This window comes from Mesorhizobium sp. M6A.T.Cr.TU.016.01.1.1, from assembly GCF_003952585.1.
GTDB lineage: Bacteria > Pseudomonadota > Alphaproteobacteria > Rhizobiales > Rhizobiaceae > Mesorhizobium > Mesorhizobium mediterraneum.
This window is the reverse complement of sequence record NZ_CP034452.1, coordinates 6356741-6411474: the sequence shown is the minus strand read 5'-3', so window position 1 is coordinate 6411474 and position 54734 is coordinate 6356741. Positions and strand designations below refer to the sequence as shown.

At 63.0% G+C, this 54734-nt stretch carries 59 protein-coding genes and 1 tRNA gene; 42 read left to right on the top strand and 18 right to left on the bottom strand.

The window, feature by feature from the left end:
- Positions 1 to 35: 35 nt before the first annotated feature.
- A complete protein-coding gene (locus EJ075_RS31110) occupies positions 36 to 542 on the bottom strand; it encodes a DUF3280 domain-containing protein (protein WP_126106925.1) in 507 nt (168 codons plus the stop codon).
- Between the two features lie 257 nt (positions 543 to 799).
- Between EJ075_RS31110 and aspS the strand changes: the two genes are divergently transcribed.
- The gene (gene aspS / locus EJ075_RS31105; RefSeq protein ID WP_164547333.1) at positions 800 to 2590 is read left to right on the top strand and encodes an aspartate--tRNA ligase; all 1791 of its coding nucleotides are present in this window, start codon (positions 800 to 802) and stop codon (positions 2588 to 2590) included.
- A gap of 80 nt (positions 2591 to 2670) precedes the next feature.
- Here the strand turns inward: aspS and EJ075_RS31100 are convergent, their stop codons facing one another.
- Positions 2671 to 3861, bottom strand: coding sequence for a hypothetical protein (locus EJ075_RS31100; RefSeq protein ID WP_126106923.1), 1191 nt, complete (start codon positions 3859 to 3861; stop codon positions 2671 to 2673).
- Between the two features lie 285 nt (positions 3862 to 4146).
- On the opposite strand from EJ075_RS31100, the gene parC reads away from it, so the two are divergent.
- A complete protein-coding gene (parC, locus tag EJ075_RS31095; protein ID WP_126106922.1) occupies positions 4147 to 6399 on the top strand; it encodes a DNA topoisomerase IV subunit A in 2253 nt (750 codons plus the stop codon).
- 247 nt (positions 6400 to 6646) lie between these two features.
- Positions 6647 to 7867: an AI-2E family transporter gene (locus EJ075_RS31090; protein ID WP_126106921.1), complete on the top strand. Its 1221-nt coding sequence runs from the start codon at positions 6647 to 6649 to the stop codon at positions 7865 to 7867.
- Here EJ075_RS31090 and EJ075_RS31085 read toward each other — a convergent pair.
- The 3 genes from EJ075_RS31085 to EJ075_RS31075 form a co-directional block, all read right to left on the bottom strand.
- Positions 7855 to 8751: a DMT family transporter gene (locus tag EJ075_RS31085; protein ID WP_126106920.1), complete on the bottom strand. Its 897-nt coding sequence runs from the start codon at positions 8749 to 8751 to the stop codon at positions 7855 to 7857. The two genes, EJ075_RS31090 and EJ075_RS31085, sit on opposite strands and share 13 nt — an antisense overlap.
- A gap of 129 nt (positions 8752 to 8880) precedes the next feature.
- Positions 8881 to 9645, bottom strand: coding sequence for an arginyltransferase (locus tag EJ075_RS31080; RefSeq protein ID WP_095485737.1), 765 nt, complete (start codon positions 9643 to 9645; stop codon positions 8881 to 8883).
- 138 nt (positions 9646 to 9783) lie between these two features.
- On the bottom strand, positions 9784 to 10254 hold the full coding sequence (locus EJ075_RS31075; protein ID WP_095485738.1) for an RDD family protein: 471 nt from the start codon (positions 10252 to 10254) through the stop codon (positions 9784 to 9786).
- Positions 10255 to 10562: 308 nt separating this feature from the next.
- On the opposite strand from EJ075_RS31075, the gene sthA reads away from it, so the two are divergent.
- On the top strand, positions 10563 to 11951 hold the full coding sequence (gene sthA, locus EJ075_RS31070; RefSeq protein ID WP_126106919.1) for a Si-specific NAD(P)(+) transhydrogenase: 1389 nt from the start codon (positions 10563 to 10565) through the stop codon (positions 11949 to 11951).
- A gap of 12 nt (positions 11952 to 11963) precedes the next feature.
- On the opposite strand, the gene EJ075_RS31065 is transcribed toward sthA, so the two are convergent.
- Positions 11964 to 12635, bottom strand: a complete 672-nt coding sequence (locus tag EJ075_RS31065) for an alpha/beta hydrolase (RefSeq protein WP_126106918.1) — start codon at positions 12633 to 12635, stop codon at positions 11964 to 11966.
- Positions 12636 to 12884: 249 nt separating this feature from the next.
- On the opposite strand from EJ075_RS31065, the gene EJ075_RS31060 reads away from it, so the two are divergent.
- Positions 12885 to 14072: an OpgC family protein gene (locus tag EJ075_RS31060; RefSeq protein WP_245458241.1), complete on the top strand. Its 1188-nt coding sequence runs from the start codon at positions 12885 to 12887 to the stop codon at positions 14070 to 14072.
- A 10-nt stretch (positions 14073 to 14082) separates the two neighbouring features.
- Here EJ075_RS31060 and EJ075_RS31055 read toward each other — a convergent pair whose 3' ends face one another.
- Complete coding sequence (locus tag EJ075_RS31055) at positions 14083 to 15165, bottom strand: LacI family DNA-binding transcriptional regulator (RefSeq protein WP_126106916.1); 1083 nt, start codon at positions 15163 to 15165, stop codon at positions 14083 to 14085.
- A gap of 144 nt (positions 15166 to 15309) precedes the next feature.
- Here EJ075_RS31055 and EJ075_RS31050 point away from each other — a divergent pair, with 144 nt between their 5' ends.
- Positions 15310 to 15453 carry a hypothetical protein gene (locus EJ075_RS31050; RefSeq protein WP_126106915.1) on the top strand — a complete coding sequence of 48 codons (144 nt, stop codon included), beginning with the start codon at positions 15310 to 15312 and terminating at the stop codon, positions 15451 to 15453.
- Between the two features lie 62 nt (positions 15454 to 15515).
- Positions 15516 to 15680 carry a hypothetical protein gene (locus EJ075_RS33310; RefSeq protein WP_164547228.1) on the top strand — a complete coding sequence of 55 codons (165 nt, stop codon included), beginning with the start codon at positions 15516 to 15518 and terminating at the stop codon, positions 15678 to 15680.
- Between the two features lie 74 nt (positions 15681 to 15754).
- Here EJ075_RS33310 and EJ075_RS31045 read toward each other — a convergent pair whose 3' ends face one another.
- Together EJ075_RS31045 and EJ075_RS31040 are read right to left on the bottom strand one after the other, a co-directional pair.
- A complete protein-coding gene (locus EJ075_RS31045) occupies positions 15755 to 16129 on the bottom strand; it encodes a DUF423 domain-containing protein (protein WP_126106914.1) in 375 nt (124 codons plus the stop codon).
- Positions 16130 to 16170: 41 nt separating this feature from the next.
- A complete protein-coding gene (locus EJ075_RS31040; RefSeq protein ID WP_126106913.1) occupies positions 16171 to 17430 on the bottom strand; it encodes a multidrug efflux MFS transporter in 1260 nt (419 codons plus the stop codon).
- Between the two features lie 178 nt (positions 17431 to 17608).
- On the opposite strand from EJ075_RS31040, the gene EJ075_RS31035 reads away from it, so the two are divergent.
- Entirely contained in the window at positions 17609 to 18274 is a 666-nt protein-coding gene (locus tag EJ075_RS31035) for a GntR family transcriptional regulator (RefSeq protein WP_126106912.1), read from the top strand.
- A 58-nt stretch (positions 18275 to 18332) separates the two neighbouring features.
- Complete coding sequence (locus EJ075_RS31030; RefSeq protein ID WP_126107524.1) at positions 18333 to 18593, top strand: DUF982 domain-containing protein; 261 nt, start codon at positions 18333 to 18335, stop codon at positions 18591 to 18593.
- Between the two features lie 55 nt (positions 18594 to 18648).
- Here the strand turns inward: EJ075_RS31030 and EJ075_RS31025 are convergent, their stop codons facing one another.
- Positions 18649 to 18807: a hypothetical protein gene (locus EJ075_RS31025; RefSeq protein ID WP_023798419.1), complete on the bottom strand. Its 159-nt coding sequence runs from the start codon at positions 18805 to 18807 to the stop codon at positions 18649 to 18651.
- A gap of 204 nt (positions 18808 to 19011) precedes the next feature.
- Here EJ075_RS31025 and EJ075_RS31020 point away from each other — a divergent pair, with 204 nt between their 5' ends.
- Positions 19012 to 19983 (top strand): glycosyl transferase family 90, encoded by a 972-nt coding sequence (locus tag EJ075_RS31020; RefSeq protein ID WP_095485748.1) that lies wholly within the window; start codon positions 19012 to 19014, stop codon positions 19981 to 19983.
- Positions 19984 to 20016: 33 nt separating this feature from the next.
- On the opposite strand, the gene EJ075_RS31015 is transcribed toward EJ075_RS31020, so the two are convergent.
- The gene (locus tag EJ075_RS31015) at positions 20017 to 21060 is read right to left on the bottom strand and encodes an aldo/keto reductase (protein WP_126106911.1); all 1044 of its coding nucleotides are present in this window, start codon (positions 21058 to 21060) and stop codon (positions 20017 to 20019) included.
- Positions 21061 to 21320: 260 nt separating this feature from the next.
- Between EJ075_RS31015 and ppk2 the strand changes: the two genes are divergently transcribed.
- Positions 21321 to 22241: a polyphosphate kinase 2 gene (gene ppk2, locus EJ075_RS31010; protein WP_095485749.1), complete on the top strand. Its 921-nt coding sequence runs from the start codon at positions 21321 to 21323 to the stop codon at positions 22239 to 22241.
- A gap of 196 nt (positions 22242 to 22437) precedes the next feature.
- On the opposite strand, the gene EJ075_RS31005 is transcribed toward ppk2, so the two are convergent.
- The 4 genes from EJ075_RS31005 to EJ075_RS30985 all read right to left on the bottom strand — a co-directional run bounded on the left by EJ075_RS31005 (position 22438) and on the right by EJ075_RS30985 (position 26282).
- Entirely contained in the window at positions 22438 to 23082 is a 645-nt protein-coding gene (locus tag EJ075_RS31005; protein WP_126106910.1) for a dihydrofolate reductase family protein, read from the bottom strand.
- Positions 23083 to 23672: 590 nt separating this feature from the next.
- Positions 23673 to 24146 (bottom strand): nucleoside deaminase, encoded by a 474-nt coding sequence (locus EJ075_RS30995; RefSeq protein ID WP_126106909.1) that lies wholly within the window; start codon positions 24144 to 24146, stop codon positions 23673 to 23675.
- 193 nt (positions 24147 to 24339) lie between these two features.
- Positions 24340 to 25371: a porphobilinogen synthase gene (gene hemB, locus EJ075_RS30990; protein WP_126106908.1), complete on the bottom strand. Its 1032-nt coding sequence runs from the start codon at positions 25369 to 25371 to the stop codon at positions 24340 to 24342.
- A 98-nt stretch (positions 25372 to 25469) separates the two neighbouring features.
- Positions 25470 to 26282, bottom strand: a complete 813-nt coding sequence (locus EJ075_RS30985) for a DUF2066 domain-containing protein (RefSeq protein WP_126106907.1) — start codon at positions 26280 to 26282, stop codon at positions 25470 to 25472.
- 162 nt (positions 26283 to 26444) lie between these two features.
- Between EJ075_RS30985 and EJ075_RS30980 the strand changes: the two genes are divergently transcribed.
- From EJ075_RS30980 to EJ075_RS30880, 20 genes are all read left to right on the top strand, one after another.
- Positions 26445 to 27488 (top strand): enoyl-CoA hydratase/isomerase family protein, encoded by a 1044-nt coding sequence (locus tag EJ075_RS30980; protein WP_126106906.1) that lies wholly within the window; start codon positions 26445 to 26447, stop codon positions 27486 to 27488.
- Positions 27485 to 27907 (top strand): DUF6163 family protein, encoded by a 423-nt coding sequence (locus EJ075_RS30975; protein ID WP_126106905.1) that lies wholly within the window; start codon positions 27485 to 27487, stop codon positions 27905 to 27907. The genes EJ075_RS30980 and EJ075_RS30975 overlap by 4 nt, the downstream gene beginning before the upstream one ends.
- Before the next feature lie 256 nt (positions 27908 to 28163).
- Positions 28164 to 28679, top strand: a complete 516-nt coding sequence (locus EJ075_RS30970) for a winged helix DNA-binding protein (protein ID WP_126106904.1) — start codon at positions 28164 to 28166, stop codon at positions 28677 to 28679.
- Between the two features lie 333 nt (positions 28680 to 29012).
- The gene (locus tag EJ075_RS30965) at positions 29013 to 30266 is read left to right on the top strand and encodes a L,D-transpeptidase family protein (RefSeq protein WP_126106903.1); all 1254 of its coding nucleotides are present in this window, start codon (positions 29013 to 29015) and stop codon (positions 30264 to 30266) included.
- Positions 30267 to 30373: 107 nt separating this feature from the next.
- Positions 30374 to 32020, top strand: coding sequence for a Na+/H+ antiporter (locus tag EJ075_RS30960; protein ID WP_126106902.1), 1647 nt, complete (start codon positions 30374 to 30376; stop codon positions 32018 to 32020).
- Between the two features lie 118 nt (positions 32021 to 32138).
- The gene (gene glyA, locus EJ075_RS30955; protein ID WP_029353390.1) at positions 32139 to 33452 is read left to right on the top strand and encodes a serine hydroxymethyltransferase; all 1314 of its coding nucleotides are present in this window, start codon (positions 32139 to 32141) and stop codon (positions 33450 to 33452) included.
- Positions 33453 to 33537: 85 nt separating this feature from the next.
- Complete coding sequence (locus tag EJ075_RS30950; RefSeq protein ID WP_164547332.1) at positions 33538 to 34119, top strand: hypothetical protein; 582 nt, start codon at positions 33538 to 33540, stop codon at positions 34117 to 34119.
- Between the two features lie 150 nt (positions 34120 to 34269).
- The gene (gene nrdR, locus EJ075_RS30945) at positions 34270 to 34761 is read left to right on the top strand and encodes a transcriptional regulator NrdR (protein ID WP_095485765.1); all 492 of its coding nucleotides are present in this window, start codon (positions 34270 to 34272) and stop codon (positions 34759 to 34761) included.
- A gap of 2 nt (positions 34762 to 34763) precedes the next feature.
- Entirely contained in the window at positions 34764 to 35888 is a 1125-nt protein-coding gene (ribD, locus tag EJ075_RS30940; RefSeq protein WP_126106900.1) for a bifunctional diaminohydroxyphosphoribosylaminopyrimidine deaminase/5-amino-6-(5-phosphoribosylamino)uracil reductase RibD, read from the top strand.
- Positions 35888 to 36505 (top strand): riboflavin synthase, encoded by a 618-nt coding sequence (locus EJ075_RS30935; RefSeq protein ID WP_126106899.1) that lies wholly within the window; start codon positions 35888 to 35890, stop codon positions 36503 to 36505. The genes ribD and EJ075_RS30935 overlap by 1 nt, the downstream gene beginning before the upstream one ends.
- Positions 36506 to 36564: 59 nt before the next feature.
- Positions 36565 to 36762 carry a DUF1778 domain-containing protein gene (locus tag EJ075_RS34185; protein WP_126106898.1) on the top strand — a complete coding sequence of 66 codons (198 nt, stop codon included), beginning with the start codon at positions 36565 to 36567 and terminating at the stop codon, positions 36760 to 36762.
- An 83-nt stretch (positions 36763 to 36845) separates the two neighbouring features.
- Positions 36846 to 37340 (top strand): 6,7-dimethyl-8-ribityllumazine synthase, encoded by a 495-nt coding sequence (gene ribH, locus EJ075_RS30925; protein WP_126106897.1) that lies wholly within the window; start codon positions 36846 to 36848, stop codon positions 37338 to 37340.
- A complete protein-coding gene (gene nusB, locus EJ075_RS30920) occupies positions 37337 to 37837 on the top strand; it encodes a transcription antitermination factor NusB (RefSeq protein ID WP_095485769.1) in 501 nt (166 codons plus the stop codon). The genes ribH and nusB overlap by 4 nt, the downstream gene beginning before the upstream one ends.
- On the top strand, positions 37834 to 39054 hold the full coding sequence (locus EJ075_RS30915; RefSeq protein WP_095485770.1) for an MFS transporter: 1221 nt from the start codon (positions 37834 to 37836) through the stop codon (positions 39052 to 39054). The genes nusB and EJ075_RS30915 overlap by 4 nt, the downstream gene beginning before the upstream one ends.
- Before the next feature lie 251 nt (positions 39055 to 39305).
- Positions 39306 to 40217 carry an ABC transporter substrate-binding protein gene (locus tag EJ075_RS30910; protein ID WP_126106896.1) on the top strand — a complete coding sequence of 304 codons (912 nt, stop codon included), beginning with the start codon at positions 39306 to 39308 and terminating at the stop codon, positions 40215 to 40217.
- A gap of 252 nt (positions 40218 to 40469) precedes the next feature.
- A complete protein-coding gene (locus EJ075_RS30900) occupies positions 40470 to 41636 on the top strand; it encodes an ABC transporter permease (protein ID WP_095485773.1) in 1167 nt (388 codons plus the stop codon).
- Complete coding sequence (locus EJ075_RS30895) at positions 41633 to 42571, top strand: ABC transporter ATP-binding protein (RefSeq protein WP_126106895.1); 939 nt, start codon at positions 41633 to 41635, stop codon at positions 42569 to 42571. The genes EJ075_RS30900 and EJ075_RS30895 overlap by 4 nt, the downstream gene beginning before the upstream one ends.
- A complete protein-coding gene (locus EJ075_RS30890) occupies positions 42568 to 43332 on the top strand; it encodes an ABC transporter permease (RefSeq protein WP_126106894.1) in 765 nt (254 codons plus the stop codon). The genes EJ075_RS30895 and EJ075_RS30890 overlap by 4 nt, the downstream gene beginning before the upstream one ends.
- Before the next feature lie 27 nt (positions 43333 to 43359).
- Positions 43360 to 43563 (top strand): hypothetical protein, encoded by a 204-nt coding sequence (locus EJ075_RS33900; RefSeq protein WP_245458053.1) that lies wholly within the window; start codon positions 43360 to 43362, stop codon positions 43561 to 43563.
- Between the two features lie 232 nt (positions 43564 to 43795).
- Positions 43796 to 45937: a sodium-translocating pyrophosphatase gene (locus EJ075_RS30880; RefSeq protein WP_095485777.1), complete on the top strand. Its 2142-nt coding sequence runs from the start codon at positions 43796 to 43798 to the stop codon at positions 45935 to 45937.
- 206 nt (positions 45938 to 46143) lie between these two features.
- Here the strand turns inward: EJ075_RS30880 and EJ075_RS30875 are convergent, their stop codons facing one another.
- The gene (locus EJ075_RS30875; protein WP_126106893.1) at positions 46144 to 46686 is read right to left on the bottom strand and encodes an outer membrane protein assembly factor BamE; all 543 of its coding nucleotides are present in this window, start codon (positions 46684 to 46686) and stop codon (positions 46144 to 46146) included.
- Positions 46687 to 46800: 114 nt separating this feature from the next.
- On the opposite strand from EJ075_RS30875, the gene EJ075_RS30870 reads away from it, so the two are divergent.
- The 7 genes from EJ075_RS30870 (at position 46801) to EJ075_RS30840 (ending at position 51664) form a co-directional block, all read left to right on the top strand.
- Positions 46801 to 47343 (top strand): ubiquinol-cytochrome C chaperone family protein, encoded by a 543-nt coding sequence (locus EJ075_RS30870; protein ID WP_126107522.1) that lies wholly within the window; start codon positions 46801 to 46803, stop codon positions 47341 to 47343.
- Between the two features lie 7 nt (positions 47344 to 47350).
- A complete protein-coding gene (locus tag EJ075_RS30865) occupies positions 47351 to 47899 on the top strand; it encodes a DUF177 domain-containing protein (RefSeq protein ID WP_126106892.1) in 549 nt (182 codons plus the stop codon).
- 130 nt (positions 47900 to 48029) lie between these two features.
- Positions 48030 to 49100: a phosphate acyltransferase PlsX gene (plsX, locus tag EJ075_RS30860; protein ID WP_095485781.1), complete on the top strand. Its 1071-nt coding sequence runs from the start codon at positions 48030 to 48032 to the stop codon at positions 49098 to 49100.
- 9 nt (positions 49101 to 49109) lie between these two features.
- Complete coding sequence (locus tag EJ075_RS30855) at positions 49110 to 50081, top strand: beta-ketoacyl-ACP synthase III (RefSeq protein ID WP_095485782.1); 972 nt, start codon at positions 49110 to 49112, stop codon at positions 50079 to 50081.
- Between the two features lie 105 nt (positions 50082 to 50186).
- Entirely contained in the window at positions 50187 to 50510 is a 324-nt protein-coding gene (locus EJ075_RS30850) for an integration host factor subunit alpha (protein WP_095485783.1), read from the top strand.
- A 196-nt stretch (positions 50511 to 50706) separates the two neighbouring features.
- The gene (locus tag EJ075_RS30845) at positions 50707 to 51249 is read left to right on the top strand and encodes a MerR family transcriptional regulator (protein WP_095485784.1); all 543 of its coding nucleotides are present in this window, start codon (positions 50707 to 50709) and stop codon (positions 51247 to 51249) included.
- A gap of 76 nt (positions 51250 to 51325) precedes the next feature.
- Positions 51326 to 51664 carry a hypothetical protein gene (locus EJ075_RS30840; protein ID WP_126106891.1) on the top strand — a complete coding sequence of 113 codons (339 nt, stop codon included), beginning with the start codon at positions 51326 to 51328 and terminating at the stop codon, positions 51662 to 51664.
- A 55-nt stretch (positions 51665 to 51719) separates the two neighbouring features.
- On the opposite strand, the gene EJ075_RS30835 is transcribed toward EJ075_RS30840, so the two are convergent.
- A complete protein-coding gene (locus EJ075_RS30835) occupies positions 51720 to 51995 on the bottom strand; it encodes a hypothetical protein (protein WP_095485786.1) in 276 nt (91 codons plus the stop codon).
- A 456-nt stretch (positions 51996 to 52451) separates the two neighbouring features.
- Here EJ075_RS30835 and EJ075_RS30830 point away from each other — a divergent pair, with 456 nt between their 5' ends.
- The 4 genes from EJ075_RS30830 (at position 52452) to EJ075_RS30815 (ending at position 53968) form a co-directional block, all read left to right on the top strand.
- Positions 52452 to 52736 carry a helix-turn-helix transcriptional regulator gene (locus EJ075_RS30830; RefSeq protein WP_126107521.1) on the top strand — a complete coding sequence of 95 codons (285 nt, stop codon included), beginning with the start codon at positions 52452 to 52454 and terminating at the stop codon, positions 52734 to 52736.
- A 180-nt stretch (positions 52737 to 52916) separates the two neighbouring features.
- Positions 52917 to 52993 (top strand) — tRNA-Pro (locus EJ075_RS30825).
- Positions 52994 to 53250: 257 nt separating this feature from the next.
- On the top strand, positions 53251 to 53625 hold the full coding sequence (locus tag EJ075_RS30820) for a hypothetical protein (RefSeq protein ID WP_126106890.1): 375 nt from the start codon (positions 53251 to 53253) through the stop codon (positions 53623 to 53625).
- 97 nt (positions 53626 to 53722) lie between these two features.
- The gene (locus EJ075_RS30815; RefSeq protein WP_126106889.1) at positions 53723 to 53968 is read left to right on the top strand and encodes a hypothetical protein; all 246 of its coding nucleotides are present in this window, start codon (positions 53723 to 53725) and stop codon (positions 53966 to 53968) included.
- Between the two features lie 328 nt (positions 53969 to 54296).
- Here the strand turns inward: EJ075_RS30815 and EJ075_RS30810 are convergent, their stop codons facing one another.
- Positions 54297 to 54629 (bottom strand): RNA polymerase subunit sigma-70, encoded by a 333-nt coding sequence (locus EJ075_RS30810; RefSeq protein WP_126106888.1) that lies wholly within the window; start codon positions 54627 to 54629, stop codon positions 54297 to 54299.
- Between the last annotated feature and the right edge of the window lie 105 nt (positions 54630 to 54734).

Genomic DNA, 54734 nt, shown 5'->3' with positions numbered 1-54734 from the left:
GCGCTCCCGATGGCGCACTGGGATGGCTGTCCGCCCTACCGCAGGATCCTGTTTGTCATCAGCCATTTCACGGAGCGGGGCCACGCGTAGTTCGCGCCCATGCGAAGATCGGTAAAGCCTTGCAAAACAGCTTTCCCGGTTTCAGCGTCGAGGATGCGAATGAACATAGTATGCTCTGTTCGGTTGACGCGCGTCACGACGCCTAGCAAGGCAAGAGACGCGCCGTGCTCTTTGGCAATTTTACCTTCACAGCCCCCGCAGTTGCGTAAGCCGTGCGGCGCACCCGCCTGCTCATCCCTCGCTGGCACATCAACGACTGTAAAACGCCCAGACTTGGAGAGCATGTCCTTCGCCATTTGTGCCGACTCGGACAGATAGCGCCTATCGTGTTCATCCGGGGGGATTATTCCTGCCCCAGCGCTCTTGTCCTCCAATTCGAAAGGAAACACCTCGATTGACATCGGCTTTGTCTGCTGAGCGTGCGCAAATGTGCAAGTGCCGACAAGCAGTGTCATCAGGACAGTCAATGTGCGAATGCGCATGGTAGTCCTCACATCAATGGACGGCCATTGTACACGGCTTGATCACCCTAATCACGATCAAAGCAGAGCAAACTCTACGCTTTAACCGTGGCGTGGACTTTTCAGAGAGCGTAGGGCGAGAGCCGAAGTCCAACCTGAGATGCTGCCCTAGCGCCGTCTGCCTTGACAAAGGCGGCCTCTCATGTGCTTTTCGCGCAAATTTTCGGGCCAGGCCATCATGCCTTGGCCGCAATCAACATCCGGACTTACCAATGACAATGCATCGTTACCGCAGCCATACCTGTGCCCAGTTGAGGAAGAGCGACGTCGGCTCTTCCGTTCGCCTGTCGGGTTGGGTGCATCGCGTTCGCGACCATGGCGGCCTGCTCTTCATCGATTTGCGCGACCACTATGGCCTGACCCAGATCGTCGCCGATCCGGATTCGCCGGCCTTCAAGATTGCCGAGACCGTGCGCGGCGAATGGGTCGTCCGCGTCGACGGCGAGGTCAAGGCGCGTCTGGCAGAGACCGCCAACGCCAATTTGCCGACCGGCGAGATCGAGGTTTTCGCGCGCGAGATCGAAGTGCTGTCGGCGGCCAAGGAATTGCCGCTGCCGGTGTTCGGCGAGCCGGACTATCCCGAGGACATCCGCCTCAAATACCGCTTCCTCGACCTGCGTCGCGACACGCTGCACAAGAACATCGTGGCGCGCACGAAAATCATTGCCGAGATGCGCAAGCGCATGGGCGAGGTCGGCTTCACCGAATTCTCGACACCGATCCTGACCGCTTCATCGCCCGAAGGGGCGCGCGACTTCCTGGTGCCGTCGCGCATCCATCCCGGCACTTTCTACGCGCTGCCGCAGGCGCCGCAGATATACAAGCAATTGATCATGGTGTCGGGCTTCGACCGTTACTTCCAGATCGCGCCCTGCTTCCGCGACGAGGACCCGCGCGCCGACCGCCTGCCGGGCGAGTTCTACCAGCTCGACCTGGAAATGAGCTTCGTCGAGCAGGACGATATCCTGGCGACCATGGAGCCGGTGATGCGCGGCGTGTTCGAGGCCTTTGCCGCCGGCAAGCCGGTGACGCAGGAATTTCCGCGCATCGCCTATGACGTCGCCATGCGCAAATACGGCACCGACAAGCCGGACCTGCGCAACCCGATCGAGATGCAGGCCGTCTCCGATCATTTCCGCGATTCCGGTTTCAAGGTATTCGCCAACATCCTCGCCAACGACCCGAAGGCCGAAGTCTGGGCCATTCCGGCCAAGACCGGCGGCTCGCGCGCCTTCTGCGACCGCATGAATTCCTGGGCGCAGGGCGAGGGCCAGCCGGGCCTCGGCTACATCTTCTGGCGCAAGGAAGGTGAAAAGCTCGAGGGCGCCGGTCCGCTCGCCAAGAACATCGGCGAGGGGCGCACCGAGGCGATCCGCCAGCAACTCGGCCTTGCCGATGGCGACGCTGCCTTCTTCGTCGCAGGCGACCCCAAAAAGTTCGTCTCGTTCGCGGGCGCCGCACGCACCCGCGCCGGCGAGGAGCTGAACCTTGTCGACCGCGACCGTTTCGAACTTTGCTGGATCGTCGACTTTCCCTTCTTCGAATGGAACGAAGACGAGAAAAAGATCGATTTCGCCCACAATCCGTTTTCCATGCCGCAAGGCGGCATCGATGCGCTCAACGGCGAGGATCTGCTCGGCATCAAGGCGTTCCAGTATGATATGGTCTGCAATGGTTTCGAGATCGCCTCCGGCGGCATCCGCAACCATTTGCCGGAGACCATGGTCAAGGCGTTCGAGACTGTCGGGCTGGATCGCGAGACGGTCGAGGAGCGCTTCGGCGGCCTCTATCGTGCCTTCCAGTATGGCGCACCGCCGCATGGCGGCATGGCGGCCGGCATCGATCGCGTCGTCATGCTGCTGGTCGGCGCCAAGAATCTGCGCGAAGTGACCATGTTCCCGATGAACCAGCAGGCCTATGACCTGTTGATGAGCGCGCCGTCGGAAGCCAGCCCGCAGCAGCTTCGCGAATTGTCGCTGCGCGTCGCGGTGACCAAGAAAGAGGTTTAAGAACCTCCCGCAACCGATTCTGTTGATTCACAAAAAAGCCCGGCATCGCGCAGGGCTTTCGCTTCAAGGGACCGTTCCGGTCAGTCCTCGTTCGCCTTGACCGTCACGCCAAGCGTCTTCGTCAGGTCCACCGGGTTGGACATGGCGCCCGCCATGATCAGCGCGAACGGCACCGCTGCCGGCGGCTTGGCCAAGATCTCGAGGCTCTGCGGGTCGTCGAGATATTTGCCGACCGCAGCCGACACCTGCGCCGTCAATTCGGGATTGTTGAGCTGCGCCATGCCGAAAGGCACGATCGCCTTGGCCTGGTTGGCGATATCCTTGCCGGACATGCCTTGCTGCTTGCCGACATAGTCCAGCACCTTGTTGGTCAGCGAATCGTCGTCGAAGCGGATCGAAGCGCTGTTGAACGAAAGCTGCTGCAAGACGCCGAGCATGGCCATGCCTTGCGCCGAATTGTCGGCGCCTTCGGGCTGGGCCGCCATCTTCTTCTGCGCCTCCTGCAGCGATTTGATGACGTCAAGCGTGTAGCCGCCGAGACCGAAGGTCATGCCGAGCGTTCCGGCATTGTCGACGGAGATGTCGTATTTCGACAGCTCCATCTTGCCGTCCGAAGGCTGCCAGGTGCCCGCCATTTCAAGGTTTCCGGTGATGTTCTGGTAACCGAGCGCGTTGATCACGTCCTTGGACTTCGGATCCTCGATCAGCGTCAGGTCGGCATTGAACTTCTCCGTCGTGCCGGAAAATTCCATCGCCTTGCCGTCGGCCGGCGGCGTGATCTCGATGGCAAGCCCGTCCATCGAGAAGGCGGTCTTGTCGGCAACCTTGACAGTCATGTTGTCGAGCTCTGCCGATTTGTACATCATCAGCGAGCCCAGCGGGCCCGTGGTGCCGTCGGCCGGAACCGTCATGTCGTGGATGATGAACGGGCTGAGGTTGAGCGTGACGCCGTCCTCGCTGTGCTGGAACGCCGCAGTCGAGACCGTTTCGATTTCATAACCGCCATTGGCTTCGGTCACGCCTTCAAGCGTGACGTCGCCAAGCTTGAGCGCTTCCTTTTCGGCCGCCGGTTTGACGGCGACGCCTTGCAGCACCATGCTGGAGGCATCGCCCGTCACCCCGGTCCAGGAGATGTCGACGCCCTGGGCGGCGAGAGCCGCCTTCAGCCGGTCGGCGACCGCAGCATCCTGCGCGAAGGCCGCGTTTAGCGGCAGCGTCACCAGGAAGGTCGAAAAAGCGAGCTTGTTGAGTGTCGAGCGTCTGATCGTCATCGCGGTTCCCTGAGCGTGTCCTGAAGATTGTTTTCAATTCTTTGCGCCGCCACCCTTCCGTGACGAACTGGACGGGAAAAAGGCGTTCTCCCGCACAATGGTCGAAAACCATGGCGAAAGGCAAATCCGATCCATCGCGCCCCCGATCCATCGCGCTTGCCATAGAGGGGGGATGTAACCAATTGATGTTGGTCGTTGCTGGAGTGCGCTCAGTTCGTGTTGCAGAAGGCGCCTCACATCCAAGCGCCTCTTGCCGCGAATCACCCGCTCGGCTAGTCCCAGCCCATGGGAAAAAGGCTTTTACCGCCTGGCGATGGCGGTGGCGACAACATCGAGCCGGTTGATCTGAAGAAAGCGCTGGAAGAGCGCTATCTCGCCTATGCGCTGTCGACCATCATGCACCGGGCGCTGCCGGACGTGCGCGACGGGCTGAAGCCGGTCCATCGCCGCATCATGCATGCCATGCGGCTGCTCAGGCTCAACCCCGACCAGGGTTTTGCCAAATGCGCCCGCATCGTCGGCGAGGTGATGGGCAAGTTCCATCCGCATGGCGATCAGTCGATCTACGATGCGCTGGTGCGGCTGGCGCAGGATTTCTCGATGCGCTACCCCCTGGTCGACGGTCAGGGGAATTTCGGCAATATCGACGGCGATAACGCCGCCGCCATGCGCTACACCGAAGCGCGCATGACCGATGTGGCGACCGAGTTGCTGTCCGGCATCACCGAAGACGCCGTCGACTACCGGCCGACCTACAATGAGGAGGACGAGGAGCCGGTTGTGCTGCCCGGCGCCTTCCCGAACCTGCTCGCCAACGGCTCGTCCGGCATTGCCGTCGGCATGGCGACCTCGATCCCGCCGCACAATGCCGCCGAGCTCTGTGACGCCGCGCTGCATCTGATCGAGCATCCGGACGCGCCGGTGACGACGCTGATGGATTTCGTGCAAGGTCCGGACTTCCCGACCGGCGGCATCATCGTCGACAGCCGTGCCTCGATCCTCGAAGCCTACGAAACCGGTCGCGGCGGCTTTCGCGTCAGGGCCAAGTGGAGCCAGGAGGACCAGGGCAGGGGCACGTGGAGTATCGTCGTCACGGAAATCCCCTACGGCGTCCAGAAGGCGCGGCTGATCGAAAAGATCGCCGAGCTTTTGATGGCGCGCAAATTGCCGCTGCTTGAGGACATCCGCGACGAGAGCGCCGAAGACGTCCGCGTCGTGCTGGTGCCGAAGAGCCGTTCGGTCGATCCCGGCATCCTGATGGAATCGCTGTTCAAGCTGACCGAGCTTGAAAGCCGCTTTCCGCTCAACATGAACGTCCTGTCGCGCGGCAAGATACCCAACGTGCTGTCGCTGAAAGGCGTGCTCAAGGAATGGCTGGAGCACCGCCGCGAGGTGCTGATCCGCCGCTCGAGGCATCGCCTGGGCGAGATTGAAAGGCGGCTGGAGATCCTCGCCGGCTATCTGATCGCCTATCTCAACATCGACGAGGTGATCAGGATCATCCGCGAGGAGGACGAGCCCAAGCAAGTGATGATGGCGCGCTGGTCGCTCACCGACAACCAGGCCGAAGCCATCCTTAACATGCGGCTCAGGGCCCTGCGCAAGCTCGAGGAATTCGAGATCCGCAAGGAATTCGACGGCCTCACCACCGAGAAGAAGCAGATCGAGGCGCTGCTTGCGTCCGACGCCAGGCAGTGGTCGACGATCAAGTGGGAAGTCTCCAGCATCCGCGAGAAATTCGGACCGGAGACCGAGCTCGGCAAGCGCCGGACCCAGTTCGCCGACGCGCCCGAACATGACCTGACCGACATCGCCCATGCCATGATCGAGCGCGAGCCGGTCACCGTGGTCGTTTCGGAAAAGGGCTGGCTCAGGGCGATGAAAGGTCACCTGACCGACCATTCGTTGCTGACCTTCAAGGAGGGCGACAGCCTCAAGCTCGCCTTCCACGCCCAGACCACCGACAAGGTGCTGGTCTTCACCACCGGCGGCAAGTTCTACACGATCGGCGCCGACCGGCTGCCGGGTGGGCGCGGCCATGGCGAACCGATCCGCATCATCGTCGACATGGACAACGACCAGGACATCGTCACCGCCTTTGTCCATGATCCCAAGCGCAAGCTGCTCTTGGTGTCGCATGACGCCAACGGCTTCATCGTGTCGGAAGAAGAGGTCGTCGCCAACACCCGCAAGGGCAAGCAGGTGATGAACGTCAAGGCGCCCGACGAGGCCCAGCGTTGCGTGACGGTCGCCGGCGACCATCTCGCCATCGTCGGCGAGAATCGCAAGATGCTGGTCTTCCCGCTCGCCGAGATCCCTGAGATGGGTCGCGGCAAGGGCGTCCGCCTGCAGAAATACAAGGATGGCGGCGTCCTCGACCTCAAGACCTTCACGCTCGAAAGCGGTCTCTCCTGGCAGGATTCGGCCGACCGCACCTTCGTCAAGTCGCGTGAAGAGCTGATCGAATGGATCGGTGCTCGAGCCTCGGCCGGACGCATGGTGCCGAAGGGATTCCCGAGGACGGGGAAATTCGGGTAAAGCTGCCGATCTCCCCCCTCGAGGGGGAGATGTCGCCGAAGGCGACAGAGGGGGTCGGCACGTCCTGACGCGACCTCTTATTGTGGACTGAGGACGCCGGCGCTTTATGCGCGGCGACCCCCTCTGGCCTGCCGGCCATCTCCCCCTCAAGGGGGGAGATATCTAGACATTTGGAATGTCGTCACGATTGCTGCACTATGTCAGTGCATAAGTATCGCTACATGAGCCGTTTGGGAGAAATGGGCATTTGAAGGAAGCTAGAATTCGGAAACCGGAAGGCCAGCAGCGCCTGTTTGGCCTGTCGACGCCGCTCAGATCCGCCGTCATTCCGCCGCTGTCGGCGGCGCGCTGGCTCCTGGTGCTGATCGTCGCCGCCGGGGTCTATTTCTTTCATGGTTTCCTGGTCCCGGTACTGGCCGCGCTTGTCATCGCCTTTGCCAGCTGGCCGCTCTATCGGCGGTTGCTCGCTGGTGTCGGCGGCAACCGCACGGTCGCCGCGACATTGGCGATACTGTTCATCCTCACCTTCCTGGTGGTGCCGATCGCGCTCGCCGGCGCCTACGCCACAAACGAAGTCCGCGAATGGGTCGGCTGGGCGATCGAGACCAACCGCGAAGGCGCGGTGACGCCGCACTGGATCGCCACGCTGCCTGTAGTGGGCGAGTGGCTGAACGAGCAGTGGACGCGCAATCTCGGCCATCCCGGTGGCATCGGCGAACTGATCCAGCTGATCAGCGGCGCCAACATCGGCAGCATCTACCGCGGCGTGCTGGCCGCCGGCGGCAGCGCCTTCGGCCTTCTGCTGGCGCTGCTGTTCATGATGATCGCGCTGTTCTTTGCCTATCGCGACGGCGAGCATTTCGCCGGGCAGATCGACCGTCTCGGCGAACGCATCCTGCCGACCAGATGGGAGCGGATTTCGCGTGTCGTGCCGGCGACGATTTCCTCGACAGTGACCGGCATGACCATTATCGCCATCGGCGAAGGGGTGGTCCTGGGCGTCGCCTACTGGCTGGCCGGTGTGCCGTCGCCGGTGACGCTCGGCGCGCTGACCGGCATCATGGCGCTGATCCCCGGCGGCGCACCGCTGTCCTTCACGCTTGTCTCGATCTATCTCGCCGCCAGCGGCTCGCCGATGGCCGGGTTGGCGCTGTTCATCTGGGGGAGCGTCGAACTGTTCATCGTCGACAAGACATTGCGCCCGAAACTGGTCGGCGGCCCGATAAAGCTGCCGTTCCTGCCGACCTTTTTCGGCCTGATCGGCGGCGTCAAGACGATGGGCTTTCTCGGCCTGTTCATCGGCCCGGTGCTGATGGCATTGCTGGTCGCGATCTGGCGCGAATGGCTGCGCGAGGTGGAATTGGCCGACGAGCTTGCCCCCGCAGCACCGGACGACCTGGAAGGTGCTCCGCCGCAGATCGATATCGTCGCGGAGCACGCCGCCGCGAGGAAGAGTCAGGCCGGGTGACTGACCGCAAGGGTGGCGCGGCGCCTGCGCCCCTCATGCAGCTGCCATAGCGAATGGGCGACCAGCGTGACGATGAGGATCGCGCCGCCGATCAGGCTGTTGCGCGACGGCGCTTCGGCAAAGATCATCCACATCCAGACCGGCGCCAGCACGGTTTCAAGCAGATAGAACATCGCCACCTCCGGTCCCGAAACATATTTCGGTCCGTTGGCGAGGCAGAAGAACGAGATCGGCATGATGACGGCGCCGTTGAAGATGATCCACCACGGCGCGTTCACCTGAAGGCCTTCGCCTGAGACCATGAACACCGCGACGGCCAGGGGCAGGATCACGCCGATCAGCGATGTGAACCCCATGTCCTTGCCGCTGGCGCGCGAGATGGTGATGGCCAGGGCGATGAAGAAAGCCGAGCACAGTGCCATGAGATCGCCGAACAGGTGCCCGGTGCCGATCGAATCGCCGACGATGATCGCGACGCCGAGGATCATGACCAGCATCGCGACCACGGTGACCAGTCGCGGCCGCTCCTTCAGAAACACCCGGGACAGCAGTGCCGCGAACACGGTGTTGAAGGCCAGGATGAAGACCAGATTGGCGGTCGTGGTGTAATAGATGCTGGTGACGAAGGTGACCGAGGTCAGTCCGTAGCATATGGCGACAACCAGCCCCGACCAGCCGGGGATGAGCTGCGGCGCGTTCCGGCTCAGCGAGCGCCAGACAGCCCAGATGACCAGCGCCGCGACCAAGGTGGTGCCGGTGCGCAGCAGGAGGATCGTCCATGCGCCGCCGTCGGCGAGGCGGATCAGTGGGATGTCGACGGTCAGCGTCAGGCCGCCAATGGCGGTGATGAGAAGGCCCTTCTGGTGATCGTTGTGGGACGACATGCGGCAATTCTCGCAATGAATGTGGAGGCAGGCGCAAAATTGGCCCAGCGTCTGTCCTTCCAGCCAAGCGGCCGAAAACCAGCAGCATCCTCCTTGAACAGTTTTAAGGATGATTGGCGAAAGAGCGGATCAGCGCGAAACCGCTTCGTGGTCGTAGCGTTCCCAGCCTTTGGGGCCGAGATGCTCCTGCGGCATGAAGCGCATCTTATAGTTCATCTTGCGCGAGCCGTTGACCCAGTAGCCGAGATAGACATGGGGCAAGCCCATCGCTCGGGCGCGGGCGATGTGATCGAGGATCATGAAGGTGCCGAGCGAGCGGTCCTCGAAGTCGGGATTGAAATAGGAATAGACCATCGACAGGCCGTCGGCCATCTTGTCGGTGAGCGCTACCGCGATCAGCTCGCCCTGGCCCTTGCCAGTGATGAAGCTGTCGGGGCCGCGGCGCCGGTATTCGATGACCTTGGTGTCGACGTGCGTGTCCTCGACCATCATGGCGTAGTCGAGCACCGTCATGTCGGACATGCCGCCGCGGCGGTGGCGGGCATCGAGATAGCTGCGGAACAGCGAATACTGCTCGGTGGATGGTTGGGCGTCGTGCATGGCGCCGATGAGGTCTGAATTGTGCTGTATCACCCGCCTCATGTTGCGGCTGGCGGTGAATTCCTGGGCCAGGATGCGCACCGAAACGCAGGCGCGGCAGGTCTCGCAGGCCGGCCGGTAGGCGATGTTCTGCGATCGCCGGAAGCCGCCTTGCGTCAAGAGGTCGTTCATCTCCGACGCCTTGTCGCCGACCAGATGCGTGAACACCTTGCGCTCGAACTGGCCCTCAAGATACGGGCACGGCGACGGCGCGGTCAGGAAGAACTGCGGCGACTGGGTTGGATGCTGCGTCATCGAACCTTGGAAACACTCCTGCGAATCATCATACCTTTGGCGCGCGCAGCGAAAAATTCAACAGGATTGTGAAAGCGCGCCGAGCGGACGCCTTCACTTTGCACATAAACGCTCGCGGGGGACTCGCGAAAGCTGTCCTCAGCGGTCACTGCGGCTGACCACCGTGCCCAACAGCAGGTCGTGCAGCGTGCGCTTGCGGTCGGCAAACAGCGATACCAGAAGGACCAGCGGCGTCAGGATGACGTTGCCGGCCCAGAACAGCACCGAATGCACCACCGCCGTCAGCCCATCAATGCGGGTGCCGTCGAGGCGGTCGAGCCGGATGCCCATCATCTTCATGCCTGTCGTGGCCTGGTCGGTGCTGCCGAGCGTGTTCCAGATGTAGAGGATGGCGACGGCCGGCACGAGGACGGAAAACAGCATCCAGCCGAGGCCGAGCGTCAAGATCCCGAGGAAGAACACCAGGATCGCGAACGGAATGGTGAGCAGCGCGACGATGCAATAGTCGATGATGAAGGCGAGGACACGCCGCGTGCGCACGCCGTCATAGGCCCTGATATCATCGAGCCTGGTGGTGATGATTTCGCCGTCGAGAACGCGCGCGTTCATGTCATTTCCTCGTAATCAGGCCCGGGATAGGGTGCGGGCCGCCTGGTGTTGAAATGGTGAAGTCTCGCGACGGAATCAAGATCGAGCCGTTTTCAGCCTGCGACCGGAAGCAGCGCCGAACCTAATGCATGTCGCGCAAAAAGTGCGCAGCGGTTTGCGATAACGACATGCATAGAAACAAGGGCTTAAAGCGCGTCGCATGAATCCGTTCGAACGCGAGCGCTTTAGCTTGGATCGGTTGAATTTGCCGCGCGGATGGCGTTAGTTTGCTGCGGCGCAACATATCGGCGGGCAAGGGACGGGGCGACATGGATTATGATATGCTGGTCATTGGCAGCGGCCCTTCCGGGCGCCGTGCCGCGGTGCAGTCGGCCAAGCTCGGCAAATCCGTTCTGGTGGTCGACAGGGGCCGGCGTCTTGGCGGCGTTTCAGTGCACACCGGCACCATCCCGTCGAAGACGCTGCGGGAAACTGTGCTCAACCTCTCCGGTTGGCGCGAGCGCGGCTTCTACGGGCGCGGCTACCGGGTCAAGCAGGACATTTCGGTCGGCGATCTGATCGAACGCCTGCACAAGACACTCGATCACGAGGTCGAGGTGCTGCAGCACCAGTTCATGCGCAACACGGTCAAGAGCGCACGCGCCGGGGTCAAATTCCTCGGTCCCAACAGAGCGAGTCTGACGACGGAAACCGGCGACTATAGCGAAGTCGGTTTTGCGCATGCGCTGATCGCAGTCGGCACCCGCCCGCACCGGCCGCGCGATGTGCCCTTCGACAAGACCCGTATCTTCGACAGCGACGAGATGCTGGAACTCGAGCGCCTGCCGCGCACATTGACGGTGATCGGCGCCGGCGTCATCGGCGTCGAGTACGCGACGATCTTTTCGGCGCTCGACGTGCCGGTGACGCTGGTCGAGCCGCGCAACACCATCCTCGATTTCGTCGACCGCGAGATCGTCGACGATTTCATCCATCAGATGCGCGACCGCGGCATGACCATCCGGCTGGGCAGTGCGATCAAGGAGATCGCCTCGAAACCCGACTACGCCGAGGTGACGCTTGCCGACGGCCGCACCATACGCTCGGAGATGGTGCTCTATGCCGCGGGGCGCACCGGCAATGTCGGCGCGCTCGGCCTGGACGTGGTCGGCATCGAGGCCGATTCCCGGGGCCGCATCAAGGTCGATCCGCAGACCTTCCGGACCAGCGCGCCGAATATCTATGCCGCCGGCGACGTCATCGGCTTTCCGAGCCTCGCCTCCACCTCGATGGAACAGGGCAGGGTGGCCGCCTGCCATGCCTTCGGCGTGCCCTTGCCGCCGCCGCCGGAAACCTTTCCCTACGGCATCTACGCCGTGCCGGAAATCTCGACGGTCGGCCAGTCCGAGGAGCAGGTGCGCGAGAGCGGCGGCGCGTATGAGGTCGGCGTGGCGCGCTTCCGCGAAACCTCGCGCGGCCATATCATGGGCGTGACCACCGGCTTCCTGAAGCTTCTATTCTCGATCGAAACACGCCGGTTGCTCGGCGCGCATATCGTCGGCGAGGGCGCGACCGAACTCATTCACATTGGCCAGGCGGTGATCAATCTCGGTGGCACCGTCGATTTCTTCGTCAACAACACCTTCAACTATCCGACGCTGGCCGAAGCCTACAAGATCGCCGGGCTGGATGCCTGGAACCGGATGGGGCGAGCGTAAAACCTGGGCTCATCAATTCGCCTGCGCGATGGCGATTGTCGGGCCCGCCAGCCATTGCCTGATGATTTCAGCATCCCGATCGCCGATTTCATGGCCGGAGGCGATGATGTGGGCCTCGACCTCGGCACCATGTGATTCGAGCAATGTGACCAACGCCGGCGCGAAGGGCGCGTAGGTCAGGTCGGCGGCGCCGGCAATGATCAGCACGCGCGCTTTGGACAAGTCGGCTGGTGGCACGTCGTCGAGCACCGGCATCGGGCGCAGCAATGCTGCCCGTTCGATCAGCCCGGAATGCAGCAGCATCACGCTCGAAACCAGATTGGCGCCGTTCGAATAGCCGAGAAAAATCGTTCGGGAGCGATCGAGACCGTGGCGCTTCGCGGCCTCGGTGATGAAGCCCGCGAAAGCGTCCGCCTCGGTGCGGATGCTCTCCTGTTCGAAGCGCGTCGGCGTGATCCGCGCGAACCAGCGGAAACCGTCCTCCTGGGCGATGTGGCCGCGAACCGCCACCAGCACGGCGCGCGGTGAGATTTGCCGCGCCAGCGCCACCAGCGTCGTCTCGTCGACACCGGATCCATGCAGCAGGAAAAGGCATTCGCCGCTCGAATCAACAGGTCGATAGAGCCGGTAGAAAAAGGCCAGATCGCGCCGCAAAATGCCATCTTCCGGAGGTTTTTCCGCCATAGTTCATCCCTTTGATTTCGTGATGGTTTTGTTCATTTGCCGGCTTCAAAACGGAATATTTTCGGGCTCCTTCAAAGTTGATTGAACCGGGCGCATTTCAGTCCGTTTCTTCGCCGATATGCTCCTGCGGGAGGAATCGAAGCGGTGCGTCCGGCGGTCGCATCGATTGCCGGCATGAACAACCAGCTTTGAGGCCTTTTATCGATGACCGTGCCAAATTCACCGGATCGCGCTAAGCGTATCCGGGATATGCATATCCCGGATACGCGTATCCAGGAGCGCGATACGCGTATTGACGTGTTCCGCGCTCTCGCTCTGCTGATCATATTTGTCGACCATGTCCCGGGGACGGTTTTCGAAACCCTGACCTATAAGAATTTCGGCTTTTCGGATGCCGCGGAGGCCTTCGTGCTGATCTCCGGCATGTCCGTCGCGCTTGCCTACGGCTCAAAATTCGAGCCCGGAAACCGTCTCATGGCGACACTGAAATTGTGGCGCCGCGCCGGTGTGCTCTATGTCGCCCACATCGTCACGACGATGGTCGTGGTGGCCATCTTCTGCGCGGCGGCGATGTTCGCGAAGCGGCCGGACATGCTGACGCTGATCAACATCGAGCCATTGATCAGGAACCCGCAGCAAGCGCTGATCGGCATCGCCACGCTTGGCCATCAGCTCGGCTACAACAATATCCTGCCGGTCTATGCGGTGCTGCTGCTGATGGCGCCAATCTTCCTGCTGTTCATCAGCCACAGGCCTTTGGCGGCGCTCGCCGTATCCGGAACTCTGTGGCTGGTTGCCGGGATCTACCAGATCGCCCCGCCGAATTATCCGGAGCCCGGCTTCTGGTTCCTCAATCCGCTGTCGTGGCAGTTCCTCTTCAACATCGGCCTGGCAAGTATGCTGCATATCAGGCGCGGCGGCACCATTCCGGTCAATCGCTGGCTGGTTGGCGCCGCGGCGATCTATGTCGCGGCGGCATTGATCTGGGTGCACAGCCCGCTATGGGGGCACGTGTCATGGCTGAACCTGCCTGTGGTGCTGACCGGCTTCGACAAGACGTTCCTGTCGCTGCCAAGGCTGCTGCACATCCTGGCAGTGAGCTACCTGATCGTGGCGTATCCTTCCGTCTCGAACCTGTTCCGCACCGGCCGCGACCATCCGCTCGCCATATTGGGCAAACGATCGCTGCCGGTTTTCATCGCCGGCACGGTGCTCGCCATGGCGGCGCAGGTGATGAAGCTGATCAACCCGGGCGGCTTTGCCTACGACAGCTTGCTGATCGCCGCCGGCATCGCCATGCAGTTCGCGCTCGCTTATTACCTTGAATGGCTGTCGGGTATTGGACAATCCGGAAGGAGCAAGCCAGCCCGTAGCGAGGCGCCGCCTGTCCATACGTCCTTCGGTGGGGGAGCGATGGCGACAGGCATCAATCGATAGGCGTCCGGGCTCAAGCTGTTTTGGGCGGCGGCCCGGAAGATGCCCTGACGACGAGCTCGACGCCGAGCGTCTCGCGCCGCACTGTGCCGTCGAAATCGAGGATCATTCGTGCCGCCCGGCGGCCAATCTCGGCGATCGGCTGGGCGATCGTGGTGAGCGCAGGATCGGAAAGTGCGGCTTCAGGCACGCCGTCGAAGCCGACGATCGAGACTTCGCCGGGAACCGCGATGCCCCGCGCGGTCAGCCATTCGATCGCGACCATGGCCATCCGGTCCGACATCGCCAGGATTGCGGTCGGCGGCTCTGCCGAGGCGAAGATCGTTTCGAGGCCGGCCCTTGTGCTGGCTTCGTCGTTTTCAGTCTCGTATACCGGAATCCCGGCGGTATCGACGCCGAACCGGGAAAGCGCCTCGAAATAGCCGACGAGGCGATCGCGTGTGCCGGTGTAGGCGGCCGTCCGGACTTGGCTCGGCGAAACAAGACCGGTGCTGTCGTCGGCGAATGGCAGCGCCAGAACGGCGAAGCGCCGGTGGCCAAGCTCAGCGAGATGCTGCGCTGCCAAGCGGGCGCCGGCGACATTGTCGACGCCGATCGCCGAGACCGTGTCATCCTCCGAGCCGAGTTCGAGCGCGACGAAGGGGAGCTTTCGTTCGCGCGTCAGCTCGACGAGGCGCGGACCTCCCTCGATGCAGAACAGGATAAAACCGTCGACCAGCGCGCTCTGGATGTTCCAGGCAAGTTTTTCCTCATTGCCGGCCGATACCAGCGCGATGCCGGCACCGGTGGCGTCACATGCCTCGGAAATCCCGGCCATCATCGTGCGGGCAAAGGGATCGTCGAAGAAATAGGACAGCGGTTCGGTCGTTGCGACGCCGATCGCGTTGACCTTGCCGGCGCGCAGCAGCCGGCCCTTGGGATCCGGACCCGCATAGCCCATCGCCTCGGCCGCTGCCTTGACCCGTTCGCGGACTTCCTCGCGCACGATCTCGGGACGGCTGAACACGTTGGAGGCGGTGCCATGCGAAACCCCGGCGGCCTTGGCTATGTCGGCCAGCCGGATGGGTCTTGTATTGCCTTCGGTGGATGACGCCATTTTTTTTGCCTCCAGGCAGCTACCTAGCACCTTTGTTGGATCGATTCAAATTTTTGCTTGACATTGGCGCGGGCGGGTATATTTTTGAATCGATCCAAACGTTGCGCTAACCGTCGATTGGATCGATTCAGGAAGGAGAGTGCCATGCACCCCGTGAATTATCTGTTCGAAGACATCTACCGCAACGACTGGAGCATCACCTCGAATGCGATGACCAGGACACGTCGCGGCAGCGCCGGCCCATGGATCCGCGACCTGCGTTTTCTCGTGGAGCGCAAGCGGAGCTGATCGGCAGCGCTTTTTCGTACCTGTCGGTTGGATCGATTCAAATTGGAAAAGGGAGCCTTGCCATGCATCCGATCAAGCACCTGTTCGAAGACATCTATCGCAACTATTGGGGCATCTCGCCGGCCACGGATCGGCCGGAGCGGCGCCGCCTGACCAAGCCGGCCGCACGCGATCGCGACCTGCCGGTCCGGCCCGCACGCCGGCAGGATTGGCCGACGTCTGACTGACCTTCGTTTGGCTGAAACGGGCCCCGGCCGTTCGCCTGTTACCGCCGCACTTTGAGGCGGGAGGGAATGCCGTCTCAGGAGCGCGGGCGCACCAGCGCCGAGGCTGCAATCGCCAGCCAGCCGGCGATGAGCAAGGTGCCGCCGATCGGCGCCGACATCGGGAAAAGCCGCGAGCCGAGGAAGTCACGGGCGAGGAGATCGCCGCAGAACAATACAAGCCCCACGAGAAGAATAAGGCTTGCGATTCGCAGGATCCGGTTTGCGCCGACGAGGCCGATTGCAAGAAAGACTGGCGCATGCATGAGCAGGAAGGACGCGACCATGCCGACGAAAGCGCCGCCCAGATGCGCCGCCGCGGCGGACAGCGCCACGCCGGCCGCGCCGCACAGGCCGCCGACGAAAACGAAGGTGCGGCCGCTGCCGCTTGCTGGTTGCTCGGCCGTGCTCATGTCGCTGGTCTCCGCGAAGTAATGACAGTCCGCAAACGGTGTCACGGCTTGCCGGCCTGCACCAGCATGTCGCGCGCGCGGCGCGACTGGACCAGCCAATTATACGCAGCTCCGCCGGCCAGCAGCACCGATGTGCCGAGAAACACCGCGCGCATGCCGAAATGACCGCCGACGAAGCCGCCGAGCAGTGGTCCGGCGACCTGTCCGACATATTGCGCCGAGATCGATAGGCCGAGCACATTGCCGCCGACGCCGTCCGGAACATTGTGGCGGATGACGCTGGTGATGCAGGGCAGGAGACCACCGAGCGCCAGCCCCATCAGGAAACGCAGGCCGACGAGCTGCCAGCCCTCCGTGACGAAGGCTTGCGGGATCAGCAGCAGCGCCGATACGGCAAGCGCCCCAATGATGACGTTCCAGTGGCCGACGCGGTCGGCGAGCTTGCCGAGGCGCGAGGCCGACAGGATGGCGCCAAGTGCCGCCGCCGACATGACGACGCCGGAGGTCAGCGTTAGCAGGCTTTGGTCCTCGATGAGCTGCTGGACGTAGACCGTGATGATCGGCTCGATCGACATGGTAGCGAAGCTCAACAGCATGCCGGTCACCAGCATGGCGACGACGGGGCGCTTGTCCTCGATTTGCGACCAGCCGCCTTTCTGCTTCTCAGTCGATGCTGCCTTATCGGCTGTCGGGCGAGGATTCTCCTTGATGAGAAAAGTCGTTGCCAGGAACGCCAGGAAAATGACGCCGCCGGCGAGCAGGAAGGTGGCGCGGATGCCGATCAGGGGCGGCAGCGCACCGCCGAGCAGCGGGCCGACGAGAGCGCCGGCGGTGATTCCGGCCGACAGCACGCCGAGCGCCCAGCCGGACCGGTCCTTCGGCGTCTGCATGGCCACCAGGATGGTCGAGCCTGAGGAATAGCCGCCGGCGAAGCCGATCAGCAGGCGCAGCAGCACCAATTGCCAGACAGTTTCCACCATGCCGGTCAGCGACATGCAGACGGCCATGCCGAAACTGGCGCGCACCAGCATCAGCTTGCGGCCGTAGCGGTCGCCCAGCCGTCCCCACAGCGGCGCCACCAGCGCGGCGGCGAAGAAAGTGGCGCCGTAGGCGATACCTGACCACTGCACGATAGCTGCATGCCCCTCGGCGCCCAGCTGCTCGACATAGAGCGGCAGGAAAGGCAACAGCAGCGTCATGGCGACAAGCGTGCTGAACGAGCCGGCAAAGCACACGGCGAGATTGCGGCGCCAGTGGATGTTGTGGGTGCCTTGCGCGGCGAGGGTGGCATCTTGCGGCATGTCATGTCCTATCCGGCAAGCCATGAAACTTGCTCCGGATACCAATTTGGGATACCAAACTGGTATCCGTCATGGACGCAAGCCCGGCCGCTGTCAATGCGGCCCTCTCAAACGTGACCGGCAAACGATGGTAGGCGAGCCGATCGCCAGCAAAAACGGCCAGAAATCGGAAACCGCAATGTCGCAGATGCAGAATGTCGAAATTGGGCTTCGCGAGATGATCCTCGGCCTCGAGGTCGGTCCGGGCGAGCGGCTGACGGAACGCTGGATCGAAAGCCGCTTCGGCGCCTCGCGCACGCCGGTCAGGGCAGCATTGCTGCGGCTCGAGACGGAAGGCCTGGTCTGCCGCGACGGGCGTGGCTGGACGGTTTCACCCATCAATCTCGCCGAGCTCGAGCAGATCGCCGTCTACCGCGAGGCGGTCGAGGTTGCGGCGGTCAAGCTGACTTGTGCCTTGGAGGACAGGAGCGCTGTCGAAATCATCGAGGCGATGCTGGACTCCTGTGACGCCGGCACCCCGCGCGAGGAATGGCACCGCGTCGGCATGGATTTTCACATCGAGCTGGCACGGCTGTCCGGCAACGAGTTCCTGTTCAGAGCGGTCCGCGATGCCATGACACGCCTGTCGCGCGCCCGCTGGCTGGAGGTGCGCGACGAGGCGGCACTCGGCCGCGCCTGGGCCGAGCACCATGCCATTCTGGCAGCGGTGCGGGCTGGCGAAGCCGAAGAGGCGGCACGTCGGCTTTCGGCCCATATCGTCGGCAGCCGCGACCGGCTGGTGACGTCGCTGCACAATGATCGGCGCGGCCTGCGTGCCAGGGGATTTGCCGTCGTCGCGGCCTGATTGCCGAGGCAACCACTTTCGCCCTCGCTTCGCGGGCGCCGATGGCGTAAGAGCGGCGATGGAAAACAACCGATTTGAAACACCCGTGACCGTCAAGTCGGGCGCGGAGGGAGCCACTCAGCTCTTGCGTACAGCCCGCGAGGCTTCCGACTACCTCCTCAACAACTGGCCCGGCAAGCGCAGTCCGAAGCATCGCGAAGCGCTGCAGGCCTGCCATGATGCGCTGGCCGGTGACAAACCGGCCATGATCGCGAGGCGCGCCTTCATAGCCGCCGCGCGCGAAGTGAACGTTTTCGTCAGCGACAAGGCGCCGGCCTGAAGACGCAGCGGGATTCCTAGGCCAAATCCGATCCGCCTCGCGGGCCGGACGCCGTTTACTCTGCCGTTTCCGTTTCGGTCTCGGAGGTGGTCTCGTCCTCGGGCTTCGAACGTTCCTTGGCTGCGACCTTGGCCGCCTGCTTTTCCGCCTTCTTGGCGGCCTTCTGCCGGTCGCGTTCCTTGCGTTCCTGGCCGTAATTCGGTGCTCGCGCCATATCTCTTCCTTTCGCAATGCTGAAGGTTGTTAGCCCTGCCTAGGAGCATTGGGCTGCAAACACAACACCGCAAAGGCCGATCGGCTCCATACATAGCCGGCAAGCCGGCTGCACGCGGTTCCGGGCTTGCAAGATGGCTGGCACAATGGTGTAGGAGAGACCGGGGTACAAATAACAAGCTCACCTGTTTTTACCAAGTGACCGATGGCCACGCTTCAAAGAAACGCACAGAAGCTATTCTACTATGCGCGCAATGCCATGCGCGATATCGCGCCGCAGGCGCTGTTCCGCCGCAGGCTCGCCGGGCTGCTCGATCGGGCCAGGCTTTCGGACGGGTCGATCCGCGCGCGTCTCAACTATTACAACAGGCTGCAGGACGCTTTCGCGCCGAGCGCCGATGCCGTGCCGGTCAGCCGGCTGCCGACAGACCGGAGCATGTATTACTACGACCTGAAGGAATTCACCCGCTATTTCGATCCCGATTTGCGCATCGACCTCGAATTCGGCGACGTCATCGAGGTGCCTGCGATGCCGTCGATCGTCAAGGATCGGCCGATCGCCGGCGACAACAGGAACGGGGTCCTGTTCAAGCTCAACAAGTTCCGCCACTTCCACATGCCCGCCGACGATGTTGCCTTCGCGGACAAGCTTCCGGTCGCCGTCTGGCGCGGCGAGCTCAACAATCCGATACGGACCTTGCTTCTGGAGGCCGCGCGCGATCTGCCCTTTTGCGATGTCGGCACGCCCAAACCGACGGCAGCGCCGGAATATCGCAAGCCTTATCTGAGCATCGACCAGCAGCGGCGCTACCGCTACATCATTTCGCTCGAGGGCAACGATGTGGCGACCAACCTCAAATGGATCATGAGTTCGAATTCGCTGTGCCTGATGCCGCCGCCGACATACGAGACATGGTTCGGCGAAAGCGAACTCGTGGCTGGTGTCCACTATGTGCCGCTCGAACCGGATTTCTCGGACCTCGCCGAGCGGGTGCAGCACCTCGAGAAGCATCCGCCTGAGGCCGAACGCATCGTTGCCGCGGCCAACGCCTATTGCCGCAAGTTCGCCGATGAGCGGGCCGAGCAGGCGATCTGCTTGCTCGTGCTCTACAAATATTTCGTGCTCAGCGGCCAGATCGAGCCTGATCCCGAGGTCTGGCGTTTTATCTCGGGCTAGCCCGCGGCGATCTTCGACCTGATCCGGACCCTGTCAGATAGCATCCCGGTCGAGGACCAGATCGGCCGGACCGAACCGGTCTTTTGCGGTGAACTGCTGGTGCCAATAGGGGTAGAGAACAGGAGGCCTGCTCACAGCGTCCAGGCGTGCGCGCTCATCGCTGGTCAGAACCAGGCTGGCGGCGGCGATATTGTCCTTGAACTGCGCTTCGGTCCGGCCGCCGATGACCAGCGAGCTAACGGCCGGCCGGCCGAGCAGCCAGGCAAGCGCCACCTGTGCTGCCGACACGCCATGGTTCTTGCCGATATAGGCAAGCACTTCGACGATCCGCCACAGCCGGTCCTCGTCGCGGATCGGCGGTTCTTTCCAGCCGCTGAGCTGACGGGAGGTGGCCTGGTCGCGGTGATATTTGCCGGACAGCAATCCACCGGCAAGCGGGCTCCACACCAGCACGCCAAGCCCCTGATCGACCGAGATCGGCAACAATTCATATTCGGCTTCGCGCGCTTCCAGCGTGTAGTGGATCTGCTGGGTGACGAAGCGCGGCTGGTGCTGGCGATCGCTGATCCCCAGTGCCTTCATCACTTGCCAGCCGGAATAGTTGGAACAGCCGACATAGCGGACCTTGCCCTGGCTGACGAGCGTGTCGAGCGCGGCGATGGTCTCCTCGAGCGGCGTCGTGCCGTCCCATTCGTGCAGGAAATAGATGTCGATGACATCGGTCCTGAGGCGCTTCAGGCTTTTCTCGCACTCGCGGATCAGATGGTAGCGCGATAGCCCTTCGTCGTTGGGGCCATCGCCGATCCGCATGCGCGCCTTGGAGGCGATCAGCACATCGCCCTTGCGTTTGCCGCCGAGCGCTTCGCCGATGATCTCTTCCGAAAGCCCGTTCGAATAGACGTTGGCGGTGTCGATGAGATTGATGCCGGAATCGATGCAGAGGTCGATCATCCGGCGCGCCTCGTCGAGATCGGTCTTTCCGACCGCCGAAAACGCGCCGGCGCCGCCAAAGGTCATGGTGCCCATGGTCAGCGTCGAAACCTTCAGCCCGGAACGGCCGAGAGTGCGGTACTCCATGTCAGATCCTCGCAATTGCGTTGAGAAGGCGGTGCTTCGAAGGCTGCCCGAAGGAGCCTGGCATTTGTAGGACAAGTCGCGCGGCTTGTCGCCCATCCCATGGAGGGCGGATCGATCACATCTTACGGATTTGGGTGACCGGCGCACGAGCCGGCTGCAATAAAACCGTCATTGCCGGCCTGTATGCAAGTCGGCTCAAGGTGTTCGATCTCGGCCGGCAGGCCGGACGCCGACACGGGCGTGCACGCGGAGCAGCATAAATGACCGAAGCAAAACAGAATTCTCCTGCCAGGGATTGGCTGGAAGCGGAGCTAGCCGACACGCTCGACGAAGACTACGAGCTGGAAATGTCGGAACCCGCGCTGTCGCTGGAAATCGCCAAGATCTACAAGAACGCGCATCCGCCCTCGATGGATCGCATGCAGTATTTTCGCGACCTGATCACGCTGCAATCCGAATTGATCAAGCTGCAGTCCTGGGTGGCTTACCACAAGAAGAAGCTGGTGGTGGTTTTCGAGGGCCGCGACTCGGCCGGCAAGGGTGGCGTCATCAAGCGCATCACCCAGCGGCTCAATCCGCGCATCTGCCGCGTCGTAGCACTGCCGGCACCGACCGAGCGCGAGAAATCGCAATGGTATTTCCAGCGCTACGTCCCGCATCTGCCGGCAGGCGGCGAGATCGTGCTGTTCGACCGCTCATGGTACAACCGCTCCGGCGTCGAAAGGGTGATGGGATTTGCCGAACCGGATCAGGTCGAGGAGTTCTTCCGCGACGTGCCGGAGTTCGAGCGCATGCTCGTCCGTTCCGGCGTCACGCTGGTCAAATACTGGTTCTCCATCACCGACGAGGAGCAGCAGATGCGCTTCCAGATGCGCATCCATGATCCGATGAAGCAGTGGAAGCTCTCGCCGATGGACCTGCAGTCGCGCGTGCGCTGGGAGCAGTACACCAAGGCCAAGGAAGAAACGTTCGCCCGCACCAACATTCCCGAAGCTCCTTGGTTCATCGTCGAGGGTAACGACAAGAAGCGGGCGCGGCTGAACTGCATCGATCATCTCCTCAAGCAGATGCCTTATGAGGAGGTGCCGCACGAAGAGATCACGCTGCCCGACCGCGTCTTCAATCCCGAATACGAGCGCCAGGTGCTGCCGCGCGAGCTGTACGTGCCGGAGAAGTATTGAGGCAGGGCTCCCTTCTCCCCTTCTTGTGGGAGAAGGTGGATCGGCGCGCAGCGCCGAGACGGATGAGGGGTGCTGGAAGAAACGAGGCATCGATGATTTGAACGAAGGTGTGCGCCAAGCTGGAACACCCCTCATCCGACCGAGCTTCGCTCGGCCACCTTCCCCCACAAGGGGAGAAGGGGGAACCTAACCAGGCTCACGCGCGCTCAATGACAACGTGCGTGGCATTCGGCGTCGCGACCTGCTCGCTGCACCGGTAGCCGAGCTCGATCATGTCGATGCCGGCAAAAAGGTTCTCGCCGGAGCCGAGCAGCATCGGCGATATCGCCAGATGCATGTCGTCGATGAGCTTTTCCCTGAGATATTGCCGGATCGTGGCGACACCACCGCCGAGCCGGACATCCTTGCCATCAGCCGCTGCTTTCGCCTTTTCCAGCGCTGAGTGAATGCCGTCGTTCACGAAATAGAAGGTCGTGCCGCCCTCCATGACGATAGGATTCCGCGGATGGTGGGTGAGCACGAAGACCGGCACATGGTAGGGCGGATTGTCTCCCCACCAGCCTTTCCAGCTTTCATCCGGCCACTCGCCGCGGATCGGCCCGAACATGTTGCGGCCCATTATCCACGCCCCGACGTTTTCGAAGCTGCGCGCCACGAACCCGTCGTCCGTGTCCGTGGTCCCGCGATCGTCGCCAGACATGTTGCGGAAGGTCCGGGTGCCGAACATCCAGTTGTGCAGGGCTTCCCCACCGACGCCGAGCGGCTCTTTCAGGTCCTGGTCGGGACCGGCGCCGAAGCCGTCGATCGACAGGGTGAAGGCGTTGACGCGAAGCTTGGACATGAGTACCTCCCTCGAGACCAGTTGTGAAATGCAAGCAGTTGCTTTTAGTTATACTGATTGCATTTTGCAAGCGGTATTTTGAAATCTCCGCCGAGCGATGAGCGGCTTGTTTGGGCCAGCCGCGTCAGGACCGCAGCCAAGACGGGTGGTTGCAGCAGCAGTTGCTTGCGCCGCGATGCCTCGAGGATGCATTTACGTCATCAAGCATGGCCTGCAATGGAAGGATGCGCTGCAGGCCTACGGGGGCAGATGAGCGGCCACAAAGGGGCACGCATGGTTCTCGATGCCCTGCCGCCCTGCCAAAGCCCTGATTGCGGATCGCGGTTATGACAGCGCCATTTCGCGAGGCTTTGTGGAACAAAGGCATCGAGCCTTAGCATCCCGTCGAGCCGAAGTCGGAAAGTCCCATATCCCTACGACAGGGCACTCTATCGCCAGCGCCACAAGGTCGAGAACCTCTTCGCCAAGCTCAAAGACCGGCGGCGCATTGCAACCCGATACGACCGATGCGCGCATACCTTCTTCTCGGCGATCTGCATCGCCGCAACCGTCATCTTCTGGCTCTAATCAGTGCGTCCTGAGCCGAGGCTCTAAGCCTTGCCCAGATGCTTCGGCCAGAATTCCTGGTGGACTTCGGCGGCTTCGTCTTCGAGGTTCGTCGGGCCAACCACAGTGACGATGCGCGCGCCGGTCTGCAACACCGCCCGGCTCGGCACGTTCAACCCGATCCCAGCGATCTCGCCCAGCCGCGCTTCGGAGCACGCAAACACCATACGCCCGATGCCCGACCAGTAAATCGCCCCGGAGCACATCGCGCACGGCTCGGTGCTGGTGTAGAGCGTGCAGTCAGCGAGAAAAGCAGCGTCGTAGTGCTGCGCCGCTAGTTTAACCAGGTTCATCTCGGCGTGGTTCGTCATATCGTGGCCGGTGAAGACGCTGTTTTCGGCGCGCAGGATTACTTCGCCGTCCCTCACCAGCACCGAGCCAAACGGTTCGTCGCCGCGTTCCATTGCGGATTTCGAGAGCGCAATTGCCTCGCGTAAAAACGGCTCGTGGCTTTCCATCAGAGTCTCCCAAAAAGCTAGAGTGGGATGATTGTCTTGAATCGGAGGGATTTCCAAGGGCTGCAGATCAGATTCAGTTAGGCGATCTGCATCGCCGCAACCGTCATCTTCTGGCTATGCGCACGGCCGATTGTTTGATCTCGGCCTTCAACATAGGATGAAGGCTGTCGCGTGTGGTGATGATTGCGAGTGCCTACCCCTTCAGCATCGCCGCCACTTCGGGCGCGAAATAGGTGAGGATCCCGTCGCAGCCGGCGCGCTTGAAGGCGAGAAGCGATTCCAGCATCGCCTTGTCGCCGTCGATCCAGCCATTGGCGGCAGCCGCCTTGATCATCGAATATTCGCCCGACACCTGATAGGCGAAGGTCGGCATCCGGAATTCGTCCTTCAGCCTGCGAATGATGTCGAGATAGGGCAGGCCGGGCTTGACCATCAGCATGTCGGCGCCCTCGGCGAGATCCTGCTCGGCCTCGCGCACGGCCTCGTCGGAATTGGCGTGATCGAGATAATAGGTCTTCTTGTCGCCCTTGAGCAGGCCGGCGGTGCCGACCGCCTCGCGATAGGGTCCGTAGAAGGCGGAGGCGAATTTCGTCGCGTAGGACATGATCGCCACATCCTGAAAACCATTGGCGTCGAGCGCATCGCGGATGGCGCCGATGCGGCCATCCATCATGTCGGAGGGCGCGATGATGTCGGCGCCGGCCGCCGCCTGGATGACGGCCGCCGCCGTCACCTGTTCCACCGTCTCATCGTTGACGATGATGCCGTCGCGCAAGATGCCGTCATGGCCGTGCGAGGTGAAGGGATCGAGCGCCGCGTCGGTGATGATGCCGATTTCGGGCACCGCGTGCTTGATGGCGCGCGTAGCGCGGTTGATGACGTTTTCCGGATCGAGGATGTGCGAGCCGGTCTGGTCGCGCAGGCCGAGCTCGACATTGGGGAAGGTTGCGATCGCCGGAATGCCGAGCTTTGCCGCGCGCTCGGCCTCCTTGACGGCAAGGTCGAGCGACAGGCGGAAGACGCCGGGCATGGCGGCGATCGGTTCGCGGATACTTTTCCCATCGACGACGAAGATCGGCCAGATCAGGTCGTCGACGGAGAGCCGGTTCTCCTGCACAAGGCGGCGCGACCAGTCGGCCTTGCGCATGCGGCGCAAACGGCGGCTGCCGGTGATCTCGTCGACGCTGCGCGCGCCGGCAGGCTTTGCTGGGGTGAATTTGTTCATCGCCAAAACTCCGGATCGGGGACTTTTACCACGAGCCTCCGCCGCTGACCAATGCGACACGATTGTGCCAGGCTGGCATCGCCTGGATATCGGTATACCTATGGCTGACCGTTGCCGGACAGGACCTGCGCCGCTCCCCGCATGGCGACGCGGAACGCCTCGTCGAAACTGACGCCGCGCACCTGCCAGTGATAGGTCTTGCCGCCCGTGGCAAGCCGCCAGTCGGCGATCCAGCCCAATTCCTTGTCGCTCCAGACGATGCTACCGGCAAGCGCCTGGTCGGCGCCGGCCTGTTTGGCGGCCTTGTCCAGAGCTGCCATATCCGTCTGGTGCAGCGCCTTGTCGTCCAGCCTGGATTCGGAGAGGTGCGACGCCTTAGGAAATGCGATCCGCATCGCCAGCGGGTCGGCAGCATTCACGAATGATTCGCGCATCGGTGCGCCGCGCTCATCGTCTGCGGTCAGCGCGAAATGCCTGGCGCCTCGCTCCGTTGCCAGAAAGATCGCCAGCTGCGGCCGCTCGGCAAGCCACGGCCGGCTGCCGAGCGATGCCAGCACCGGGTCGATCACGGCGGGTTTGTAGAGGCAAGTAAGATCGTGCGGCCGGTCATGCGTGCCCTGTTCGTCGTGGATGCCTTCCATCCGGTCGCGGTAGCGGAATTCGGCAACGAAGCTGCCAGCCTTGTCGCGCAGTGCCGCCATCTCAGGCTTTTTCGGCAGCCGCTGATCGCCGGAGACTCTGACCAGAACCGCATCCAGGCAAGCCTTAAAACCGATCTGGCGGTTCTGCTCGCCTTGGCCGGTCACGATGGTCCGCGCGCTATAAAGGTCGTCATTGGCGGATGCAGGATGGGCAGTCGCGCATACCATCAGGCCGATCGCCACAAGGGCAAGACGCAAAAATCCAGGCATGGTTCAACGTCCGGTTGGAAAGCCCGTCATCAAGATAGTCAATTCTAGCATCGGGCGCCGGCGGCGACCAAGGCGGCAGGATTGCACCGTTGGCATTGACGCACCCATGCGCCACGCTTTAGCACTTCAGTCCCGGCGGCGCGGGGGAGGGATTCTATCGCGATGGATTTTGGCGGCGGCGACGAGATCCGCTTCGAACGATTGGGCAAGGCTGGCGTCGTCACGCTGACGCGGCCGCAGGCGCTCAATGCCGTCACCCATCGCATGGTCAAGGCGCTCGACAAGGCGCTGCGCGCCTGGGAGCGGGATCATGAAATCGATGTCGTCGTCGTCAAGGCCGAGGGCAGGGCGTTTTCGGCCGGCGGCGACATCCTCCACGTCTACGAGGCCGGCCGGGCGGGAAAGCCGCCGGTCGATTTCTTCGCCGACGAATACCGGCTGAACGCCCGCATCGCGCGGTTCAAGAAACCCTATGTCGCGCTGATCGACGGCATCGTCATGGGCGGCGGCGTCGGCATCTCGTTTCACGGCTCGCAGCGCGTGATGACCGAGAACGCTCAATTCGCCATGCCGGAAGTCGGCATCGGCTTTTTCCCGGATGTCGGCGCCAGTCATCTCCTGCCGGACCTTGGCGGCAGCTTCGGCATGTATCTGGCCCTGACCGGAAACCGCATCCGCTATGGCGATGCTTTGTGGTCGGGCTTGGCGACGCATACGATCAAGGCGGAGGATCAGGCCGGCTTTCTCGATCGGCTGGCGGCGAGCGGCGATCCGGAATCGGTGCTGCGCGGTTTCTTCATCCCGGCGCGGCGCGAGACGGACAGACCGACGCTGGAAGCGATCGCCAGCCATTTCGCGCAACCGTCGCTGGGTGACGTCATCGGCAGCCTGGAACGAGCTGCCCTCACCGATGCGTTCGCGGCAAAGACGCTGGCGACGATCCGCAGCCGCTCGCCGACCAGCCTGCATGTCGCCTGGCGTGAGATCAGCGCCGGGCTGACGCTGTCGATGAACGAGTGCATGCGTATGGAGTTCCGTATCCTCAACCGCATGCTTGCCGGCCACGATTTCTACGAAGGCATTCGCGCCGCTATCATCGACAAGGGCTCGACACCGCTCTGGCGGCCGGTAGGCATCGATATGATCAGCGCTGCCGATGTCGACGCCTATTTCGCGCCGCTCGGCGAACGGGAACTCGAACTGTGAGCGACGCCACGTCGAGACGCGTCGTGCTCCAGCCCTCGACGATCGAGATCATCTTCGCCTGGTTCCAGCGCGTCGTATCCGGCTACTGCCTGTTGTTCGGGATTTTGTACTGGATCCGGCTGATCGGCTTCTACCCCGGCCCGTTGTGGCGCTTCGACCTGATGCCGGTGCCTTGGCAGGTGGCGGCGGTGATGCTCGCCGTCTTCTTTCCCTTCGCTGCCGCCGGCCTGTGGATGCTGGCCTCCTGGGGGCCGGTGATCTGGGTCATCTGCGCGGTGACCGAGACCGTCATGTATGCCGGCTTTCCCGAGCTCTTCGGCCACCGCCTGCTGATCGTCGCCTCGCATGCGGCGGTGGCGCTGCTCTACATCGTCTTTCGCGTGGTGATCTGGATGCAGAAGCGCCAGACCCGGCAATAGAGCATCGGACCGATGCTCAACAAGAATAGCGCCGCGCGTCCCATTGGACGCTCAAATTTCCGCCCGGAACCATTGGCTAAATCTTTAGGTTAATCATCCTTGTTCGGGTGACCCTTCGTTAAGCCTCTTTCGAAACCTCTTACCGGTAAGCTCTTGTTAGCCCTAGCGTTTAAGTCGAATTTTATGAGTATTCGATAGTGTCGCGATCAAGGTGAAAAACAAAAAATCACCAGGCGACAAACGAGAGGCAAAGACAATGATCAATTCCCGTCCGGCGGCGAAGACCGCCAACGTATCCGATGACCGCCGCGAGGCGATCCGTTCGCTGTACATGGAATCGCTGCAGCTGGTGGAGCGCCTGCACCGCCGTCTGCTTGACGTGATCAAGGACGAATTCGACCGCAACGGCCGTTCCGACATCAACGCCATCCAGGCGCTGCTGCTCTTCAACATCGGCAATTCGGAGCTGACCGCCGGCGAGCTGCGCTCGCGCGGCTACTATCTCGGCTCGAACGTCTCCTACAATCTGAAGAAGCTGGTCGATCTCGGCTTCATCAACCACCAGCGCTCGCGCATCGACCGCCGTTCGGTGCGGGTCTCGCTGACGCCGAAGGGCAATGAGGTGGCGGAAGTCGTCGGCGGCCTCTACGAGCGCCATGTCGGCTCGATCGAGCAGGTCGGCGGCATTAACACGGAAGAATTCAAGCAGATGAACCGCGCCCTGCAGCGGCTGGATCGCTTCTGGAACGATACCATCGCTTATCGGATGTAAGGCATACGCCACTTCTAGGGGAAAGCCGCGCCGAAGAGGCGCGGTCGGATAGCGACCTAAAGACCGGTGGCCGAAAAGCACCGGTCTTTCCGTTTCGTGAGGGCGAGCCGATCCAAATCGCGCTCAGGGCCACGTTGCCGCCATATTCCCGGTGAAAGCGAGAATGCGGGTGATGTTGTGGCCAAGGCCAAGCATCTTCCTGAACGCGCGTCGCCCCGGCGCGTTCTCGCAGCCGAAGGGGCCATGGTTGGCTAATTGTTAAGAATGCCAACCCTAGAGTGCGGGCGGGATCGCCCGGTGAAAAGATTTGTTACAAGACTGTCTGGAGCGTACATGAGAACCAGTCGCCGTTTCTTCCTTTCCGGAGCCTCCGCGTTGGCAGCGACGATGCTTGCCAGTGGCGCCAGCGCGCAGGACGTGATCGGAGATATCCTGAAATCCTCGGGCCGCGGCAACTGGGACGACCAGTTCGACGCCCGCGCCAGCCAGGGCGGCAAGGTGGCCTCGACGCTGCCGATCGTCAGCCCGCAGACCGTTTCCTTTACCGAGCAGGCGATAGCGCAGTATCAGAATATCGTCGCGCAGGGCGGCTGGGAGCCGGTCCCGGACACCAAGAAATTGCAGCTCGGCGTCATCGACCCCGACGTGGTGCCGTTGCGCAGGCGCTTGATGGTTTCGGGCGACCTGGCGCAGAGCGCCGGCCTTTCAGAGGCCTTCGATTCCTATGTCGATGCCGCGGTCAAGCGCTTCCAGGCGCGCCATGGCCTGCCTTCCGACGGGACCCTGGGCCAATATACCTATGCGGCGATGAATGTTTCGGCGCAGGTCCGGCTTGGCCAGTTGCAGACCAATCTGCAGCGGCTGCACGAGCGCGCCGGCACGCTGGGCAACCGTTATGTATTGGTCGACATCCCGGGCGCCCAGATCGAGGCGGTCGAGAACGACCGCGTCGTGCTGCGCCACACCGCCGTTGTCGGCAAGATCGACCGCCAGACGCCGATCGTCGATTCCAAGATCAACGAGATCATCGTCAATCCCTACTGGAACGCGCCGGTCTCGATCGTGCGCAAGGACATCATTCCGCTGATGCGGAAGGACCCCAACTATCTCAAGGACAGCAAGATCCGTCTGTTCGCACCGGATGGCAGCGAGGTCGATCCGCTGAACGTGGACTGGTCGACCGATGACGCCGAGAAATACCGCTTCCGCCAGGATCCGGGCGCCGGCAATGCAATGGCCTCGGTCAAGATCAATTTTCCGAGCCCGGATGGCGTCTATATGCACGACACGCCGCAGCAGAGCCTGTTCGGCAAGATGATGCGCTTCGATTCCTCGGGCTGCGTGCGCGTCCAGAACGTGCGCGATCTCGTCACCTGGATCCTGCGCGACACGCCAGGCTGGAACCGTCAGCATTTCGAGGCGGCGATCAAGAGCGGCGAGAACATCCCGGTGCAGGTCAACAATCCGGTGCCGGTCTATTTCCTCTACATCTCGGCCTGGTCGACGGGGCCTGGTGTCGTGCAGTTCCGCGACGACATCTACGGGCTCGATGGAGCCAACGAGCTGCAGATCACCTCTGCGCTCTAAGCGACTGATCTTTTTACTGAAAGGCCGCCGCTGAGGGCGGCCTTTTTGTATCCGGCTGGAGGGCGCGCTTTGCGCTGGGTCCGGAAAGCGCCGTTCGGTACAGGGCCATGCAAGTTGCCATCTTCATCCTGGTCGTGCTCGGCTTCGTCGCGGTTTCGGGCGCGCTGGTCCGGCTGGTGCAGGTGCCGTTGCCGGTGCTGCAGATTGCCATGGGTGCTGCACTCGCCTGGCCGGTGCGCGGCGTCCACATCGAGATCGATCCCGAGCTGTTCCTGCTGGTGTTCATCCCGCCGCTGCTGTTCAGCGATGCCGTCACTGCACCGAAGCGCGAGTTGCTGGCGCTGCGCGGCCCGATCCTCGACCTTGCCATCGGGCTCGTCTTCTTCACAATCGTCGGCTTCGGCTATGCCTTGCATTGGCTGGTGCCGAGCATCCCGCTGGTCGTCGCCTTCGCGCTCGCCGCGGTGCTGTCGCCGACCGACGCGGTAGCCGTCTCCTCGATCGTCGACCGGAACGTGGTTCCGGCGCGGCTGATGCACATTCTGGAAGGCGAGTCGCTGCTCAACGACGCGTCTGGCCTCGTCATGTTCCGCTTCGCCGTGGCGGCAGTGCTGACCGGCAGCTTTTCCTTCGCCGCCGCTTCGCTGAGTTTCCTCTACGCCGTTGCTGCCGGCATCCTGGCCGGTGTGGTGGCGGTGTTCGCCGCCGCCAAGGCGCTGCAATTGCTTAACCGCATCGGCGGTGTGCCGGCCGAGGCACAGGTGCTGGTGATGATCCTGATCCCCTTCATTGCCTATCTCGGCGCCGAGCATGCCGGTGCGTCCGGAATCCTGGCCGCCGTCACCGCCGGTGTGCTCACCAGTGGGTCCGGCATATTCCGCTATCTCGGGGTCTCGGCGCGCATGCAGACCATATCGCTGTGGACGACGCTGTCCTTCGTCTTCAACGGTGCGCTGTTCATCCTGCTCGGCCTGCAGCTTCCCGACATCATCCGCCATGTGCCGCCTGAGCTGAGCAGCCGGCATTGGCTGATCGAGCCGATCCTGACTGTGCTGATCCTTACCCTATGCCTGATCGCGCTGCGCTTCCTGTGGATCTGGGTCGGTGACATCGCGGCACGCCTTGCCGCGCGATTTGGCAAGCGCAAGGCCGAGACGTTCGGCCTGCGCGTGCGGCTCGCCGGCTCGGTGGCGGGCGTGCGCGGCGCCATCACGCTGGCCGGCATCCTGTCGCTGCCGCTCGCCATGCCGGACGGCTCGCCGTTTCCGGCGCGCGATGTGGTGATCTTCCTCGCCGCGGGCGTCATCATCTGTTCGCTTGTCATCGCCAGCCTTGCCTTGCCGAAGATAGCGCGCGGGCTGGTCGAGCCGGGCGAGCATCCCGGTGCTGCCGAGGAACGCCTGGCGCGTGTCGGCGCGGCCAAGGCGGCGATCGCCCGCATCGAGAGCATCGCGGGGGCACAAGACGGGGACGAAGGCGAGGTGCCCGGTGCCCGGCTTGCCGCTGCCGACAGCATCGTCGCCGGTTATCGGCGTCGCATCGCCGCCTCCGACGAGGCCGATGAAGCCCGCACCGAGGCCCGCGAAGCCGGACGGCTCGAGCTCGAAATGAGGCTTGCCGGCATCGAGGCCGAGCGCGCGGCCGTGCGCGCCATGTTTCGCAGCCGTGAGATCAACGACCATACGATGCAGGCGCTGTTGACCGAGATCACGCTTACCGAAGCCTTGCTGAAGGGCCGTCAGGCGAGGAAATAGCCGGCTCTTCGCCTTGCTGCCGCAATCCGGCCAGCAAATTTCGCGCCTCAAACGTGGCGGGGCGGAAGCAACTGTGTTAATGGCGCGGCAGACCCCCCGGACGACAAGGATCTCAAGCATGGCAACAGCAGCGGCAGTGTCGAACAAATTCGAATCCTTCTTCGAAACCACGCTTGCCGATGCCGATCCGGAGATTTTCGGCGCGATCCGCAATGAACTTGGCCGCCAGCGCCACGAGATCGAGCTGATCGCTTCGGAAAACATCGTCTCCCGTGCCGTGCTGGAGGCGCAAGGGTCGATCATGACCAACAAGTACGCCGAGGGCTATCCGGGCAAGCGCTACTATGGCGGCTGCCAATTCGTCGACGTGGCCGAGGAACTGGCCATCGAGCGCGCGAAAAAACTCTTCGGCTGCAACTTCGCCAACGTCCAGCCGAATTCCGGCAGCCAGATGAATCAGGCGGTGTTCCTGGCGCTGCTGCAGCCCGGCGACACCTTCATGGGCCTCGACCTCAATTCCGGTGGGCACCTGACGCATGGCTCGCCGGTCAACATGAGCGGCAAATGGTTCAAGGTCGTTTCCTACGGCGTGCGCAGGGACGATCATCTGCTCGACATGGATGCGATCGAGAAGACCGCCCATGAGACGAAGCCGAAGCTGATCCTGGCTGGCGGAACCGCCTATTCGCGGGTCTGGGACTGGAAGCGCTTTCGTGAGATTGCCGACTCGATCGGCGCTTACCTGATGGTCGACATGGCGCATATCGCCGGCCTGGTCGCCGGTGGCGTGCACCCGTCGCCGCTGCCATATGCCCATGTGGTGACCACCACCACGCACAAGTCGCTGCGTGGCCCGCGCGGCGGCATGATCCTGTGCAATGATGAGGACATCGCTAAGAAGATGAATTCGGCCGTGTTTCCGGGTCTGCAGGGTGGCCCGCTGATGCATGTCATCGCCGCCAAGGCGGTGGCCTTCGGCGAAGCGCTGAAGCCAAGCTTCAAACTCTATGCCGAGAGCGTCGCCGCCAATGCCAAGGCGCTGGCCTCCAGCCTGCAGGAAACCGGTCTCGACATCGTTTCCGGCGGCACCGACAATCATCTGATGCTGGTCGACCTGCGTCCCAAGAACGCCACCGGCAAGCGTGCCGAGGCAGCGCTTGGCCGCGCCAACATCACCTGCAACAAGAACGGCATTCCTTTCGATCCCGAAAAGCCGTTTGTCACCTCGGGTGTGCGGCTCGGCACGCCGGCCGGCACGACGCGCGGTTTCGGCCAGGCCGAGTTCCGCGAGATCGGCAAGCTGATCGCCGAGGTGCTGGACGGGCTCAAGGCCGCAAATTCCGACGAGGGCAATGCGGCCGTCGAGGCCGCGGTGAAGGCGAAGGTGGCCGCGTTGACGGACCGCTTTCCGCTCTATCCATATCTCGGCTGAGCCCACGCAAACTGTCATCCCTTATCGGCCGTAGGAGAAGCACCGTTCCAGCGGGGACGGAGTCCGGACAGGAGCCCTGACGATGATGCAGATTTTCCGTGTCGCTGGTTTTGGCGCGTTTGGCGTGTTGGCGACATTGACCACCTTGCCGCTGTCCGCCGCCTTGGCACAGTCCGCGCCCACCCCGGCCGCACCTACGACAGAAACCTTCGGCAAATGGTCCACCACCGTGGACGAGATCGATACCAGTGAGGATCTGCGCAAAACCTGCGTCGCCTCGACCGCCTTTCTCGACGCGAGCGGTACCAGCGGCACCCTCACACTCGCCATCTCGAACGGTGATGCACTGCCGCCCGATGGCTATCCGACCCTTGTCGTCGCCATGAAAAACAAGGACTTGCCGACTGGCGAGAACATTCCGGCGGTGTTCGGCGACAGCAACGGCAAGGTCAAGGCGACCGTCAATGCCCTTGCCGGCGGGAAGTGGATGTTGAACAACAAGACCGAGGTCAGTCTGGCGCTGCTGCGGGCCATGCGCCGCGCCAGCTCACTCGATGTCACCTTCGGCGACACGCCAGTCGCGACTGTATCGATGGACGGCTTCACCAAGGCCTATCGCAGCCTCGGCGTATCCTGTGGATTCCCGACCGGCGATGTCGCGCCGTAATCGGCCGGCGTTGCCGTCTGGCATGATGCTGGCAATTTTCCTCGCGCCTCGCTATCTCTGAGGCGCGAGAGGCCATCCCCGGTGCTTTGCCATCCCGACAAAAACCTCTAAGCCTTTCGCTCCACGAGAATCGCGAACACAAGGCTCTCCATGCGCTGTCCCTACTGCCAGTCCGAAGATACGCAGGTGAAGGATTCGCGCCCCGCCGAAGATGGCGCGGCGATCCGCAGGCGGCGCGTCTGCCCCGATTGCGGCGGTCGCTTCACCACCTTCGAGCGTGTGCAGTTGCGCGACCTCGTGGTGGTGAAGAAGTCCGGACGCAAGGTGCCCTTCGACCGCGACAAGCTGCTGCGCTCGGTCGAGATCGCGGTGCGCAAGCGCAATGTCGATCCCGAGCGCATCGACCGCGCGGTGACCGGCATCGTGCGCCAGCTCGAAAGCTCGGGTGAGACTGAAGTCGCCTCGGGCGAGGTCGGCCGCCTGGTGATGGAGGCGCTGAAGTCGCTCGACGATGTCGCTTATGTGCGCTTCGCCTCGGTCTATCGCAATTTCCGCGAGGCCAAGGATTTCCACGACGTGCTGGGCGAACTGAAGGGTGACGAGCTCAAGGGGGACGAGCTCAAGGAAGAGGACGCCGGCTGAGCATGGCAAGGCCCAGCCAAGCCGAACAAGAGGTTCTTGATCGCCGTTTCATGGCGGCGGCACTCAGGCTGTCGCGGAAAAACGCCGGGCGGACCTCGACCAACCCTTCGGTCGGCACGCTGATCGTGCGCGACGACGGCACCGGGCCGATGATCGTCGGCACCGGTGTCACCGCTGTCGGTGGCCGGCCGCATGCCGAAACGGAAGCGCTGGCTGAGGCCGGCGAGCTCGCACGCGGCGCCACCGCCTATGTCACACTGGAGCCCTGCGCCCACCATGGCCGCACGCCGCCTTGCGCCAATGCATTGGTCAATGCCGGCGTCGCGCGGGTGGTTGGGGCCGCGAGCGACCCCGATCCACGCGTGTCCGGCAATGGCTACGCGATCCTGCGTGCCGCCGGTGTCGAAGTGGTCGAAAACGTGCTGGTGGCAGAAGCCGCCGAGCAGATGGCAGGCTATCTCATTCGATCCCTCAAAAAGCGTCCGGAAGTGATTCTGAAACTTGCGCTTTCCAGCGACGGCAAGATCGGCGTGGAAGGTGAGGGGCAGGTCTCGATCACCGGCGACATCGCCCGCCGTGAAGTCTATCTGATGCGGGCCGAAGCCGACGGCATATTGATCGGCATCGGCACGGCGCTGGAGGACGATCCGGCGCTGACGGTGCGATTGCCGGGGCTGGAAAACCGTTCGCCGGCGCGCATCGTGCTCGACCGCCAGATCAGGCTGCCGGAGACGTCGAAACTGGTTGCCGGCGTCGACCGGGTTCCGCTCTATGTCGCCGCCTGGGCGGAAGCCGATCCGCAGCGGCGGGCCGCGCTTGAACGCGCCGGCGTGCGCTTCATCGGCACGGAAACGCATGAAGGTGGCGTTGCGCTGCCGGAGCTGCTCGAGGACCTGGCCGCGCTCGGCATGGCGAGCGTGCTGGTCGAGGGCGGCGCCAAGGTGGCCGAGGCCTTCCTCGCCGAAGGGCTGGTCGACCGGATCGTGCTGTTCCAGGGGCTGGAGCCGATCGGCAAGGGCGGCATTGCATCGCCCATCGACGCCAGCCATATCCCGGCAGGATTTCGCAAATTGCGCGACATGCGTTTCGGCGAAGACAGTTACGCCGAGTGGATAAGGGACATCTGATGTTTACCGGAATTGTCACCGATGTCGGCACCGTCGCTGCCGTCAAGCCGCTGAGGGAAGGGGTCGGCTTGCGTATAGACACCGCTTATGACCCTGAGACGATCGCTATCGGCGCTTCGATTTCTTGCGGCGGCGTCTGCCTGACTGTGACGGCGCTGCCGGAAAGCGGCGCCAATGCACGCTGGTTCGAGGCCGAGGCGTGGGAAGAGGCGCTCAGGCTGACGACAATGGCGGACTGGAAATCCGGCACGAGGATCAATCTGGAGCGGGCGCTGAAAATCGGCGACGAGCTCGGTGGCCACATTGTATCAGGCCATGTCGACGGCATGGCCGAGATCGTGGGGCGCAAGGAGGAAGGCGACGCCGTGCGCTTCACGCTGGACGCGCCGCGCGACCTGGCCAAATTCATCGCGCCCAAGGGCTCCGTCGCGCTCGACGGCACCTCGCTCACCGTCAACAAGGTCGAGGGCACCCGCTTCGACGTGCTGCTGATCCATCACTCGCTGACGGTGACAACCTGGGGCGAACGCCAGGTCGGTGACCGAGTCAACTTAGAGATCGACACCATGGCCCGCTATGCGGCGCGGCTAGTGGAGGCGGCGAAAGAGGGGCTTTAGAAATTTCTTCGCAACCCCGAGCGATAGCGGTAGACAGTCGTCAGGAGAACGGAACGGCTATGACTTCGCTTGAATGCCGACCTTTGCAGCTATCTGATCGGGACCGCCAGGTTTTCGTGGATGCTCTTCTCAAGCCGCAGCCGGTCAACGATCGTTTGCGCGACACGGTGCGCAGATATCGGCGGGCTACTTGCTCTCGGGAGGCGGGCTCTGAATTTGTCGGGCCGAAAGACTTGCCTCCGGCACGGCAGGAATAGCCGAGCGCCTGGCAACATTCCAACATCTTCGCTTGCGATCAAACCGGCTTCGGCCTAAGTCACCGGCGATCCCGGAGACATCTATGGCTGGCACATCCCAACACGGCAAAGCGTTCATTCGCCCGAAGAAGAAGGCCCACCTTCTTGTCATCGAGGCGCGCTTCCATGACGATCTTGCCGACGCGCTGCTCGAAGGCGCGACAACCGCGCTCGATGAAGCGGGCGCGACATACGATGTCGTCACCGTTCCGGGCTCGCTCGAGATTCCCGCGGTGATTTCTTTCGCGCTCGACGGCGCCGCCGAAGGCGGGCCAAGCTATGACGGTTTTGTCGCCCTCGGCACCGTCGTGCGCGGTGACACCTATCATTTCGACATCGTCGCCAATGAATCGAGCCGTGCCCTGATGGATCTCTCCGTGCAGGAAGCGGTCTGCATCGGCAACGGCATCCTGACCACCGAAAACGACGAGCAGGCCTGGACGCGGGCCAAACGCTCGGAAGGCGACAAGGGCGGCTTTGCCGCGCGTGCGGCGCTGACTATGATTGCCCTCAAGCAACAGTTGGGAGAGCAATCGTGAGCGAACCCGCATCACCCGGCCAGCCCGCGGCACGCCACGCCAACAAGCGCGGTGCTGCCCGTCTGGCCGCCGTGCAGGCGCTCTACCAGATGGATGTGGCCGGCAGCGGCGTCTTCGAGATCACCGCCGAATACGAGGCGTTCAGGCTCGGCAAGGAGGTCGACGGCGCCCTCTATCGCGAGGCCGACGCGCAATGGTTTCGCGCCATCCTCGCCGGCGTCGTCGAGAACCAGAAGACCATCGACCCGATCATCCGCCAGGCGCTGACCGAGGACTGGCCATTGTCCAGGCTCGATTCGACGCTGCGCGCCATATTGCGCGCCGGGGTCTACGAGCTGATGAAGCGAGAGGACGTGCCGGTGGCTGTCATCGTTTCGGAATATGTCGATATCGCCAAGGCGTTTTACGAAGAAGACGAGCCGAAGCTGGTCAACGCGGTGCTCGATCGCGTGTCGCGCCGGGTGCGCGGCGAGGGGCGTGGCAAGGACGCTTCATGACGGCCATTGCTATCGCCGAGGCTGGTAGGGAAGCGCGTCGAACCGCGTTCATCCTTGCGGCCTCGCAGGCCATCATCGGCTCGGCCGCGCCTATCGCCATTTCCCTGGGTGCGCTGGCCGGACAACATCTGCTCGATGCGGACAAGTCGCTGGCGACGGCGCCGGTCACGGGCTTCAACGTCGGCGTGGCGCTCGGTTCCCTGCCGGCGGCAGCCATCATCCGCTGGCTCGGCCAGCGCGACGGTTTCATGGCCGGCACGATTATCACTGCGCTGGGTGGACTGGTCGCCACACTGGCGCTGTTCCACCCCAACTTCTGGCTGTTCGCCTTCGGACTGGCTGTGATCGGGGTGGGCGGTGCCTTCGTCCAGCAGTTCCGTTTCGCTGCCGCCGACAATGCGACGCCGGAGTTCAAGGCGCGCGCCATCTCCTTCGTGCTGGCCGGCGGCGTCGTCACCGCCATACTCGGGCCGCAGATCGTCATCTTCACCCGCGATCTGTTCTCGCCGGTGATGTTTGCCGGCTCGTTTGCATCCATCCTGGTGCTGGCCGCGGTCGGCGCCGCCATTCTCTCTTTGCTGCGCATTCCGGCCAAGGCAACTGGCAAAGTGGAGATCGCCGACAGCGACGCGCGGCCGCTCTCCGAGATCGTCACCAGGCCGCGTTTCGTTGCGGCGCTGTTTTGTGCCGTCGGCAGCTACGCACTGATGAGCTTCGTCATGACCGGCGCGCCGCTGGCCATGGTCGGCTGCGGCCTGTCGACGGACGATGCCACGCTCGGTATTTCCTGGCATGTCATGGCGATGTTTGCGCCGAGCTTCTTCACGGGGTCGCTGATCCACCGCTTCGGCGCCGAGCGGATCGTGGCGGCCGGACTGGTGTTGCTGATCGGCTGCGCCGTGGTGGCGCTGTCGGGCTTGGCGCTGTGGCAGTTCTGGACGGCGCTGATCCTGCTCGGCCTCGGCTGGAATTTCGGCTTCATCGGCGCCACCGCCATGGTGGCCGACAGCTATCGGCCGTCCGAGAAAGGCAAGGTCCAGGGTTTTCACGACTTCGTCCTGTTCGGCTCCGTCGCCTTTGCTTCGCTGATGTCGGGTGCGGTCTACAATGCCTGGGGCTGGGAAATGCTCAACTGGATCATCTTCCCTGTCGTCGTGCTGTGCTTCGTGGCTCTGGGCGCATTGAAGATGACGAGCGCGCGGCAGACCAGCGCATGACCCCGAACCGAAGGTTCGGAAAGGATCATGCGCAAAATCAAAAGTACTACAGCGTCCTTGCGCGTCCAAACGGACGCGCGGCGCTGTAGTGACATGACGCTGTCGGGACGAGGCAGCAGCGGATTCACCCGCATACGAACAAAATTATTGCGCCCATCCCCCCTCTTATGAAACCGTGTACCCCGACGGGGCATTGAAGCCATGCTCATATGCGGCAGCCGTAATCCGGTTCTCAGCAAGGGATTTGTGAAATGTTTTCAGTCAAGGTTCTGGCCGGCGCGGCACTGGCGCTCGGCATCACCGCGGCCTCGGCGAGCGCTCAAGTGGTCGTGTCGTCGAAGATCGACACCGAAGGCGGCGTGCTCGGCAACATCATCCAGCTGGTGCTGAACGCCAACAACATCCAGACCACCGATCGCATCCAGCTCGGCGGCACCCCTGTGGTGCGCAAGGCGATCACCGCCGGCGAGATCGACATCTATCCGGAATACACCGGCAACGCCGCCTTCTTCTTCGAAAAGGCCGACGATCCCGTGTGGAAGGATGCGGCGAAAGCCTATGAGACGGCCAAGAAGCTCGACCACGATGCCAACAAGATCGTCTGGCTGTCGCCGTCGCCGGCCAACAACACCTGGGCGATCGCACTGCGCAAGGATGTCTCCGAGACCAACAAGCTGGCGACGCTGTCCGACTTCGGCAAATATGTCTCCGGCGGCGGCCAGGTGGTGCTGGCGGCCTCGGCCGAGTTCGTCAATTCGGCCGCCGCGCTGCCGGCGTTCCAGACCACCTATGGCTTCACCCTGAAGCCGGACCAGCTGATCACGCTGTCCGGCGGCGATACGGCGGCGACCATCGCCGCTGCGGCGAACCAGACCAACGGTGCCAACGCCGCCATGGTCTACGGCACCGATGGCGGCATCGCGCCGTCCGGCCTGGTCGTGCTCGAAGACGATAAGGGCGTGCAGCCGGTCTACCAGCCGGCGCCGATCATCCGCGAGGCGGTGCTGAAGGAGCATCCTGAGATCGAGACGCTGCTGAAGCCGGTCTTCGCCAAGCTCGATCTCGTCACCCTGCAGGAACTGAACGGCCGCGTGCAGGTCGGCGGCGAGCCGGCCAAGGGCGTCGCCGAAGATTTTTTGAAGAAGAACGGGTTTCTGAAGTAGTCAGCCCGTTTGGAAAATGACGCCGGTGCGAGGCGCCCCCCTCTGGCCTGCCGGCCATCTCCCCCACACGGGGGGAGATTGGATGCACGCTCGGCTTCCGCCAATCGCCAACGGGGAAGATGGATCGGCGGCAATGAAGCTGCCGATCTCCCCCCAAGTGGGGAAGATGTCCGGCAGGACAGAGGGGGGCGCGACGGAGCACGACGGTCCTGACGTCAGGTCCTCAAGTCGCCGCCATCGCATAGGTACGTCATGACCATCCGCTTCGACAAGCTCGGCGTGGTCATCGCCGTGATCGTTGCCTATGCTGCTTTCGCGGCGCCCTTCGCCACCTTCCGCGCCAACCGCATCGTGCCAGGCGAGGCACGCTCGATCCTCGACGCTCTGCCTGCGGTGACAGGCCCGCTGCTGCTGGCAATCGTGCTTATCGCGGCGCTCATCGCGCTGTTGAAGACACCGCTGATCCTGCGCCTTGCCGCAAGTGTGGCCGCGCTTGCAGCACTGGCGCTGCTGATCGGGGTCGCCGGCAGCTTCCTGACGCCTGAGGGCAACACCTTTGCCCGCATCTCGCCGGCCTCGGGTTTCTGGCTGCTCATCTTCGCCTTTACGCTTTTGCTCGCCGATGTGCTGACAAGGCTGAACCTGTCGCCAGGGGCGCGGATCGGCGTGCTCGTCGTCGCGACAGCGGCGATCGGCCTGCTGCTGGTCTCGGGAAGCTGGAACAGCCTGTCGATCCTCAAGGAATATGCCAACCGTGCCGACAGTTTCTGGGCGGAAGGCTCCAAGCATGTGACGCTGGCGCTGGGGTCGCTGGCGGCGGCGGTGATCGCAGGCCTGCCGCTCGGCATTCTCTGCCACCGCGTCGAGAAATTGCGGGCCGGCGTGCTCAACGTGCTGAACATCATCCAGACCATTCCCTCGATCGCGCTGTTCGGCCTGCTGATCGCGCCGCTCGGCTGGGTCGCGACGCATGTGCCCGGCGCTGCCTCCCTCGGCATTCGCGGCATCGGCACCGCGCCCGCCTTCGTCGCCCTGTTCCTCTATTCGCTGCTGCCGGTGGTGGCCAACACCGTGGTCGGTCTTGCCGGCGTGCCGCGCGCCGCCAACGACGCCGCGCGCGGCATGGGCATGACCGAGCGCCAGCGCCTGTTCGGCGTCGAATTTCCGCTGGCTTTCCCGGTGATCCTCACCGGCATCCGCATCGTGCTGGTCCAGAACATCGGCCTTGCCACCATTGCCGCGCTGATCGGCGGCGGTGGCTTCGGCGTGTTCGTGTTCCAGGGCGTTGGCCAGACCGCGATGGACCTGGTGCTGCTCGGCGCCATACCGACGGTGGCGCTCGCCTTTGCCGCCGCCATCATCCTCGACGCGGTGATCGAGATGACCTCCACCAAGAGACGCGAGGCGCAACCGGCATGATCGAGATCGAAGGCATTACCAAGCGCTATGATGCGACAACGGTGGTCGACGACGTGTCGATGGTGATCGAGCCGCGCACCATCGCCGTCATCGTCGGCACTTCCGGTTCCGGCAAGACGACGCTGCTTCGCATGATCAACCGGCTGGTCGAGCCGACCGCGGGCGTGATCAAGCTCGACGGCGCCGACAACCGCTCGCTGCCCGGCTATGAGCTGCGCCGCAGCATCGGCTACGCCATCCAGGGCCACGGGCTGTTTCCGCATCGCACGGTGGCGCAGAACATCGCCACCGTGCCGGTGCTGCTCGGCTGGGACAAGGCCCGCATCAAGGCCCGTGTCGACGAGTTGATGACGCTCTACCAGCTCGATCCCCAGGCGTTCGGGCCACGTTATCCGCACGAGCTTTCCGGCGGTCAGCAGCAGCGCGTCGGCGTCGCCCGCGCCCTTGCCGCGGAGCCGAACGTGCTGTTGATGGACGAGCCGTTCGGCGCGCTCGACCCGATCATCCGCAACAAGGCGCAGGAGGATCTTCTGGCGATCCAGAAGCGCTTCGGCACCACCATCATCCTCGTCACCCATGACATGGAAGAGGCGGTGCATATGGGCGACAAGATCGCGGTGATGGATGCCGGCAAGCTGGTGCAATATGCCAAGCCCGCCGAGATCCTGGCGAGGCCGGCCAGCGCTTTCGTCGAGAGCCTGGTCGGTGCCAGCGAAAAACCGTTCAGGCTGCTGTCGCTCGGCCGCGTGCGCGACGCGGTCGAGAAGGGCGGCGCAGAGGGCGATGCGATCCCCGGCGACGCCAGCCAGCGCGATGCGCTGGCCGAGCTCCTCTGGTCGGGCCGCCCGGCGCTGCCGGTGAAAGGCGCCGACGGCAAGCCGCTCGGCCGCGTGACGGTGGACGGGCTGGTGAAGCGCGCGGCGAGGCCGGCATGAAAGAGGCTGGCTTAAAAGCTTGGCTTCCATCGCTGCTCAGGCTTGTCCTGGTGGTGTTGCTCATTGCCTTCGTGACCAATCCCGATTGGTTCGAACCGCTGCTGAAGCCGCTTACCGAGAACAACGCGCCAGTGATCTACAACCAGGGAAGCCTGCTGTCGCTGACGCTGCTGCATCTGAGGATCGTGCTGATCGCCACCGTGGCCGCGACCATCGTTGCTGTGGCGCTCGCCATCCTGGTCACCAGGCCAGCCGGCGTCGAATTCCTGCCGCTGTCGCGCAGCCTAGTCAATATCGGCCAGACCTTTCCGCCGGTGGCGGTGCTGGCGCTTGCCGTGCCGGCCGTCGGCTTCGGCGAGAAGCCGACGCTGATCGCGCTGTTTCTCTACGGCCTGCTGCCGATCTTCGAGAACGCGCTGACCGGACTGACGACGCTGCCTGTCAACGTGGTCGAGGCGGCGCGCGGCGCCGGCATGACCGGCTGGCAAAGGCTGGTCAAGGTCGAGCTGCCGCTCAGCGCGCCGATCATTCTCGGCGGTATCCGGCTGTCGGTGGTCATCAGCCTCGCCACCGCGACGATCGGCTCGACCGTGGCGGCCAGGACACTGGGCGAGGTGATCATCGCCGGTCTGTTGTCGAACAACCTCGCCTTCATCCTGCAGGGCGGCCTGATCGTCGCCGCCCTTGCTGTGCTGATCTATGACGGGCTGTCGGCGATCGAGCGCTACACCGCGCGCCGCATGGGGCGAGAGACAGCGTAGCACCTCGGGCGAGGTTCGTTCGCTTCAGTGTCCGCCCGAACGCGCCGGGTGATCGAGCGTCACCTCAAGCGTGGTGCCCGTCTCGCCCGAAATCCAGCGGCGGCGGACGATTGCAAAATCATATTGTCCAGCGTCTGGAACGGCCAGCAGAAGGCTTTCATGTTCTACATGACTATGCTGGCGGTGCTGATCTTCGTCGTCCAGCCGGACGGCGACCTGCGCAAAGGCTGACGACCGCCTGCCGTTTTCAATCGATCTAATTGGGCGGCGGCGCCGGCGGGCGTGTCGCCGCCCATAGCTTTTGGGCGAAAGCCGGGCAAAAACCGAACAATATCTTGACGTTCACTGCCCTGTTTCGCATAAGCCGGTGCGAAGGGAGCGGATTCCGCGCGCGGAATCCGCTCCCTGTCTCAACGGCCCAGGGAGGGGTTCTTTTGGGTCATCAATCGAGGAAAATCCGGCAATGACCATAATTTCAGCTGTCATCGCCTGCGGTCTGCTTTCAGTCCTTTACGCCATCTGGGCGACACGTTCGGTCCTCGCGGCCGATCAGGGCAATGCACGCATGCAGGAAATTTCCGCGGCCATCCGCGAAGGCGCCCAGGCCTATCTGGCGCGCCAGTACACCACCATCGCCATCGTCGGTGTCGTGGTCCTGCTGCTCGCCTGGTGGCTGCTTTCGATCACCGCCGCCATCGGCTTCCTGATCGGCGCCGTTTTGTCGGGCGCCGCTGGCTTCATCGGCATGCACGTCTCCGTGCGCGCCAATGTGCGCACCGCGCAGGCGGCTTCCAACAGCCTCGCTGCCGGCCTCGAGATCGCCTTCAAGTCGGGCGCCATCACCGGCATGCTGGTCGCGGGCCTAGCCCTGCTCGGCGTCTCGATCTACTACCTGATCCTCACCCACTTCATGGGCCTTCAGCCCAACGACCGTGTCGTCATCGACTCGCTGGTTTCGCTCGGCTTCGGCGCCTCGCTGATCTCGATCTTCGCCCGTCTCGGCGGCGGCATCTTCACCAAGGGCGCCGACGTCGGCGGCGATCTCGTCGGCAAAGTCGAAGCCGGCATTCCCGAAGACGATCCGCGCAATCCGGCCACCATCGCCGACAACGTCGGCGATAATGTCGGCGACTGCGCCGGCATGGCCGCCGACCTGTTCGAGACCTATGCGGTGACGGTGGTCGCCACCATGGTACTCGCCGCAATCTTCTTCGGCGGCACCGCCGTACTCGGCGCCACGATGCTCTATCCGCTGGCCATCTGCGGCGCCTGCATCCTGACTTCCATCGTCGGCACTTTCTTCGTCAAGCTCGGCTCCAACGGCTCGATCATGGGTGCGCTCTACAAGGGCCTGATCGTCACCGGCCTGCTGTCCATTATCGGCCTCGGCGTCGCCACCTCGGTAACACTGGGCTGGGGCGAGATCGGCACGGTCGCCGGCATGGCCATCACCGGCAGGAACCTGTTCATCTGCGGCCTGATCGGCCTTCTGGTGACCGGCCTCATCGTGGTGATCACCGAATACTACACCGGCACCGACAAGCGCCCGGTGAACTCCATTGCCCAGGCTTCGGTCACCGGTCACGGCACCAACGTCATCCAGGGCCTTGCGGTCTCGCTGGAATCGACGGCGCTTCCGGCGATCGTCATCGTCGGCGGCATCATATCGACCTACCAGCTCGCCGGCCTCTACGGCACGGCGATCGCGGTCACCACGATGCTCGGCCTCGCCGGCATGATCGTCGCGCTCGACGCCTTCGGCCCGGTCACCGACAATGCCGGCGGCATTGCCGAGATGGCCGGCTTGCCCAAGGAAGTGCGCCAATCCACCGATGCGCTCGACGCTGTCGGCAACACCACCAAGGCGGTGACCAAGGGGTACGCCATCGGTTCGGCCGGTCTCGGCGCGCTGGTGCTGTTCGCGGCCTACTCTAACGATCTGAAGTTCTTTGCCGCCAATGGCGACAAATATCCTTACTTCCAGGGCATGGGCGAAGTCTCCTTCGACCTCTCCAACCCTTACGTCGTCGCCGGCCTGATCTTCGGCGGCCTAATCCCCTATCTGTTCGGCGGCATCGCCATGACGGCGGTCGGCCGCGCGGCAGGCGCCATCGTCGAGGAGGTGCGCAAGCAGTTCCGCGAGGATCCGGGCATCATGGCCGGCACGTCGAAGCCGAACTATGCGCGTGCGGTCGATCTTCTGACCAAGGCGGCGATCCGGGAAATGATCATTCCGTCGCTGCTGCCGGTGTTGGCGCCGCTGGTCGTCTATTTCGGCGTGCTGCTGATCTCGGGCTCGAAGGCATCCGCCTTTGCAGCGCTTGGCGCCTCGCTGCTCGGCGTCATCGTCAACGGCCTGTTCGTCGCCATCTCGATGACCTCTGGCGGCGGCGCCTGGGACAACGCGAAAAAATCGTTCGAGGACGGCTTCACCGACAAAAATGGCGTCAAGCACCTCAAGGGCTCCGAGGCGCACAAGGCCTCGGTGACCGGCGACACGGTCGGCGATCCTTACAAGGACACCGCCGGTCCGGCAGTCAACCCGGCGATCAAGATCACCAACATCGTCGCCCTGCTGCTGCTGGCCGTGCTCGCGCACGGCTGAGGCCGCTTAGCCCCAGGGCCGAAATCCAGAACTACACCCGCGGGAGCGATCCCGCGGGTTTTTCATTTTTGAATGTTTCGCGAGGCCTGCGACAATGGCTGCTGCCTCAAAACGAAAACCCGCAGGATCGCTCCCGCGGGTTTTCGGTCGCCTGAGATGTTGCTGCTTCCAAGGAAGCAAAAGAGAGGAAGAAAGGCCGAAAGGAATCAGCCGCCGGGCATGCCGCCGCTACCGCCGGGTAGGCCGGGCGCCAGCTTGCTGGCGCCGTTGATGATCTGGCTGAGGAAGTTCTGGTCCTTGCCGCCGGTCGGCGTGGTGCGCGAGATGAAGTCGAACACCTTGCCGTCCTTCAAGCCGTAATTGGCGATCTGGGTAACGCGCCCGTCCTCGCCGAAATAGACGGCCAGCACCTTCTGGTCGACCAGCCTCGGCTTGTCGAAGGCGACGTAACGCTTGCGCGTCTGTGAGATGTAGTAGAAGGCCTCGTTGTCGAAAGTCGCCTTCGTCGATGGCGTGCCGAGCGCCAGAAGCACCTGTTCGCGGCTCGAGCCGACCGGCACCAGGTCGATCGCCTGCTGGTCGATGACGTAGCCCTGCGTCAGCGTCTCGCTCGGATTGAGATCACCGATCATCTTCGACGAGTTGCAGGCGGAAAGCGCCGAAGCGAGCACCAGCAGCGAGATCGCGCCGGCGGACCTGGACAAAGCGGGCCTGGGCAGAAAAGTCGACTTGAATTTCAGCGCGCGCAACTACAACTCCATTAGCTGGCCGCAACTTGCGCTGGGCCGCAAAACCGGTAAACCAGCTTGCTCGCCGATGCAACAAGGCCAATTCAACAAACGGTCCCCGGGAGACCACCCTCAATGTTCCAGCGCCTTTTTGGTCGCGAACGTCACGCCAACCGCGCTATCACCGAGGCGCTTTACGCACAAATCGTGGCAGCGGCGCGGCAAACCGTGTTTTATTCCGACTGGAATGTACCGGACACGCCGCTTGGCCGCTTCGAGATGCTGTCGCTGCACATGTTCCTGTTTCAGCACCGGCTGCGCGGCGAGGGCGGCGTTGCCGGGGAGGTCGCGCAGGTGCTGATCGACGAGTTCTTCATAGATGTCGAGCATTCGCTGCGGGAACTGGGCGTCGGCGACGTCGGTGTGCCGAAGCGCATGAAGAAACTGGCGAAGATGTTCTACGGCCGCACCGCCGCTTATGACGATGCGCTGGAGCGAAATGACCACGACGCACTTTCTATTGCCCTTGCCCGCAATGTCAGGCCCGATGCCGGCGCCTGGCCGCAAGCAACGGATCTGGCCGGCTACGTCGCCGATGTCTCCAGGCGACTCGCGGAACAGCCGACCGAATCGATTGTTTCCGGCACGGTGGCATTCCCCGTCCCCAAGACTATCTAAGGAAAAGATGAAACACGCCGATTCCCAGAGCCCTGTGTCCTTCGTGGCCAATGTCGCTCGGCTGCCGCAAAAGGGGCTGCCGGTGGTGATCGAGGCCGACGCCGCGCAACGCGCCGCGCTGGCGGGCGAGCACGAGCTGCTCTCGGTCGAGAACTACCACGCCGAACTCCTGGTGACGCCATGGAAGCGCAACGGCGTCAAGGTTAGCGGCCGCGTCGAGGCCGACATCACCCAGGCCTGCATCGTCACCCTCGACCCGGTCACGGCGCATATCGACGAGGCGGTCGACGGGTTGTTCCTGCCGGAGCAGTCCAAGCTCGGGCGGCAGGGTTTCGAGGGCGGCGGCGAGATACTGCTCGATGCCGAAGGGCCGGACAGCCCGGAGACGTTTTCCGGCAATACGATTGACGTCGGGGCGCTCGCCGAGCAGTTCTTTGGACTGGCGATCGATCCCTATCCGCGCAAGCAAGGCGTTTCGATGGAGGCTGCCGACGATGCCGGGACTGAGGAAAGCGAATTCCAGCAAAAGCTGCGTTCCCTGCTGGGAAAATCCTGAAAAGCCGACCCAATCGGAGAAAGCCGGTTGTGCGGCAGCCCAAAAACGCTATTTTCGCCGAACCTTCGCGAGCCCCAAACCGTTGCCAGCGCCAGGCGCTCGCTCAAGCAAACTGTGAGATGAATACCGCGTGATCAGGATTTCCATCGATGCCATGGGCGGCGATCACGGACCAAGCGTGGTCATCCCGGCGCTCATGACGGTCGCGACCCGGCGTCCCGACATCCGTTTCGTCATCTATGGTCGCGAGGAGGCGGTGCGCCCCGAGCTCGCAAAATTCCCCAAGCTGGCGGAAGTGAGCGAGTTCATCCATTGCGAGATAGCGGTCAGGATGGACGACAAGCCGAGCCAGGCGCTGCGCCACGGCCGCTGGAAGTCGTCGATGTGGAAGGCCGTCGAGGCAGTCAAGGCAGGCACTGCCGACGCCTGCATCTCGGCCGGCAACACCGGCGCGCTGATGGCGATGTCGAGATTCTGCCTTCGCACCATGGCGACCATCGACCGCCCGGCGATCGCGGCGCTCTGGCCAACATTGCGCGGCGAAAGCGTGGTGTTGGACGTCGGCGCCACCATCGGCGCGGATGCGCATCAACTGGTTGATTTTGCCATTCTGGGCACCGGCATGGCGCGTTCGGTTTTCGGCATCGAACGGCCGAGCGTCGGCCTGCTCAATGTCGGCGTCGAGGAGATCAAGGGCCAGGAAGAGGTCAAGGAGGCGGGCCGCATGTTGCGCGAGGCCAACATGGCCTCGATGAACTACCATGGCTTCGTCGAGGGCGACGACATCGGCAAGGGCACGGTCGACGTGGTCGTCACCGAAGGATTTGCCGGCAATATCGCGCTGAAGACGGCGGAAGGAACGGTACGACAGATCGCCGGTTACCTGCGCGCCGCGATGAACCGGACGCTGATGGCCAGGATTGGCTATATGTTCGCCAAGGGCGCCTTCGATCGCCTGCGCGAGAAGATGGATGTCGGCCGCTCCAATGGCGGTGTTTTCCTGGGGCTGAACGGCATCGTGGTGAAAAGCCATGGCGGGGCCGATTCGGACGGCTTCGCGGCGGCGATCGAGCTTGGCTACGACATGGTGCGCAACAATCTGCTCGATCGCATCGAAGCCGACCTTGACCTGTTCCATGCGCGCAATCCGCATGCCCAGACATCTAGGAAATCCGACGTCGTTGCCGACGCAGAGGAATAGGAAAGAGCCTTGATCAGATCAGTCGTGCGCGGCACAGGCGCCGCGCTGCCCCGCCGCATTATGAAGAATGCCGATTTCGAAGGCATGGTTGAGACGTCAGACGAATGGATCGCCCAGCGCACCGGCATCCGCCAGCGCCATATCGCGGCCGACGACGAGACGACGGCTTCACTGGGCGAGGCGGCGGCGCGCGCGGCGCTGGCCAATGCCGGCCTGACGCCAGCCGATATCGACTTGATCGTGCTGGCGACGTCGACGCCCAACAACACCTTTCCGGCGACCGCTGTCGAGATCCAGAACCGGCTCGGCATGCATCACGGCTTCGCCTTCGACATGCAGGCGGTATGCTCGGGCTTCGTCTACGCGGTGACGACCGCCGACCTCTATATCCGTGGCGGCCTGGCAAAACGCGTGCTGGTGATCGGCTCGGAAACCTTCTCGCGCATCCTCGACTGGAGTGACCGCTCGACCTGCGTCCTGTTCGGCGACGGCGCCGGCGCGATGGTGCTGGAAGCAGGAGAGGGGGCGGGCAGCATTGCTGACCACGGCGTGCTGGCGGCCAGCCTGCGCTCCGACGGGGCCCACAAGGACAAGCTGTTCGTCGACGGTGGACCGTCGACCACCGGAACGGTGGGCCATCTCAGGATGGAAGGCCGCGAGGTGTTCAAGCACGCGGTCGGCATGATCACCGACGTCATTGAGGCGACGTTCGCACAGGCCGGCATCACCGCTGAGGATCTCGACTGGTTCGTGCCGCATCAGGCCAATAAGCGAATTATCGACGCTTCCGCCAAAAAGCTCGGGATAGCAGAGCAAAAAGTGGTGGTCACGGTCGATCTGCACGGCAACACCTCGGCTGCTTCCGTGCCGCTGGCTCTGTCGGTGGCTGTCGCCGACGGGCGCATCAAGAAGGGTGACCTGGTGCTGATCGAGGCGATGGGCGGGGGCTTCACTTGGGGCGCGGTTTTGGTTCGCTGGTAAGTTTGCCGAACTGACAGGTTCGGTCCTTGACCTTGCCGGATCAATTACTTAGGCTCTATCTTTGCTTGTATCGATTTATATTTTTGAGCTGATGGGACGGTTCGCATGGGGGGAAAGACACTTACGCGCGCCGATCTTGCTGAAGCCGTTTATCGCAAGGTCGGCTTGTCGCGTACTGAATCGGCCGAGCTCGTCGAAGCGGTGCTGGATGAGATTTGCGAAGCGATCGTTCGCGGTGAGACGGTGAAATTGTCGTCGTTCGCGACGTTCCATGTCCGCTCCAAGAACGAGCGCATCGGGCGCAATCCCAAAACCGGCGAGGAAGTGCCGATCCTGCCGCGCCGCGTGATGACCTTCAAATCATCGAATGTGCTGAAGAACCGCATCCTGCGCGCCCATCAGAACAGCAAGGCCAAGGGCAGCAAATAGCGCCTGCGCTTCAAAGCCTAGTTGAAAACGGCCGCCTCCTTTGACGCCGGGCTTGAATATTGTTTCATAAACCGCTGAAATAAGGCCCGATTCGGCAGAACAAGCTGGATCGGAATGGTTCTTTGTTGAGCATGACCTTGCCCGAAAAACCGATTCCCACCTTTCGGGATCATGCTCCAGCGTGAGGATTTCGCCCATGGACAAGAGCCCCGATGCTTTCCGCACCATCAGTGAGGTCGCAGAAGATCTCGACCTGCCGCAGCATGTGCTGCGTTTCTGGGAGACGCGTTTCAACCAGATCAAGCCGATGAAACGCGGCGGCGGCCGCCGCTACTACCGGCCGCAGGATGTCGAACTGATCAAGGGCATCCGCCACATGCTCTACGACCAGGGCTATACGATCAAGGGCGTGCAGAAGCTGCTGCGCGAGAACGGCAACCACTTCCTGGTCGCCATCGGCAATGGCGACATGGCGGCCGTCGAGGCGATCTCGCAACGCCGGCAGGCCGATGCGGTGCCGCTGACGCCGGCGGCCCAGCCGCGCGGCGCCGATGACGAGATGCTGGTCGGCGAGCCCAAGGTGAAACCCAGCCGGCGCTTTTTCGGCCTGGGCAAAACCGACGACGAAGGTCCGGTGCAGCCGGGCACGTCGAAACTCTCGCGCGACAATCGCGCTTTGCTGCAGGAAGCACTGTTCGACCTTCTGGAGTGCAAGCGCCTGCTCGATCAGGTGCGCTAAGAGCCGATCGATCGCCGGCAGAACCGGAACTGCTTCCGGAATCATGCGTTCCTCCCGGAAAGGAAGGAAGCATATCATGGTATCATTTTCGACCCTCTCCGACATCGACCTTGAAAAGCAGGTCGCGGCCCTCTCCCGGGAACTGGCGGCGCTGAGGAAAGCCGTGTCCAGGCGGGGCAGCGCCTACTACGAGGACGGGCGTGACACAGCGTCGGACTATTATTCGGATCTTGCCGAGCGCTTCAGCGAGGCGCTGCCTGCGATCAGGAGGCAAAGCAGGGTGATAGAAAAGTCAGCCCGCGAGCACCCGGCGACAGCGGCCGCTGTCGGGCTGGTTGTGGTCGGCCTCGTCGCCAGCCTGCTCCTCAGCCGACAGCAGAAAACGTCGCGAGCGACGTCGAGATCGGCACGTTGAGGCAAAAGAAAGTGGCGGCCATCCCGCGGATAGCCGCCACTTTCGTCGAGGTGGATCAGCGGGCGAGCTTGAGCCTGTTGTTCGGGCTGACCTGGGCGGTCTGGCTGCATTTGCCGTAGACAGTGCCGTTGGAATCGGTGGCATCCGTGTATGTGCCCTTGCAGTCGAGCTGCAGCACCAGGCAATGACCCGCGCCCTTACAAACCGCGCCGCCGCCGCTCGGATGCGTGCCGTCGGCGAAGGCCGAGCTCGGAACGGAAATCGAGCTGAAGGCCGAGACGACGATGGCAGCGGCGAGCGACAGGCGCTTGAAGTTCGAGATATTGGTCATTTGAGCATTTCCTTCTCTTGGATCGAGGATCGCCGTCCTGGCGTCCTTCCGGTTGGGGAGCGCCTTTCTTGGCGTCCATGCCGTCTTGGTGCGGCTCGGAGAGGAAAGGTTCACGCGTCAGTTCAAAAAAATGGCAGCTGCTGACGCGTTCTGCGCTTGGGTCAAGCTCCCGCCGCTGTTTCGATCCTTCCAAAACGACTGGCGTGCCGGCGACAGTCACCTAACGAGCGAGCGGCTTAGTCGAAGAATTCGACGATTGGCCAGTCGAAGAACCTGATCGGGATGGCGCCCCGCGCCGGCGCCGCTGAGACCGATGCCGGGGCCGCGCCGGTCCGGCATCACGATGCCGTGACGGTTCCTTTGGTGCTTGGCAAATCGTTAATGACCGGGCATTGTCGCGACCGTCCCAGGCAACATCATTATTTGATCAAACTCTTTCAGACCACGGAGTTGCCAATGTCCCAAATAGCAAAAAAAGAACCCTTCTCCGAACTGGCGGCAATCGAAGCTGCGCCTGATCACAGCGCCCTCAGAACCATCCGGGAAACCAGGGGATACAGCATGGAAGAGCTGTCTCTGACGTGTGGCCTGTCAATCAATGAAATCGCAGACATCGAGAGCGGCAAGGATGCCGATCCGTCGAAGCTTCGACGAATAGCCTCTGCGCTTAGGCTTCCGGAAAACGCGCTGATCAATACACCCGTGCTGACACAATCCGCGGAAAATCGACCCGTCTCATAGCAGCGACGCCAGAGCATCAAACCATACGAGTAAACGAGCGTGATTCTGGATTTGAAGTTCCTGAGTGCTGACGACATGCAACAGAGCAGGAACTTCAAATCCATCACGCCGGGCATCGGCGTGACGGCCGCCGAATTCGGTTGACCCGAACCGGGTTATCACGATACATCGCGACCGGTCCGGAGTGTAGCGCAGCCCGGTAGCGCACTTGACTGGGGGTCAAGGGGTCGTCGGTTCGAATCCGGCCACTCCGACCAAATAAGCCTTTGAAGACTAAGGCTTATTTGAAATCCGGGGAAACTAGCGACGACGCGAAAAGTAAAATTGGGGCCTTTCTGGGGCCTTTTCCTTTTCTGGGGGCCGTGCCAGTCTGGGGCCATGCCGGCCGCAGATTCCGTTCCCCGCGACAATTGCCGGCCGAATTGCGCGGCCTGAGTCGCGCCGTGAACGGGCCGACGATCGGCGGCTTACAATGTGCCCGGCAGCGATTCGCTGCCGGCAAGGGCAAGGGCACATGCTTTTCAATGTAAGCGGGGTCGAGGCGCAGCACCGGCCATTGATCCAGAACGGCAATCTTGGCGACGCCTACCGTGCCGGCACATTCGGATGCGTCAGGTTGATCGAGGATGTTGTTCGCGGAGGAAGCTGGAATGACGAGCGCGCCACTTTCGTCGTCATCGAACTTGCCGATCGCATGATCAACGACTGCGGTGCCGCTGGCCAATTGGCCTTGGCCGGCTTCTGGTCGGCGGCGGGCCATCAGGTTCGCGATCTAGTGGAATGCCACCAGCTGATCGAATATTTCCGCTATCAGCCTTCTCGCGCGCAACCGTGGCTCGATTGCGTGGGCAAGGAGCGCCACGACAAATTCAATCGGTCGGGAGCTTGAGAAGCTGCGCGGACCAGCGAAGTTCGACCTCAAGCAGAGTTTCGGGTTCTATTCGAATGCAGGGAGCCATCCCAGCACCGGCGGCCTTGCGTGGCAAATGACGGACGTTGGCCAGAAGCTCATCGGGCCGGTTCCGCACCCGGATCGCTTCCTCCTTTTCATAGGCGATCTGTGGGCGCATGCGACGAGGGCGACGCTGGATTTTGTCGACACCATGGATGCGCTCAATCCGGACCACGAGCCGATCCGCGATCAGTTTCGTTTCAGCCATGCCGTGGTCGTCGGCGGAAGGAACTTGCTCGCCAGCATCACCGCCGAACAGGTGCGCGAGTTCTGGAAATAGCCGGCCGCGCGCTGCGGCGGCGGTAATGGCCGCCTGTGCGGCGCGGATACACGCGCCCGTTGCTAGACGGGACGGCCTCCTTGGGCAAAGCTCCGAATCGCGGGGGCCATTGGCAATCCCGCAGGGTCGGCGGGTTCAGGCAATGCCCATTGAAAGATGGGCTGCCGACTTCCCCTTTTTGGCTGTAGCGCTCGGCGGCTGGCGCTCTCGATTGCCGTTTCGTTCGTGAGCGAAACGGTGAACTTCCCATTCACGTCTTGCTCTTGTTTTGGGAGCAATTGCATTCGGGATCGGCCATGGCGGCGACCATGGGCGCGCTGTCCTTTCGTCATTTGCCGGCGACATCCGGCGCGCTCGGCGGCGGCGCATATTGCGACCAGCCAAATCGGCTTTGCAGGCTGAACATGATCGCTTTCAACGCTGCGCCGTCATTGCCGCCGGCAATGCGCAGCAGATTGCGGATCAGCTCGGCCTCGACGCGCGCGGCGCCTCGGCGAAGTTCAGGCCGATAGTGCCGATAGAGCGTCGATCGCGGGATATCGAGCGCATTGCAGATCTGTGCGATCGGGACGGCGGAACCGGCGAGCACCTCGACTGGCAACCGCCTTGCTCGAGTCGGCTCATGCGGCGGGCGCCCGCGTTTGATCGGCTGTGCGCTCATTTTTCCATCTATGGAGTCCCTAAAATGCCCGGAAGCCCAGCCTCGTTTTTTATAGGACAGAAAAAAATTCTCCGCATGCCGCCCGCGCCGGCCCGGCGCCGCGCG

Excerpts from the sequence above, each read along its gene's own strand:
- EJ075_RS31110 (WP_126106925.1), bottom strand. The coding sequence starts at position 542 with ATGCGCATTCGCACATTGACTGTCCTGATGACACTGCTTGTCGGCACT.
- aspS (WP_164547333.1), top strand. The coding sequence starts at position 800 with ATGCATCGTTACCGCAGCCATACCTGTGCCCAGTTGAGGAAGAGCGAC.
- EJ075_RS31100 (WP_126106923.1), bottom strand. The coding sequence starts at position 3,861 with ATGACGATCAGACGCTCGACACTCAACAAGCTCGCTTTTTCGACCTTC.
- parC (WP_126106922.1), top strand. The coding sequence starts at position 4,147 with ATGGGAAAAAGGCTTTTACCGCCTGGCGATGGCGGTGGCGACAACATC.
- EJ075_RS31085 (WP_126106920.1), bottom strand. The coding sequence starts at position 8,751 with ATGTCGTCCCACAACGATCACCAGAAGGGCCTTCTCATCACCGCCATT.
- EJ075_RS31080 (WP_095485737.1), bottom strand. The coding sequence starts at position 9,645 with ATGACGCAGCATCCAACCCAGTCGCCGCAGTTCTTCCTGACCGCGCCG.
- EJ075_RS31075 (WP_095485738.1), bottom strand. The coding sequence starts at position 10,254 with ATGAACGCGCGCGTTCTCGACGGCGAAATCATCACCACCAGGCTCGAT.
- sthA (WP_126106919.1), top strand. The coding sequence starts at position 10,563 with ATGGATTATGATATGCTGGTCATTGGCAGCGGCCCTTCCGGGCGCCGT.
- EJ075_RS31065 (WP_126106918.1), bottom strand. The coding sequence starts at position 12,635 with ATGGCGGAAAAACCTCCGGAAGATGGCATTTTGCGGCGCGATCTGGCC.
- EJ075_RS31060 (WP_245458241.1), top strand. The coding sequence starts at position 12,885 with ATGCATATCCCGGATACGCGTATCCAGGAGCGCGATACGCGTATTGAC.
- EJ075_RS31055 (WP_126106916.1), bottom strand. The coding sequence starts at position 15,165 with ATGGCGTCATCCACCGAAGGCAATACAAGACCCATCCGGCTGGCCGAC.
- EJ075_RS31050 (WP_126106915.1), top strand. The coding sequence starts at position 15,310 with ATGCACCCCGTGAATTATCTGTTCGAAGACATCTACCGCAACGACTGG.
- EJ075_RS33310 (WP_164547228.1), top strand. The coding sequence starts at position 15,516 with ATGCATCCGATCAAGCACCTGTTCGAAGACATCTATCGCAACTATTGG.
- EJ075_RS31045 (WP_126106914.1), bottom strand. The coding sequence starts at position 16,129 with ATGAGCACGGCCGAGCAACCAGCAAGCGGCAGCGGCCGCACCTTCGTT.
- EJ075_RS31040 (WP_126106913.1), bottom strand. The coding sequence starts at position 17,430 with ATGCCGCAAGATGCCACCCTCGCCGCGCAAGGCACCCACAACATCCAC.
- EJ075_RS31035 (WP_126106912.1), top strand. The coding sequence starts at position 17,609 with ATGTCGCAGATGCAGAATGTCGAAATTGGGCTTCGCGAGATGATCCTC.
- EJ075_RS31030 (WP_126107524.1), top strand. The coding sequence starts at position 18,333 with ATGGAAAACAACCGATTTGAAACACCCGTGACCGTCAAGTCGGGCGCG.
- EJ075_RS31025 (WP_023798419.1), bottom strand. The coding sequence starts at position 18,807 with ATGGCGCGAGCACCGAATTACGGCCAGGAACGCAAGGAACGCGACCGG.
- EJ075_RS31020 (WP_095485748.1), top strand. The coding sequence starts at position 19,012 with ATGGCCACGCTTCAAAGAAACGCACAGAAGCTATTCTACTATGCGCGC.
- EJ075_RS31015 (WP_126106911.1), bottom strand. The coding sequence starts at position 21,060 with ATGGAGTACCGCACTCTCGGCCGTTCCGGGCTGAAGGTTTCGACGCTG.
- ppk2 (WP_095485749.1), top strand. The coding sequence starts at position 21,321 with ATGACCGAAGCAAAACAGAATTCTCCTGCCAGGGATTGGCTGGAAGCG.
- EJ075_RS31005 (WP_126106910.1), bottom strand. The coding sequence starts at position 23,082 with ATGTCCAAGCTTCGCGTCAACGCCTTCACCCTGTCGATCGACGGCTTC.
- EJ075_RS30995 (WP_126106909.1), bottom strand. The coding sequence starts at position 24,146 with ATGGAAAGCCACGAGCCGTTTTTACGCGAGGCAATTGCGCTCTCGAAA.
- hemB (WP_126106908.1), bottom strand. The coding sequence starts at position 25,371 with ATGAACAAATTCACCCCAGCAAAGCCTGCCGGCGCGCGCAGCGTCGAC.
- EJ075_RS30985 (WP_126106907.1), bottom strand. The coding sequence starts at position 26,282 with ATGCCTGGATTTTTGCGTCTTGCCCTTGTGGCGATCGGCCTGATGGTA.
- EJ075_RS30980 (WP_126106906.1), top strand. The coding sequence starts at position 26,445 with ATGGATTTTGGCGGCGGCGACGAGATCCGCTTCGAACGATTGGGCAAG.
- EJ075_RS30970 (WP_126106904.1), top strand. The coding sequence starts at position 28,164 with ATGATCAATTCCCGTCCGGCGGCGAAGACCGCCAACGTATCCGATGAC.
- EJ075_RS30965 (WP_126106903.1), top strand. The coding sequence starts at position 29,013 with ATGAGAACCAGTCGCCGTTTCTTCCTTTCCGGAGCCTCCGCGTTGGCA.
- EJ075_RS30960 (WP_126106902.1), top strand. The coding sequence starts at position 30,374 with ATGCAAGTTGCCATCTTCATCCTGGTCGTGCTCGGCTTCGTCGCGGTT.
- glyA (WP_029353390.1), top strand. The coding sequence starts at position 32,139 with ATGGCAACAGCAGCGGCAGTGTCGAACAAATTCGAATCCTTCTTCGAA.
- EJ075_RS30950 (WP_164547332.1), top strand. The coding sequence starts at position 33,538 with ATGCAGATTTTCCGTGTCGCTGGTTTTGGCGCGTTTGGCGTGTTGGCG.
- nrdR (WP_095485765.1), top strand. The coding sequence starts at position 34,270 with ATGCGCTGTCCCTACTGCCAGTCCGAAGATACGCAGGTGAAGGATTCG.
- ribD (WP_126106900.1), top strand. The coding sequence starts at position 34,764 with ATGGCAAGGCCCAGCCAAGCCGAACAAGAGGTTCTTGATCGCCGTTTC.
- EJ075_RS30935 (WP_126106899.1), top strand. The coding sequence starts at position 35,888 with ATGTTTACCGGAATTGTCACCGATGTCGGCACCGTCGCTGCCGTCAAG.
- EJ075_RS34185 (WP_126106898.1), top strand. The coding sequence starts at position 36,565 with ATGACTTCGCTTGAATGCCGACCTTTGCAGCTATCTGATCGGGACCGC.
- ribH (WP_126106897.1), top strand. The coding sequence starts at position 36,846 with ATGGCTGGCACATCCCAACACGGCAAAGCGTTCATTCGCCCGAAGAAG.
- EJ075_RS30915 (WP_095485770.1), top strand. The coding sequence starts at position 37,834 with ATGACGGCCATTGCTATCGCCGAGGCTGGTAGGGAAGCGCGTCGAACC.
- EJ075_RS30910 (WP_126106896.1), top strand. The coding sequence starts at position 39,306 with ATGTTTTCAGTCAAGGTTCTGGCCGGCGCGGCACTGGCGCTCGGCATC.
- EJ075_RS30900 (WP_095485773.1), top strand. The coding sequence starts at position 40,470 with ATGACCATCCGCTTCGACAAGCTCGGCGTGGTCATCGCCGTGATCGTT.
- EJ075_RS30895 (WP_126106895.1), top strand. The coding sequence starts at position 41,633 with ATGATCGAGATCGAAGGCATTACCAAGCGCTATGATGCGACAACGGTG.
- EJ075_RS30890 (WP_126106894.1), top strand. The coding sequence starts at position 42,568 with ATGAAAGAGGCTGGCTTAAAAGCTTGGCTTCCATCGCTGCTCAGGCTT.
- EJ075_RS30880 (WP_095485777.1), top strand. The coding sequence starts at position 43,796 with ATGACCATAATTTCAGCTGTCATCGCCTGCGGTCTGCTTTCAGTCCTT.
- EJ075_RS30870 (WP_126107522.1), top strand. The coding sequence starts at position 46,801 with ATGTTCCAGCGCCTTTTTGGTCGCGAACGTCACGCCAACCGCGCTATC.
- EJ075_RS30865 (WP_126106892.1), top strand. The coding sequence starts at position 47,351 with ATGAAACACGCCGATTCCCAGAGCCCTGTGTCCTTCGTGGCCAATGTC.
- EJ075_RS30850 (WP_095485783.1), top strand. The coding sequence starts at position 50,187 with ATGGGGGGAAAGACACTTACGCGCGCCGATCTTGCTGAAGCCGTTTAT.
- EJ075_RS30845 (WP_095485784.1), top strand. The coding sequence starts at position 50,707 with ATGGACAAGAGCCCCGATGCTTTCCGCACCATCAGTGAGGTCGCAGAA.
- EJ075_RS30840 (WP_126106891.1), top strand. The coding sequence starts at position 51,326 with ATGGTATCATTTTCGACCCTCTCCGACATCGACCTTGAAAAGCAGGTC.
- EJ075_RS30835 (WP_095485786.1), bottom strand. The coding sequence starts at position 51,995 with ATGACCAATATCTCGAACTTCAAGCGCCTGTCGCTCGCCGCTGCCATC.
- EJ075_RS30830 (WP_126107521.1), top strand. The coding sequence starts at position 52,452 with ATGTCCCAAATAGCAAAAAAAGAACCCTTCTCCGAACTGGCGGCAATC.
- EJ075_RS30820 (WP_126106890.1), top strand. The coding sequence starts at position 53,251 with ATGCTTTTCAATGTAAGCGGGGTCGAGGCGCAGCACCGGCCATTGATC.
- EJ075_RS30815 (WP_126106889.1), top strand. The coding sequence starts at position 53,723 with ATGACGGACGTTGGCCAGAAGCTCATCGGGCCGGTTCCGCACCCGGAT.
- EJ075_RS30810 (WP_126106888.1), bottom strand. The coding sequence starts at position 54,629 with ATGAGCGCACAGCCGATCAAACGCGGGCGCCCGCCGCATGAGCCGACT.